We start from the raw sequence: 57,524 nt of genomic DNA on the forward strand, positions 1-57,524 counted from the left end.
CCCCTCTCCCTTTCCCTTACGTTCTCCCCCCCCCCTCCCCCCCCCCCCCCCCCCCAGGCCGGCAATCATCAACATCCCTGTCTTTCGCATGTCCAATCCCTTTGGTCGTGATGGCGATCTGTTGTAGAGCCGAGCCCATGCTCGGCTGCGTTCCAGCATAAGCCGAGCGCAGGCTCGGCTCTACTTACAACCCGTAACGCTCGATCACATCCAGATGCGGCTGGCGGTCCTGGTCGCAGGCTTCGGCCAGCCGTAGCCAGCAGTGTGGGTGCGGCCACTTCGCGGTCTCCTGCTGCAGGAAGCGGTGCAGCGCCAGCGGTGCGTGGTCCTGCGGCTGCGCAACGGTGAACAGCACGCCCGGCAGGGTGCCTCCCTCCATGTCGGGGTCGGTGACGGTGTAGTCCGCGCGGCTGTGCGACCACACCTTCCAACCCTGTGCTTCGGCAGCTTCGACAAGGGCATTCCAGGCTTCTTCGCCCGGGTGCGCGCCATCGACCAGCCAGCTGCGGGCAAAACCACCGCGTTCCAGCACATGGACCTGCGCATAGGTCGGAATGAAGTGCTCGCGGGCCTCTTCTTCCTCCGGTGCCGGGTGCACCAGCGCGGCATCAAACACCACCCAGTCGCCGACCTGCTGGGCACGGTTGGCCGGTGCGTTCTCGACGATGCGTGCGGTCACCGGGCCACTGCGACGGGCGTAGTACTCCATCGGCTCGCCATTCTCTTCACTGCGGATGATCACCCAGCCCCACGGCTCCTCGACCACGCCATCCTGGCTGGACAACTCCATGCCGATCGCCGCCGCCGAGCGGCGCACCGCATCCCAGTCGCGTGCCGCGCTGGCCGCACTCATGTGGTCCCAGTGCGCGGCGTTGGGTTCCTCCAGCAGCTCCACCAGCTGCGCATAGCAGGCCTGTGCTTCGCTGAAACGGCCGGTTTCCATGTACATGCGCGCCAGCGTGCCCCGCGCGCCGTGCGAACCCGGCGAGGCGGCCAGCAGCGCCTGCGCGGCCTGCTCCAGCGCCGGCCAATCGGACACGCGACGTGCACGCTGCACCTCGCACCAGTGCGCGAACACCGGCACGCTGCCACGGTAGATCCCGGCCAGCTGACGCAGGCCCTCGTCGTCGCCCTGCTCGGTCAGCCAGCGCATCAGCGTGTAGGCGGCCGGGCCATCATCCTGATCGTGTGCGCGCACGAATCGCCACAGCAATGCGCGCGCCTCCGCCTGCGCACCACAGGCGCTCAATGCCGAGGCAGCCATCTCAGCCAGCGCCTCGTCATCGGGCAGCTGCGCCTGTGCCTGCAGCAGCCACTGGGCCTCGCGCTCCGGATCGCGCGACTGGTTCTGCTCCCCCTGCTCGTTCAGCCAGGCCAGCAGTTCGCTGGCCGGCACCGGCAGCGGCGCAACGTCAGGCAATGCATCGATACGCGCGGCCAGGTCGGCCACCAATGCTGCCGCACCACGGTCCTGGCGCAGCTGCGCCAGATGGGTACGCGCCAGTTCCAGCTGGCGCAGCGCCACCCAGCGTGCACCTCGCTGCAGCGCCAGTTCAAGGCTCAGCGCAGCGACTTCGATCAGCAGGCGGTGCGAGCCAACCTCGGCAAAGTGTTCGATGATGGTGTTGAAGCGCGTGCCCAGATCCCAGGTATTGCGTGCAGGATCGCGCCGGCACAGCGCTGCGGCCGTGTTCGCCCACAGTCGCCAGTAGGTAGGCGTCAGTTCGCTCCACGGCACCAGCTGCTGCACGGCCTCTTCGTCGCGGCCCAGCTGGGCCAGCGCCCATGCCTTGGACAGGCGGCGCGGCACCGTGCAGTTGGCCGGCTCGTACTCGCCCGACGCGGCCACTTCGGCCTCTCGCTTCTCGATCAGCAACAGCGCTTCTTCGGCGCGGCCCATGCCCAGCAGGATCTTGATCTGCATTTCCGGGAAGCTGTCGAACACTTCCTTGCCGCAGGCCTCGATCGCATCCGACTGCACCTGCAGGTAATCCAGCGCATCCTGGCCGCGGCCATCATCCAGCAGCGCATCGGCCTTTTCGCAGCTCAGGCACTGGAAGCAGGCCCAGCTTGGATCGATGCGTGCAAGCGTTTCATCGCACACCTCTACACGTTCGGGAACCCAGCCCGGGCCATCGATATTGCCGTAGCAGGCAGCCAGATCCTGGGTCACGCAGATCGACTGCGGGCACTCCATCGTGTCCTCACGATGCGCACGCTCGAACAGCGCCACGGCTTCGCCCAGCGCGCTTTCGCCTTCGACGCGGTTGCCGACGCGATTGCGCAGCGCCCAGTGGCCGACGTAGACGTCGACCCACGGGTTGTCCAGCGCCTTGCCCAGCGCACGCGCTTCAGGCAGCAGCGCGTCGACGCGGTCGACACGCAGTTCGCTCACCTCGTCGGCGAGACGGTTCAGCAGGTGCGCGTTCTGCGCCTGGCCCGCCTGGCGCAGGTCACCCTGCAGTTTTTCGACCCAGTTCCAGATGTCCATGGGGTAAGTGCTCCTGTCTAGCGAAGGCTGGATGAGAAGGTACGGTGCTCAGCGCAGCATCTGCTGCAGGGCACCGGCGATATCGGTAAAGGCGCCGTTGAGATCCGGGCCGGGCGTAGGGTTCGCGCGTACCAGCGGGCGGCCCTGCGCGGCGACGATGATCTTCAGTGAGCGCAGCAGGCGGGCTGCGGCTTCGGCCTGTGGATGCCCCTCGCGCTGGGCGCGCAACAGCGCCTGCACGGCCGGGTTGTCGAGGTTGAGGTACAGCCGCGACGGTGCGCGCGATTCGATGCGCGCGGTGAACTGCCGGGCCAGGCGCAGCGCGGCCATCGAAACGCGCTTGTCGTTCTCGTCGTCTTCCAGGCGCTGCTTCAGCTCGGCTTCGCGGTCGGGCACCACCACCACCGGCAGCGACTCGGGGCTGAAGCGTGCCGGCAGCAGCTGTTCGCCGTCACCGAGCTGCTCGCGCAGCCATGCCAGCTGCGCCTGGTCGAGGCTGTCATCGCTGCGGAACAGTGCACGGTTGCCCTGTTCGGTCCCCAATTCAACCAAGCGCAGGCCCTTGGCCTGGGCCCAACGGCGCAGGAACGGCACCACCGCATAGCGATGGCCGTGCGCGACCGGCACGCCCATCGCGCGGAACAGCATTTCCTCGAAGCCGCCGCCGTTGTCGAGGATTACGTGCACGGCGCCACGTGCGGGCAGCGCACTGGCCGGCAGGTCGCCCTGCGAGGTCGGCACGCGCACGTGTTCCAGCAACAGGTCGAACAGGCGATCATCGCACAGCGCTGCGCCCAGCAAGGCCTCATTGTGGCGCGTGAGAACGCGTCGCCAGGCCTCCGGCTGCTGCCGCGCGACGTCGGCCAGGCCATCAATCAGCGCTTCCAGCAGCGCATGCTGCACGGCGCGGTACTGGTCGTCGCGCTGCAGATCTTCGCGGCTGGCGGTAGGCGTCAGCCGCGAGGATTCGATCACCCCGCCAATGAACCCAGCCCAGGGCGGCAGCAGGTCGCGCGCATCGTCATCCAACAGCATGCCGCGCACGAACACCGACAGGTTGCGGTTGTCGCTGGTGCCGTAGGTAGCGCCGTCCTGCACCCACAGCAGGCCGGTGGCATCGCTGTTGCCATCGGCACGCAACGGCACGGTGACGATCGGCTCGAAATCATGCTCGAAGCGCGCTGCGAACTGCAGCGCCTGGCGGCGCGCCTGCACCGGATGCGGAGCAACATCCCCCTGCCCACGCCACGGCGGCGGCTCGGGATTGAGCGCCTCGCCGGCAGCGCCGATGAAGATCGGCTCGGACAGCAGCGCACAGTAACGGCCCAGCACCTCGTGCAGGCGCGCTTCGTTGGCCAGTGGCAGGAAATCCGGATGCAGCTCCAGTTCCACCTCGGTACCGATCGCACGTGCCGGCACCTCACTGACGGTGTACTGCTCGGCATTGCTGGACACGTACAGGTGACCCAGTTCCGGCGTCTGGTACGAGGTGGTACGCACGCTGACCCGGCGCGCCAGCACGAAGGCCGACAGGAAACCGAGGCCGAACATGCCGATCAGGCCTTCATCGTCCTCGCCGCCCTGGCGCAGGCCACGGGTGTAGCCGACGCCGACGGTGGCCAGGTAATCGTGGATTTCCTGGCGGGTCAGGCCGGCACCGGTGTCAGTGATGCGCAGTACGCCAGCGGCGGCATCGACCTGCACCGAAATGCGCGAAGGCACTTCGATGCCGGGCTGTTCGATGCGGCGACGGATGATCGAATCGTGCGCGTTCTGCACCAGCTCACGCAGCGCCACCACCGGGGTGGAATACAGGTGCTTGCCCAGCACCGCCATCAGTCCATTGAGATCGACCCCGGCGCGACGGATTTCGGCGTTGGGGGCGGTGAGCGCGGTGTCCTGCATGTAATCGTTTACTCCTGGGCACGGAAAGACGCCAGAGGGCGTCTTCGTCGAGCGGGAAAAACTAGCACAGGGAAGCTGACCGTTGCTGCATTGGACATGTGTAGAGCCGAGCCGATGCTCGGCTGCTGTTCGCTCTTTGTAGCGTCGAGCCATGCTCGGCTGCTGTTCGACCACCCGTCGACCATGGCTCGACGCTACAGAAAGCAGCCGGGCGTGGGCTCGGCTCTACAGTGCTGGCATCACGCCGCGTCGATGGCCTCGGACAGGCGCTCCACCGCGATCACTTCCATGCCTTTCACCGAACCGCCCTTCGGCGCATTGGCCTTGGGCACGATGGCGCGCTTGAAGCCATGGGTGGCCGCCTCACGCAGGCGGTCTTCGCCATTGGGCACCGGCCGGATCTCGCCGGACAGGCCGACTTCGCCGAAGGCAATGGTCTTCTCCGCCAGCGGCCGATCCTGCAGCGAGGACAGCACCGCCAGCAGCACCGGCAGGTCGGCCGCGGTCTCCTGCACGCGAATGCCACCGACCACATTGACGAACACATCCTGATCGCCGACCAGCACACCGCCGTGGCGATGCAGCACCGCCAGCAGCATGGCCAGCCGGTTCTGCTCCAGGCCAACCGCGACACGGCGCGGGTTCGACAGCGGCGACGCATCAACCAGCGCCTGCACCTCGACCAGCAGCGGCCGGGTGCCCTCGCGGGTGACCATCACGCAACTGCCCGGTTGATGGGTGCTGCCACCGGACAGGAAGATCGCCGATGGGTTGGAGACCTCCTTCAGGCCCTTGTCGCCCATCGCGAACACGCCCAGCTCGTTGACTGCACCGAAGCGGTTCTTGAAGGCGCGCAGCAGGCGGAAGCGGCTGCCGCTCTCGCCTTCGAAATACAGCACCGCATCGACCATGTGTTCGAGCACGCGCGGGCCGGCGATGCCGCCCTCCTTGGTCACGTGACCGACCAGGAACACGGCGGTGCCGGTCTCCTTGGCAAAGCGCACCAGCCGCGCAGCACTCTCGCGTACCTGGCTGACCGAGCCCGGCGCGGCGGTCAGGCTCTCGGTCCACAGGGTCTGCACGGAGTCGGCCACAATCAGCCGCGGGCCGGCCCTGGACGCATGCTGCAGGATCGACTCGACGCCGGTCTCGGCCAGCGCATTGACGCCATCCAGCGGCAGCTCCAGGCGATGCGCGCGGCCAGCCACCTGCGCCAGCGACTCCTCGCCGGTGACGTACAGCACCGGCAGCTCGGCAGCCATCTTCGCCACCGCCTGCAGCAGCAGGGTCGACTTGCCGATGCCGGGGTCGCCACCGACCAGCACCACCGCGCCTTCGACCAGACCGCCGCCGAGCACGCGGTCGAACTCGCCGATGCCGGTGCTGACCCGGCGGTGCTCGGTCTGCTCCACGTCCTTCAGCGCGGTGATCTTCGGCGGGTCGATCTTGCCCGCCCAGCCGGCCCGGCGCGACGTTGGCGCCTTGGCCGCCGCCGCGCTCTCCAGCACGATTTCCGACAGCGAGTTCCAGGCGTTGCACTCGGTGCACTGGCCCTGCCACTTGCTGAATTCGGCGCCGCATTCATTGCAGACGTAGGCGATGCGGGCTTTTGCCATTGGATGATTTCCAGCAACGGGAGCAGGCGTGGCAGGATAGCCGAGCCGGGTCGCAGGTGCTGCGACCGCTCAAGTCCTGCCCACCCGCGCCGATAGGGGTCGCGGGCGTGCGCCTTGCGGGCGCCCCTCCCTCCCCCTCTGGATTCAACATGACTGGCAGTTACAGTCAGAGCCTGGTCGCCATCTCCCTGCTGGTGGCCATTCTTGCTTCGTACACAGCGCTGGACATGGCCGGCCGCCTGGCCACGGCCGAGGGCCGCGTGGCCCGCTGGTGGCTGGCCGGCGGTGCAGCGGCGATGGGCCTGGGTATCTGGTCGATGCATTTCATCGGCATGCTGGCCTTCGACCTGCCGATCCCGGTCGGCTACGACCTCGGCATCACCCTGTATTCGCTGGCGGTCTCGATCGGCGCTTCGGCCTACGCACTGTGGCTGGTGTCACGGCCCAGCCTGCCCTGGCGCCGGCTGCTGGCCGGCGCCGTACTGATGGGGCTGGGCATCGCCACCATGCACTACCTCGGCATGGCCGCGATGCGTATGCAGCCGGGCATCGACTATCACCCGGGCTGGTTCGCCGCCTCCATTGCGGTGGCCATCGGCGCCGCCGGTGCTGCGCTGTGGATCGCATTCCGCCTGCGTGCCGAGCAGCGCAACACCATGCGCCTGCGCGCACTGGCCTCGCTGGTGATGGGCCTGGCCATCGTCGGCATGCACTACACCGGCATGGCCGCGGCGCGCTTCCCGGAGGGCAGCATCTGCGGCGCGGTCGGCAGCGGTGGCATCGACACGCGTTGGCTGGCGGTACTGGTGATCGTCACCACCGTGGCCACCCTGGGTATCGCCTTGGTCGCCTCGCTGTTCGACCGGCAGATGCGCGTGCGCACCGGGTTGCTGGCCGATTCGCTGGCGCATGCCAACAACAAGCTGATCCAGGCCGCCCTGCACGACCCGTTGACCCAGCTGCCCAACCGCATGCTGCTGCAGGACCGCATCGAGCAGGCCATCGAGAAGGCGCGGCGCCGCAACCATGCGGTGGCGGTGATGTTCTGCGACCTGGACGGCTTCAAGGCGGTCAACGATGCCTACGGGCACCAGCTGGGCGACCGCCTGCTGGTGGCGGTGGCGCAGCGTATCGGCGGCCTGCTGCGTCCGCAGGACACCTTCGCCCGCCTCGGCGGCGACGAGTTCGTGATCGTGCTGGCCATCGACATTCCCGACGATGCGGTGGTGGTGGCCGAGCGGATCATCGCGGCGGCTGGCGAACCGTTCCTGCTGGATGCAGCCGAGCTGCAGGTCAGCGCCAGCCTGGGCATCGCCCTGTACCCGGATGACGCCGGCAACGAGCGCGAGCTGATGGCACACGCCGACGCTGCGATGTACCACACCAAGGAAACCGGGCGGAACGGCTATACGTTCTTCACCCCATCGATGCAGCTCAGCGCCAACCGTCAGCTGCGCCTGCTGCAGGACCTGCGCAAGGCCGTGATGCGCAATGAACTGATCCTGCATTACCAGCCCAAGTTCCCGGCCGCGGGCGCGCCAGCCACCGGCGCCGAGGCGCTGCTGCGCTGGCAGCATCCGGAGCTGGGCCTGCTGGCGCCGGACGTGTTCATCCCCATTGCCGAACGCAGCGGCCTGATCCTGCCGATCGGCGACTGGGTGCTGGACCGCGCCTGTGCGCAGTTGCGTGCGTGGCACGATGCCGGACATGCCGAATGGTCGATGGCAGTGAACCTGTCGCCCTTGCAGTTCTCCTCCCCGGCCCTTCTGGACAGCGTGCGCGAGGTGCTCGAACGGCACCGCATCGAGCCGGCGCGGCTGACCCTGGAGATCACCGAGACCACGGCGATGAAGGACGTCGACGCCAGCCTGGCGATCCTCAACGACCTGACCGCGATGGGCGTGCACATTGCCATCGACGACTTCGGCACGGGCTATTCCAGCCTGCTGTACCTGAAACGCATGCCGGCCACCGAACTGAAGATCGACCGCGCGTTCGTGCATGACCTGGAATGCAATGAAGAGGATGCCGCCATCGTCTCCTCGATCATCGCGCTGGGACGCACCCTGCAGCTGCAGGTGGTGGCCGAAGGCGTGGAGACGCAGGCGCAGCGCGAGTACCTGAGCGAACTGGGCTGCGACCAGTTGCAGGGCTACCACCTGGGCCGACCGATGGACGCCGAGGAATTTCTGCGCCGGGTGGGCTGAGCCGATGTGCGGAGCAAGCTCCGCACCCACCTCATCAGTAGATCCACGCCGTGCGTGGATGTTCCTCGCCGCCCCTCCCACGGCAAACAGAAAGGCCGCCCGAGGGCGGCCTTTCTGCGTGACAACGTCGCGAAGACGTCAGTGCATCATGTGCACGTTCATGTTGTGCATGACCCACAGGGTGCCGACCACGATGATGCCGATCACCACCACGGTGAAGGCCGCAGCGTTGACGTTCCAGCGGCTTTCCGAAGAGCGGTCCAGGTGCAGGAAGAACACCAGGTGGACCAGCATCTGCAGCACCGCGGTGATCGCGATCACCACACCGTTGACGGTGCGCGAGAAATCACCCGACATCACCATCCAGAACGGGATGACGGTCAGCACCACCGCCAGCACGAAGCCGATCAGGTACGACTTCACGGTGCCATGGCTTTCGCCGCCGGTGCCGTGGTCGTGTGCATGGTTGTCATGTGCCATTACAGGGCTCCATTGAGGTAGACGACGGAGAACACGCCGATCCAGATCAGGTCCAGGAAGTGCCAGAACAGGCTCAGGCACGCCATGCGGGTCTTGTTGGTCGGGGTCAGGCCGTACTTCTTCAGCTGCACGAACATTACCAGCAGCCACAGCAGGCCGGCGCTGACGTGCAGGCCGTGGGTACCGACCAGGGCAAAGAACGCCGACAGGAAGGCACTGCGGTCCGGACCGTAGCCCTGGTGGATCAGGTGCTGGAACTCCCACACTTCCATGCACATGAAGCCGAAGCCCAGCAGCCAGGTGATGCCCAGCCACAGGTACATCTGACCCATCTGCTTGCGGTGCATGGCGATCATGCCCAGGCCGAAGGTCAGCGAGGAGGTCAGCAGCAGCGCGGTTTCCCATGCAACGAACGGCAGTTCGAACAGGTCCTTCGCGGTCGGGCCACCATCGGTACCGCCTGCCAGCACCACATAGGTGGCGAACAGCGAGGCGAAGATGAGGCAGTCGCTCATCAGGTACACCCAGAAACCGAAGACGGTGTTGCCGCCGGTGTCGTGGTGCTCGTGGTCGTCATGGCCATGGGCCGCCGCGTGCGCGGCGTGCCCGTGGCTCAGGGTCGAGGTATTGGTGCTCATGCCTTCAGCTCCGACTTCACCAGGCCCTGGGCTTCCAGGTGCTTGCGGTGTTCGTTCTCGATGCGTTCCACCTCGGCGGCCGGGACCCAGTAGTCCACGTCCTGGTCGAAGGTGCGGTAGATGAACGTGGCGATCATGCCGACGAAGCCGACGATGGCCAGCCACCAGATGTGCCAGATCATCGCGAAGCCGAACACCAGGCTGAAGGCACCGATGACAACGCCCGTGCCGGTGTTGCGCGGCATGTGGATGTCGGTGTACTTGGCCGGCTTCGGCCAGGCTTCACCACGCTGCTTGCGCTCCCAGAAATCGTCCAGCTCGGTGACTTCCGGCAGCGTGCCGAAGTTGTAGAAGGCCGGCGGCGAAGAGGTTTCCCACTCCAGCGTACGGGCATCCCACGGGTCGCCGGTCAGGTCGACGGTCTTCTTGCGGTCGCGGATCGACACGGCCACCTGGATGATCTGGCACAGGATGCCGGCGCCAACGATGAAGGCACCTGCGGCGGCGATCAGCAGCAGCGGCTCGTAGGCCGGGTTGACCGTGCTCTGCAGGCGACGGGTCATGCCCATGAAGCCCAGCACGTACATCGGCATGAAGGTCACGTAGAAGCCGATGAACCAGCACCAGAACGCGCACTTGCCCCAGAACTCGTTCAGGCGGAAGCCGAACATCTTCGGCCACCAGTAGGTGATGCCGGCGAACATGCCGAACACCACGCCGCCGATGATGACGTTGTGGAAGTGGGCAATCAGGAACAGGCTGTTGTGCAGCACGAAGTCGATGGCCGGGATCGCCAGCATCACGCCGGTCATGCCGCCGATGACGAAGGTGACCATGAAGCCGATGGTCCACAGCACCGGAGTGGTGAAGTGCACACGGCCGCGGAACATGGTGAACAGCCAGTTGAAGATCTTCACGCCGGTCGGGATCGAGATGATCATCGTCGTGATGCCGAAGAAGGCATTGACGTTGGCACCCGAGCCCATGGTGAAGAAGTGGTGCAGCCACACGATGAACGACAGCACGCCGATGCAGGCGGTGGCGTAGACCATGCCCTTGTAGCCGAACAGCGCCTTGCGCGAGAAGGTCGCGATGACTTCGGAGAACACACCGAACGCCGGCAGGACCAGGATGTACACCTCCGGGTGACCCCAGATCCAGATCAGGTTGATGTACAGCATGGCGTTGCCGCCACCATCATTGGTGAAGAAGTGCGTACCCAGGTAGCGGTCCAGGGTCAGCAGCACCAGGGTGATGGTCAGCACCGGGAAGGCAGCCACGATCAGCACGTTGGTCACCAAGGCGGTCCAGGTGAACACCGGCATCTGCATCAGCTTCATGCTGGGGGTACGCATCTTCAGGATGGTGATGAAGAAGTTGATACCGCTCAGCGTGGTACCCAGGCCTGCGACCTGTAGACCCCAGATGTAGTAGTCCATGCCGACGCTTGGACTGTATTCGATGCCCGACAACGGCGGGAACGCCAGCCAGCCGGTGGCAGCGAACTCACCGATCCACAGCGACAGCATGATCAGCACAGCGCCCGACACGAACAGCCAGAAGCTGAGCGAATTGACGAACGGGAACGCGACGTCGCGCGCACCGATCTGCAGCGGCACGGCCAGGTTCATCAGGCCGGTGATCAGCGGCATCGCCACGAAGAAGATCATGATCACGCCGTGGGCGGTGAAGATCTGGTCGTAGTGGTGCGGCGGCAGGTAACCCTCGGACCCGCCGACGGCGAGCGCCTGCTGGGTACGCATCATGATGGCGTCGGAGAAACCGCGCAGCAGCATGACGAAGGCGACGATGAGGTACATCACGCCGATCTTCTTGTGATCCACCGAGGTGAACCACTCCTTCCACAGATAGCCCCACAGCTTGAACTTGGTGATCAGGGCCATGACGCCCAGGCCACCCAGCACCGCGCCGACCAGGGTGGTCAGCACGATTGGATCGTGGGGGATCGACTCAAGAGAGAGTTTTCCCAACATGTTCATTCTCCCGAACCCGCGTGGCCGGCATGGCCCGCGTGTTCGTGTTCGTTGGCATCCAGGTTTTCACCCGATTCCTTGGAATCATGTGCGTCACTGGGGGCATGGCCCTCGTGCGCTTCATGGCTGGCGGCATCGGCAGCGGCGGCACCAGCGTGCGAGTGCTTCATGCCGTAGTGCTTGTTGTCGCCCATGTGCTTGGCGATGACCCAGTCGAACAGGCCTTCTTCGGTCTTGCCGAAGTAGGTGACCGGGTACCACTCGGCGTTGCGTGCTTCACCCAGCGCCTTGAACGAGGCCTTGTCCAGGGTCTGCTCGCCGGCACGGACCTGGTCCAGCCACTGGCGGTATTCGGCATCGGTGACCGAGTAGGCGGTGAAGTGCATCTTGGCGAAGCCCGCGCCGCTGTAGTGCGAGGACATGCCCGGGAATTCACCGGTCTCGTTGGCGATCAGATGGAGCTTGGTCTCCATCGCAGCCATCGAGTAGATCATGCTGCCCAGGTGCGGGATGAAGAAGGCATTCATCACCGAATCGGACGTGATCTTGAAGTTCAGCGGCGTGTTGACCGGGAACTTGATTTCGTTGACGACCGCCACCTTCTCTTCCGGATAGATGAACAGCCACTTCCAGTCCAGCGAGATCGCCTCGATGGTGACCGGCTTGACGTCCGATTCCAGCGGCTTGTACGGGTCCAGTGCGTGCGACGAGCGCCAGGTCAGGACCGCCAGTACCAGCACGATCATGCAGGGAATGGACCACACCACCACCTCGATCGCCGTCGAGTGGGACCACTTCGGCTCGTAACGGGCCTTGGTGTTGGAGGCGCGATACTTCCACGCGAAGGTCAGGGTCATGATGATGACCGGGATGACGACCAGCAGCATGAGCACGGTAGCCGTGATCAGCAGGGTCTTCTCATCCTGGCCGATCTGGCCCTTCGGACTGAGGATGGCCACGGCATCGCAGCCGGTGAGCATCACCAGCAACGACAGCAGCAGGCCCGGGCGCAACCAGCGCCCAAGGGTTTTCAACGGAATCATCGGTCGATCCAATTGCGAGGGAATGCCGTTCCCCGTCCTGCCTGTTCCGGCCAAAGCCGGTCCCACCGGTCCGGAAGACAGGTAGGGAGGTGGGGTCGAGTCAGCCTTTCAATTTTAGGCCGTCACCCACCATTTAAGAAAGGCATTGACAATGATCGAGCGCAGGAAAGGCCCGTTTCTGGCTGCGACACGTTGTCGCACCGCGCAGGCGCGGCGGGCAGAACACCCGGGGGCGGCATCCTAGCATCGGGCGATGGCGGCTGCTCCGCCCGTGTTCGGCAAAGTCGCCTGAACATGTTCAGGCATGCCTGCGAAGGTAATGCATGGGATGCTCGGCGCTGGAGGAAGCCCATGGACAAGATCGACTTCAAGAAGCGCGACCGGGCGCTGTATCAACCGCCCGCCGGCAAGTTCGTACGGGTCGATGTGCCGCCCCTGCCCTACGTGATGGTCGATGGTCGCGGCGACCCGAACACGGCCCCCGCCTACCTGCAGGCCGTGCAGTGGCTGTATTCGGTGAGCTATGCACTGAAGTTCGCACTGAAGGCCACGGGCCAGGACTACGTGGTGCCACCGCTGGAAGCACTGTGGAGCGCCGAGGACCCGGCCAGCTTCGTCGCGCGGCGGAAGGATGAGTGGGTCTGGACGGTGATGATCCGCACGCCCGAGGGCATCGACCCTGCACAGTGGCAGGCCGCGATCAGCAAGGCGCGCACGAAGCTGGGAGAGGCTCCACCCAGCCTTCGCCATCAGATCCTTGCCGAGGGCCCAAGCCTGCAGACCTTGCACGTGGGCGCCTACGACGACGAAGGCCCCACCCTGGCGCAGATGCATGACGAAGTGATGCCCGCACTGGGATACACCTTTGCCGGCCCCCATCATGAGATCTACCTGAGCGACCCGCGCAGGACCGACGCAGCGCGGTTGAAAACCGTGCTGCGACAGCCGGTGCGGCCGATCGGGCCTGATGAGGATTCCCGCATATGAGACAAGGAATGCCATGCGCCTGATCAACCGATTGCTGCACTGGACCACCCTGCCCGCCGGGCGCCGCCTGATGGCCGTGCTGGGTGCCGCGCTGGTGATCGTGCTGGCCTGCAATCCGGATCTGCTGCCGTTGTTGCCGGTCGTGGATGCGCTGGGGCTGGACGTGCTGATGCTGCTGCTGGCTGCGCAGGTGGTGGCGGTCCTGCCTTGGGTGCGGGAGCGGGCCACGTGCGGAACCAGAGTGCTCGCACGCCTGCTGATCGCCGCATCGGCGGGAGCAGCAGGTGGTTATCTCCGGCAGCTCGCGTGGTGGCTGGCGCGGGACGCGGTGATCGCTGGACGTAAATGAAGGTGTGTTCCCATCGGTGACGTTGCAGACCGCCCCCTTCCCTTGGGCAGAAACAGAAAGCCCGCGCAAGGGCTGGGGCGTTCCGTTGATGGACCTGCTCGCCTTGCGTGGAGCGCGCCTAGAACGCGGTCGGACCGATCTGAATCACGCCATCATGGGCCAACGCGAGACGGATCTTGGTCCTGCCACCCGCCGTGACCATTTGGGAAATCTCGCGCCTATGCGCCGATTCATCCCCCCACGAACAGAGCCCTTTGCCCGCGAAACTTGCGCTGACAATGCGATTCCCGGAGGGAACAGACAGCGAGACAGACTCTCCCCGCTGCAGATGGGCTGCCAGGGTGCCGTCGATATACAGTGCAAGCGGGCACGCCCCACCAACCGCGCCAACGTCGCGCGTAACGATTACCTGTCCGGAAGCACTGTCACCTATCCCATTGAAGGCGAAAACCCGCTCGGCAGGCACCGGTTGCGCCTGTTCGGAGCTGATCTGACGGGTTGCACAGCCGGCAAGAACGACGCACGCCATCAGACTCACCACGATCTTCTTCATGACACCCCCTGTTGATTGAAACTGACTTGCCCGATCCAGCCCAGGGCCGCAAGCAATCCACGACGGCAATGGTAATGACCCCGACTGAGCCAGTACATGCCTGCAGTTCCATCGGACGCTTCCGCCAGGGCCGGGCCGCGCCAGCACAGCCCAAACAAAAAGCCCCGACCTAGGCCGGGGCTTTTCATTACAACTGGTGCCGGAAACAGGAGCCGTTAAGACATGTTCGGCAAAGCGTTGATGCTACTGGCACAAGGCTTTCCGCTGTACCCTTTGTGCCCGCACTCTGTACCCGCACCACACAATGTCCCTCCCCTCCGGCATCAAGCGCCGTGGCAACACCTACTCCGCTCGTTATGTGCTTCCTCGCTCAGTGCAACGTATCGCAGGCAGACACGACCTAGTGCAGGCGTTGGGCACCAGCTCCCTCAGCGATGCCGTAGAACTGGCTGGACCGATCATTGCGGGATGGAAAGCCTGGGCAGTCGCCGTGGGCAAGGGAGACATGCGGCACGAGCCTGAGGTCTACGTCAGACGTGCCGAGGTTGCCCACCGGTTGATCCGGGATGGCATCGATCAATGGTCGCCGGAGCTGATCGTGGAGCGCGCGCGCGCGGTATTCGCCATGCAGCAGGCTGGAGCGATCACAGCCAACGACGTGGAAGCCCAGGTCGGCCGCGACGTGGAGAGGTATGTCGTGCAGCAGCAAGATGCAGGCGCACAGATCGATGTCGAGGGCGTGAGACGCGCCCATAGGGCCGCGCTGGGCCAACTCGGGGTCACCGTGGCCGATAGCCTAGCGAACTACCTGCATGAGCGCACAGGAGACCTCACAGCACAGTCCCTGGCTGAGACCGAGAAGCGTTGCCGCGTGTTCGTAAACTGGGTAGGGAGCAACGTCGAGATGGCGACCGTGACCCGTGTCACTGCCGGACAGTTCGTAGCGAAGGTGATTCAACCCCGTCCAGTGTCTAGGGTGACAAAGACGAAGGAGGTATCCGCCTGCCGGGGCTGGTTCCAGTGGGCAATGCTGCGAGGCGAAGTTGATGCCAACCCCTTCGACCGCATGCAGGCGACGCTGAAGAAGTCAAAGCGCGGGCAAGAGGCTCCTCGCAGGGCATGGACTGAGGGGGAACTGCTGGTGGTGCTGAGGGGGCTGAAGGATGACCGAAGGGAACCCCTGCTGTACCCGCTGACGCTGCTTGCCCTCTACACCGGCATGCGGTTGAACGAGGTGTGCGCTCTGACGGTTGCCGACTACGACGCCGAAGCCGAGGTAATCCACGTCCGCGAAGGTAAATCTGCCGCTGCGGTACGCGTGGTCCCGGTGCATCCTGCGATTCGGGAGCTGCTAGTCGAGCTGACGGCGAACACTGGCGACGGCTTCCTGCTGCCCGGCCTTGTGCCCGGAGGCCCTGACCGCAAACGAGGACACGGGATCGGGAAGACATGGGGCCGACGTATCCGCTCACTCGGGATCACAGACCGTCGCCTCGTGTTCCACGGTCTGCGAGCCACGTTCATTACCGCCGCCCTGAACGCTGGTGCCCCCAAGGAAGTCGTGCAGCAGGTGGCGGGCCATGAACGCGAGGGCGTCACAATGAACAGCTACGCCCGCGTGCTAAGCCTGGACCTGTGCCGTCAGGCGGTCGGAGGGGTGAGCTTCGGCGACCTTTCGAGATGAACACCAGCGATCCGCGTGAATCCAAACCGCGTATACCATCGCCTTAGCGCCGCCTCTCCATCGTCAGGCACTGCCCAGCCGGGCACACCCACGCCGATCAATTCGGGCTGCGTTGTGATGCGGACCTGGAGTTCGTCCGCAAGGGCGCAGAGGGCGGACATGATTTCGCTCCCTGCCCCTGAGCCAGGTTGAAAGGCGCTTATGTGATAGAGCTGCACTAGGTCCGGGTCCATGCCTTCATTCCAGGCGCAGCCGACGAGACCCAGTGGCATACCTTCATGGTTCTGGAAGACGAGCGGATAGACCTTGCGAAAGGGCTTCTGCATGCCCACGAACAACGGCACACGACCTGAGTGGACCGCGTAGAGCTGCGCACAGAAGGTCTCTGCTGGATTCATCGGGTGTGCTTCCGGTAGCGGCGGTCTAATGGCTGGTGTCTGAGGGAGGATTAGCGGCCATCCGCTCAATAATCGTCAGAGCGTGTTTGATGCCATACGCACGGAGGAAGCCCGAGTTCACCTCGACATACATTCCGGTGTCGTTGCCGTCCTTATCCTTCACCGGTTCGTGGTACAGCTTGAAGCCTGAAATGACACCAGCCACCCGAAAGACCTTCGGTTTATCAAGCGGCGAGAACACGACGGGACCCCCGGAGAACCCAAGGTTTGACCACACGTCCACCAACAGTTCCTGCGGATCACGCATACCAAGATTGGAGGCGGTCCCCCGCTTCACCAGTGGACAAGGAAAGCCATTCATGTGCATGCCCACGTCTTCATACATTTGGTCAGGGAAGCCCAGGATGAACACGTCCTGCCCTAACGTCATGTTCGCGACCGTAGGCTCCAAGTCCATTCCCTGAGGCGACAAGCGCTGGCGGACCCTTAGCACCGCGATATCAGCCTCCCCCCGACCGAAATCCAGTTGCAGAATGTCGAGCTTGGTCAGCCTGTTGTTTACGTGGACTGAGACCTCATGCTCCGCTGCCTCTGTATCGAACAGGTGCCGAGCTGTCACGAGGTATTCGATACCGTCCACCTCCAAGGTGAACGCGGTGCCGTAGCTGGCGGCTTTGATGAAGAAGGTGCGACATAGGACGTTGGTGGGTGGCGCGATCATTTGAGTTCCCTTTCAATGACAGGCGTATCGTATTGCCCTGTTCCCCACCCCAGCAACCGCCCCACGAGGACACCTCCGTGGCGAAGAAGACCCCCGAACAGATCGCAGACGAAGAGGAGCGCACCTCCTCCCTTGGCCTCCTGAGGTACGCCCACGACTACCAACGTGCCGCCGATATGGTGAAGCAGCAGGACGACCGGTCCGTGGTCCCGTACATGCTCATTGCTCAATCGCTGGAGCTGGGCCTGAAGGCATTTCTAAGGAGCCGTGGAGCCACCTTGGATGCCCTGCTAAAGCTGAACCACGATCTCCCCCGAATCCATGAAAGGGCGATGGAGATGCGCCTCGACCGTCTCTGGCCGAGTGCTGCGAACCTGCTGCCGACAGTGCAGCTATTGGAGGCGGCGAACCAACGGCAAGCCTTGCGCTACATCGTCAACGGCACTAAGACTTACCCGGACTGGACTGTGGTCAACCGGTATGCACAGGGGATGATCGCCGCACTGATTGAGCATTGCCTGCGCGACAGGTTCGGAGGCAAGGCCGGGGCAGCAGAGGTCAAAAGGAACCGAGGCGCAGGTAACGTGTTCCCCAAGCCGGTCCCGAGAAAGACTTGGGGTGGACTTTAGGCTGACGTCTGGTGCACTTCAGGCGGCGCGCTAATGCGTCGTTGGTGGGCTTGGGGCGGACCCTGGCGTGGAACCGGGCGCGGTTTTCATTGCAATTTTCCGAAGGGGCATAGATAGATCAACTGGCGGCTTTACCCCCGTCGGGGTGCCCGCATGCAGGCGTTTCGTCTTCCCGGCGCAGCGGCTACGGTTGCACCGGGGGAGGACGCTTGATGACGACCTCGTGTCCAGCCTGAGGGCAAGACGGGGTGCCACTGCCGTGATCTTCAGCACCCAAGGGACGAAATAGGACAGTCTGTCCAATCAAAGTGTGGTCTGTGCGCGGGTGCGTGAGCTGGTACATACGGACCACTTGTCCGTGCTCTGAGCTCATCGGCGCTGCGAATCAGGAACTTAGCAGGCGAGGTATTGGCAGTCGCAGCGCGGGCAATGACGCCATACTCCGCCCCAGGCATCGCACTTTGATATCGTGGGCAGGCCTTCCAAACGCGCTTGTTGCGCACCAGCGTCAACCTTACTCAACTGAGTTCAAATGAACGCACATGAAAAGTAAGCACCTTCGACGGAGGCCTTCAAAGGGACCTGCCGAAATTGATAGCTCAGCAGCAGCGCGTCTGCACACTCAGGCGCGCTCACAGCTCATTGACGAAGCTATCCTTGAACAGTTGAACGCTACCAAAAAAATCGCGGAAGGAAGGCGAGGTGCGCTCAATGTCTTCTTTGGCGCTTCGGCCGCCGCCGCCGTTCTGATTTTCATCTCATGGCTTAAGCATTGAGCAAGCGCTACAGCGAAGGATCGCCCTCAACAGATCAAGAGCAGTTCGATAGCAGCTCACTAGTCCTTCACGAGCTTTGCAAAGCGCCGACCATGCCGACGTAGCTGACGCTTGATCGCCTCTGATCCAGTAGCTTTCACTGCACGCTTTACATAGGTCGTGAAGTTGCGCTCTCCAGGCTTTACATTCTCCGTGTACCTATGGATCAACACTTTCCTTCGCTGGTAGAAGATGGGAGTCTGACCGTCGTACTTCTTAGAATTCCGGAAGGACTTCACACCCCGCCTCATGCGCGCATTGAAACGAGCGATCCCAGCCGAGCGAAGCGTGATCTGCGCGCCATCGAAAAGAAGCCCCAAATACTGAAGGGGCTTACTAGAGGTTGGAGCAAAGGTACATTCAAGCGTTTTGGATTCCTGGAGCTTGAGCTTAAGCGCGCTCAGTTCACTGGCGACCAAACCCTTGACCGTAGAAACATGTTCTGTTGGAACCACCACCAAGATGTCGTCACAGTAGCGTCGATAGAAGCCCCCGACAGCCTTGGTCTCAGCGAGCATTCGCTGATCGAAAGGCATCATGTAAATATTTGAAAGCAGCGCACTGATAGGGGAGCCTTGCGGAACACCAGCTTTCGCGGGATTGACCGATATCAATCCACCGGCTCGTATCTTTTCCCTGAATTCTTCGGGACTGCAAATCCTTTCGATGCGATGCTTTTTCATCGCTGTCCGGCTGATACCCAGCTCCAGACGAGCCCTATCAAGGCGTACAGATGCGTGTCGCGTCAACGACTTGTAGACGGCGTAGTGATCCGGGGGGAGCGCACTGGTCGAAAGAAGGCTGGCCCAGGACTGCTTCAGGGTCCCATGATCTAGCGAACCAAAGAAATCCTCTACATCGAAGCCAAGCGCAGTACATGGACGATTCTCTGCGATCCAATGGAACGCCTGCTGCGCCAAATCGATGTTCGATTTGCCTAGCGCCCTGAATGCAATCACTGCTTCCGCGAGCTCCGAGTCGCCTATGCGCTCTTCGTACAGCTGCGAAAGAATGAAGTTGTAATAGGCATAGATCGCCGAGTCAGCATGCGACGCATACTTGATCGGTCTGATCTTATGTTTCTTTACAGGCTTCCCCGTTGTCGCATCACGCTTGATGCGAAGTCGCACGATATCCTGCTGCAAAAAGGGCAAGAAAGCATGCTTACGAACCGCCTCTGGACTTTCGACCAGCGCCTTGCAAGCCTTCGTGGTCAGTCGTCGGTCGAAATGGATGTAACTTCTCGAGAGCAGCGCCGCTTGCAGTGCTGTCGTAGGCTTCAAGATCTTCACATTCACTGGCTTCCTAGCCTCTACAGGAAGGGGGAGGCTGCGGCGACCTTTCCCCCCCCTGTTAAATACAGGCCCTCTCGCGAGGTGCCTTACCCACCTCGGCTGATCCGAAGCTTGGCCGCATACGTGAAGATCAATTCGTCGCATAGTCCTGGAGGAACTCGTGATGACCATCGTTGTCGAAGTAACATCGAGCCTGATAGCCGCCGCGCTCCGGTGGTCACTGACTGCGCTTTGCAGACATTGGCCGGACGTGCTAACTGTGACCCCGCTCTCAATTTCGAGCGGGCACGACTTTTTTATCACATTCCATTAACGGCAATCAATAGTCGATCACACCCCTCCGCGCAGGAAGCATTGGGCTCAAATCGGCTCGAGGAAGTGTATCCTTACCCCTAACGAACGTTAGTGACTTTGATACACCATGCCTGTCACCCCCCGCTTTATCGCCTACTACCGCGTGTCCACTCGCTCTCAGGCCGCATCCGGCCTTGGCCTTGAGGCACAGCGCACAGCGTGTGAGGCACTTTCTGCGCAGCGCGGTGGCGTGATCGTTGAGACGTACACTGAAACAGAGTCCGGCAAGCACAACACCCGCCCTGAGCTACTGAAGGCGCTGCGCCTGTGTTCGCTCACTGGAGCGACATTGCTCATTGCCAAGCTGGACCGTCTTAGTCGTAACGCCGCCTTCCTACTGACGCTGCGTGACTCTGGCGCACGATTCATTGCCGCTGACATGCCCGATGCCTGTGAGCTCACGGTCGGCATCCTTGCACTCGTCGCCGAACAGGAACGGGTAGCCATCTCGAACCGCACCAAAGCCGCCCTACAGGCTGCCAAGGCGCGTGGCCGAGTGCTGGGAAATCCCAATGGTGCCGAAGCGCTGAGGCGCGCGGGGAAGGGCAATGCGGCGGCTATGAAGGCAGTGCAGAGCAAGGCAAACGCCTTCGCACGGAGACTTGAGGACACCGTAAGGGAACTTCAGAACACAGGCGTCACCACCTTGGGCGGCATCGTGTCCTCCCTTAACAGTCGCGGGATTCTGACACCTAGAGGTGCTGAGTGGACCCGTGTGGGTGTTTCGAGATTGCTAAAGAGGCTGGAAGGGCAAGCCCCAGGTTGAACCCCATGCACGCGCGTCCGAGGCGGGCACGAATCTTTGCGGATTCAATTGTCGTTCCGGCGTTCGGCTAGGGGGTTTACGTCGCCGTGAACGTCGCCCGCCAATTGTCCTCGAACTCCCTTCCCCGCCCCTGCCGTGGGACGCCGAGTGCCCTCCCGGCCTCACGCACGCTGACGCTTGCGACTGGCTAAGCGCCGCGCGTTGGGCTCCCTGCCCAGCAGCGAGCGCAACCCATGGACACCTACTGCGGCCATGCGGTTGATCAGGAAGTTACAAGAGCGAGAAAAGGGGTGACATGAGGTCAGCGCTGGCGGATCGATGCGACCCAGTAGATAACCTTCCCCTTCGCGACGCTCGCCGCTGTTTGCCTAGGGATGGTTAGAAGCTGGACCGACTGGTTCGGGCGCGATTACCCCCGACCCTCGGCATTCATTCATCGCCACAAGGTCCAATCCAAGTCGCCTCATGCCGATCAAGTTCTATCCTCGCGGCGTAAGATCCCACCCTAGCATAGCGCCGCCCGTGCTCCATTGTTATGGACTATAGATTACGCGCGGACACATCCGGACGGACCCTCGACAGGCGAGGCACGCTCACTGCCCCTTCCGCCATTTAGTCGACCGAAAAGGGAGCGAGCCCAGTCATTGCCGCGCCTACCCAAAAAGCTGGACTAAGGATATCGGTGAGCGATTAGGGTCGCCCACGAAGAAGAGACCCCCTACCCCATACACCTAGGGATAAGACTCAATCTGAATCTTGCATCTAGAGATAAGGGTCTCTACTGATTTGGATAGGGCACCTATTCCAGAGCGTCAGGTTCCACCTACAGCTACACCCTCCCCTTGTTGACTGATGAGTCATCCATCAATCAACACACCCGAACTCAAGCTCTCAGCGCTCCTTAGGTGCACCGACGTACCTCACGAGGCTCCGCCTTCCGCCAACTTGGAGTCCCTGCACGCTGCCTTCTCCCGTTGCCCCTCCGTGGTGGTATCCGCCGTCGTGCCCGCAGCAAGCGCTCGGCCTCTGTTGAGGCCTAGCTGCAGGAAAGCACTTCGATCCCCATGGGGTTGGCGATCTTCAGCCGCCACTTACCACTTGTATCCACCACCACGACCTGAGTAGCGGTGCCGATCTGTATCTCGTTCTCCGCGCCGGGCTGTCCTGGAAGTTGGAGGCTCCAGTCGAGTAGGAGCAAGGCGGTGTCTTGGCTCACGATGCAGAGCCGTACGTCGTTGCGGATCTTGGCGCCCGTGGCCAGCAGGTCCTCAAGCGCCCGGCGGTGGTCTCTTGTGTGAGCACGTACCCGACTGCCATCAACCAACTGCATAATTGCGTCGGGAGCGAATAGATCGACGAGTGTTTCGAGGTCGCCTTCGTTGAACGCTTGATCGAAGACGCGTGCAACCTCTTCTGGCCTACTGCTTGCCAGTAGCCCCACGTCCTGAAACATAGCCATGGTCCTCAGAGTCCTTCTGCAAATCGCGAAATGTGGTTTGCCAGCTCATCAGGAGATTCCAAAGGGGAAAGATGGCCGGTGTTCTTCAGTACGTGCATTTTTGCATGGGGAATCAGCGGCAGGACCTGTGATTTGAGTACTGCAATGGGGTCGACCTTGTCGCATTCCCCGCCAATGATCAGGACCGGAACCTGGATCTTGGCAGCTTCAGATGAAAGGTCTTCCGTCATCGCTTCCATGGGCCAGGCCAGCTTTGCCTCCGCCGTGCCGCTCAAGCTGTCCTCAATCACCTGTTGCAAGTCAGCCCGGCTGAGCACTTTTTCCGTGAGCACGTTTAGGCAAGTCGCCTCGACTGATTCCCGCGAATCGTAGGCGTGGCTCATCATGGCGCGCTGTTCCAGCGGAAAGAGGGACGGACCAGGCGATGCCGGGGCAACAAGCACCAGCCCCACCAATCCTGCCGGCCTCTTCGAGGCCATGAGCTGGGCTGTTTTCCCCCCCATGGAATGGCCCACTAGGACGAAGCGCTCCAAGCCCAGTCGAACTATCACGCTCAAGGCGTCCTCTGCGAGTGCCTCGATACTGTATCCGTCTCCAGACGATGACCGCCCCCAGCCTCTGTGATCAGTCGCGACGGTCTTGAAGCGAGGTGATAGCAACTCGGTGACGTGACGCCAAGTCCTTGATGAGCCGCCCCAGTAGTGGAGGAAGACCAGTGCGGTATCGCCCTGGCCCTGCACCTCAACGTGGCTAATGATCCTGTTGGTTTCAATCTTCATGTTCTCTCCTCAGCGGCCGACAGCAGCCATGGAGCTATCCTAGGTCGCATACCCTGAGGGCGGAATGGACGAAAGATGTTGACCGTCCATACCGATCGTATATGGTCATTGCATGGACCAGATGACCGCTATTCGCCTCTTCGTACTCGCAATCGAACATGGCAGCCTTGCAGCTGCCGGGCGTAAGCTCGATGTGTCATCCGCGATGGCAGGGCGATATCTCCAGTCGCTCGAGAACCGGCTAGGAGCGAGACTGATACAACGAAGTACGCGCCAGTTGATGCTGACTGAAGTCGGAAGGCTCTACCATGCGCGGTGCAAGCGCATCTTGGCGGAGATAGATGACGCCGAGCGAGAAGTCGCCGACCGGGATCGGGCACTGCTCGGAGTCCTCCGGGTGGCCGCACCCGTCACCTTTGGCTCGAAGTGCCTGGGCAGCAATGTCAGCGAATATCTCAAACTCCATCCGGGAATTCGCATAGACCTAAGTTTGTCCGACTGCCACGTGGATCTGCTTGCGAGCGGGATCGACGTGGCGATCCGCATTGGCGAGATCTGGGATCAGAACCTGACGGTGCGCCGCCTAGCAAACTGTAGAATGATGGCGTGTGCCTCGCCTAGCTACCTCAGTATTCACGGCGAGCCGAAGCTGCCATCGGATCTGGAGCGACATGCTTGCTTGGCATTCAAGGGTGCCACCTCTTCAGGCGACTGGACCTTCCTCGATGCCGAAGGCGCACAGCGGGCGCCGAACATCGAGCCCCGCCTGCTGGCAGACAATATGGATCTGCTGACCTCAGCTGCAGTGTCAGGCGCCGGTATCGCCTATGGGCCGGAGTTTGCCTTTGTAGACGCATTGAGAGCCGGCGCACTTGTCCCAGTGCTCACGGGTCTCCGCGCCGGGATGTTGCCAGTTCATGCTGTCTATCCAACTGCCCGATACATTCCAAAGATGGTGCGCGAATTTGTCGACCAGCTTGCTCGCGATTTCGATTGTGTGCCTCCTTGGCAGGTTCAGCCCATCTGACCAAACCAACTCCAATGGCGCAGCCCCTCCCCCCAAACTCGTCCAGCGTGGCAATGAGGCTGCGTGAAAGCCTGTCCAGCAGCAGGTCGAACAGTTCGCGTAGCGCCTTAGGGAGGCTATAGGCGGGCTTCAGGCGGCAGGGGTCTCCACATTAGACGGGATGGAGTCGGCCCTGAATGGCCGAGGGATACTGACAGCTAGGGGTTCAGTGTAGCCCTGTGCGCGTGTCTCGCGCCTCCTGCCCAGGCTGAGCGTGGCTCCGTGCAAGCGTCTCGCGTCTCCTGCGCAGACTGGAAGCGATGGACCGGTAACCCCCTGCGCCCCCTCAGCAACGAAGCTGAGGAGGTCCCCCTGATGACATGCTAAGCACCGGTTTACCTACTGCGCCTCCCCTGCCCCATAGAGGTTACGCACTGGGGTTCGGGCTGACCCTCGGAAAAGCGGACCGCATCCCCCACAGCGCAACGGTCCAGCGCCCCTCCCCGAACCGACCAGACACCGGGTTATTCAGTGCAACCCGGACACCAACTCGCAATTCCCCCTGACCCTCCCAGAACGGGAATCCGGAGTTCAGACCCAGCTGATGCGATGTTCGCTGGGCGACCGAAAAACAGCGCCCTAGCCCCCCCCGTGCGTCGAGCCTTACGTAGGGATAAGCAACCAAGCCTCACCTGTCCTATAGGGATAAGACACATAGGTTTGGATGGGACCCATGCACCAGATCAGGAGCCACCTGCACCAGAGGTTGCCCGTGAGCCTGTCCTAAGCCCTCGACTGACTAGTCAATTCTTCAATTAATCACCGGCAGTTATATGCCCAGGCCTATCCCAGGTAGCCCTGCGTTCGCTGCTGTTCATCACAATGAGAAAAACCATCATGGTCGCGATCAACCCTGCAACTACAACCGACCCCACAGGGCACATCGCTGCACTGTCGGCTATCAAGGCTCGTAGGAAAGCTCACAAAGCAATGTCGCAGCGCACTGCGAGCCACGTCGCTAAAGCTCCCGGAGCACCTCGAAAGCGAGCACCAAAGGTATCCCGCGTACCTATCGAGGTGCAGCCGGGAGACATCGCCGGTCGCCTACGACAGAAGGGCTACAAGGCTGCAACCGGCGTCTCCTATCTGTGTGATTACGTTGAACTGGGGGGGCCGGGCACGTCCTATGGCGTGTCACTCCCGATGCGCGGCTCGGCGACCCAGACAATTAACCAACTGCGCCGTGCCATCGCTAACAGCGCTATGGAAGGTGAGGAAGTCAGTATCTGGATGGACCCCGATGACTGCCGTTTGCTCCTTTACTGGCCGCACCCTGAGGAAGATGTGCCGTCCTACAGGTCGCTTTTCGGGATGGACAGGCTAAACATGCGCGGCGACACAATGGTAGTTCCTTACTCCGCGTTCCCTGCCAACGTGATGACAGACGCTCACCGCCTTCAGGCAATCCACATGGACCACGTGCTAACCCGGAACCACAGCTCCATCTGGATTGAAGCCACCTGCGACAGTCTGCAAAGCGTGGTCATCGTGAGTCGTATCACGGACACATATGGTACCGAGAACACAATGTCGCTCCCCGCGCAGCGCGCACGCGGCCCCGTCACCCCTATGGAACTGGAAGTGATCGTCAAACCTGGACAACATGGACAAGTGGTAGCTAGCGCCGTCATCCCCCAAAGTTCGAGGCAAACGGTGGGTGCCGGAGAGTTGGTCATGTATGCCCCCGAGGAAGCAGCAGGCCTCGCCATAGCCCGCCTGCGGTTGCTAGGCGAATGTCTCGCGAACTGCTCCATCTCAACAATGGCTCCTCGCAAACCTGTTCAGGTCTACGACTTCGCTCTGCCGTACTAGTTCGACACCGCGATGCAACCGAAACGACACGTCAAAAACAAAGGTGCCCGACCGGGCCCGGCAGACCGCCTTTCCTATGCTCCCAGCGTTTGGCGCAGGTGCGTACGCCTGTCCTTCATCACCCTGAAATTCCAGGAACCCTCCCGCTCACCCAGTCCAGCTCGACAGACATACCTAAGCGCTTTCAACAAATGATGGATACCCGCTCAAGATGGCACTGAGCGACCAAGGGATCGGGCAGCATTGCATTTCCGGTGATCCGGGTGGTTGGACGATGATAGAATTCACGCATCTGAACAGTCCCATAGCTGTTGACCTTTAAACAAGGAAGTCATGAGTACAAAAGCAGTCGCTTTATTGATCCTCGGGGCATGCGCGGGCGCGGCGGCCACTTATCTCATTTCACAGTCGTCGATTGCTGAAGCCGAGGCAGACTTGAAAGAGGCTCGCGGCTACCAGCAAGAGTTTGCGAGAGAGAATGGCAAAATCTCGGCAAGGAACTCGGAGATCGAGAGAAGGCTGGCTACTCTTGAGAAAAGCACTTATGACCGCCAAGGGATTCGGAGTTGCATACTGAATGCTACGATTCTTAGCAGCGCCGTAGACGCTTATCGCCTCGGGAAGCCACTGTCGGACATCGAGAGGGGAATGATCGACAGATACATGCCCAGTGCAATGGTTGCAGTTCAGGGAAAAAGCATGCAGTCGGCGCTCTTCATCCTCTTGGATGAGCAGAGGAAGGTGAGCGAGGAATGCCTGGATGGAGCCAGAATTAGGGCAGATCCAACTGGGAAGTTTTCGGCCCAACCTCCAGTGCAATGAAGATCGTCTAAACGATATTTATTGAGTGCTTTACTTCCAATGCGCATCGCCATAACGGACCAACTAGAGAGTTGCCTAATAGGCGCTGCCACCGCGATGCCATCCGCTCGCACCCCATCGCAGATCTATCCGACGTAGTTCCGATGCCGACTTAGCCCTAAGCAGCGCCCTCGCCCTAGATTCACTTGAAGGCAAGCGAGCACGGCACTTCAACTTGTGTGCGCAGGAACCCACTACTGCGATCCTCATCGCCCGTTGTAGACGGAGAAAAAAAGGAGGGGCGTAACCTAAGACTCAACATTGCGCCCCTATGCCCTGCAGGCCACCTCAACCAGATAGCCTTTAATTCCCCGGCGTCTCGCCGCCCCTATCTGTCTTTTTCTCCTCCTCACACGGCACCAAGTCCCGCAGACTAGCCATGAATGACCGACCTAGTGGGCTTAGTCGAGTCAATCTGATCCTACCGTCGTGCGGTGCCAAGAAGACTTCAACCAACCCCAACTCCCGAAGTATGCGCAGGGATCTACTAATGGTGCTTTGGGCAACAGGGACAGCCCTGCTCATCTGCTCCTCGATACTACCCGCAGACAATCCCACGGCATCTACGCGCCATAGCGCCATAAGGAAGTAAATCTGGCGTAGCGTGGTGTCGGGCCCCATCAGATCAGAGAGACGCCGTATCGGAACTTCTAGCAAATGCGATTGACGTGAGACCGGCCCATAGGGCGCGTCATTGGCTACAACGGCGTCGCGCTGCGCTTTAGAGGGGCGCGGCGACCTCATCTGCACTTGCCCCTGACAGTCGTTCCAGCGCGCGTCCGGAGGTCCACTATAAGCCGGGCCCGGAAGGGAAGACAGATCATGAGGTATCGGCCGTATGCCGTCTTCCCCGCCCCGATAGTGGCAATTTCGCCAGGAAGCAACCGCTCCAGTGCAAATTTTAACATTGCGTCAGTCTGTTTTTGGGCAGACCAGAACTAAAGCACAGACCTGCAGATATCGAAAATCCAATCTATCGGCAATCACCGATGCAGTTCGACTGGCGGATACAAGCGGAATCTACGCGGGTAGACGCGCAACCTTAAGTTTCCACTTCTGCTGCCCTACGGTTGCGCGAGGGCAGAAAACTTTGGTTGCAATGGTCAAGGGGTAGGACTGGCGTCCGGGGATATCTCGTACACGCCTCCCTTTACGCTTGTCCAACTGCGAAGGGTCTCTCGTTAAGAGTCTGCTATCGGCCAGGAGCGGACTTCCCTATGCGGCGCGGCTGACCCGGCTGCGTCCGGTGGACGATGGATCAGTGTTGGAAATTCCAGTCACGTTTTTAGTCCGGCGCGAGACTGCCGCCGCATGGATTGGGGGGTGACTCCGAATCCTCGCAGGTAGGCCTCGCGAAGATGCCTCCGGTCGCGAAACCCATTCTCACGGGCAATCACTTCCAGCGGGTGCCTACCCTGTTCGACCATGATGCGTGCAGCCTCGAGTCGCAACGCCTCAATCGCCTTCGCTGGGGACTGACCGGTCTCCGCCGTGAAGATCCGGCTGAACTGTCGGGGGCTCAGGTTGACCCGTTCCGCCAGCTGCTCCACGCCCAGTGGTTCGCCCAGATGGCGCTTGGCATAGTCGAGCGCTTGTTGAATCCGGTCGCTTCGCGGTGCCAGTTCCAACAGTTCCGAGTGCTGGGTCTGTCCGCCAGCGCGCCGATGGTGCATCACCAGACGGTGTGCCACCGAGCCTGCCACCTTCGGCCCCAGGTCTTTCTCAACCATGCCAAGCGCCATGTCCAGCGCCGCGGTCATGCCGGCTGAGGTCCAGAATTGCCCATCCAGGATGAAGATCCGATCTGCTTCCACTTGGATGTCGGGGTGGCGCTGCTGCATGTGCTCGGCGTACGCCCAGTGGGTGGTGGCCCGCCGCTGGGTCAGCACACCGGCTTCGGCCAAGATGAAACCACCTGTGCAGATGCCCGCCACGCGCCGGGCTCTGGGTGCCACTCGACGTACGAATTCCAGCAACGCTGGCGAAACCGGGCCGGACAGCGGGTCAATCACGCCGGCGAACATCCAGGTGTCGGCGCGGCTGCGCCCGCTCAGCTCGCGCGTCACCACTCGCATGCCCAGCGAGGCATTGACCTCACCGCCCTGGAGCGACCAGTTCTCCACGGCGTAGAAGGTCTCGCCATGAACGAGGTTGGCGAACTCGAACACCGCCTGCGAGCCGAGCGCCATGACCTGAAAGCCATCGCCCAGTACGTATCCAACCCTGTGCATGGTGGCCGAACCTCCATGTCCTAAAACATGACTATATACGTCATTTGAGCCATCGTCCATCAGGCGCATGCTTTCTCCACACCCCCGCGGCCACGGCCGCCTTACTGGAGAAACCACCATGTCCGCACCCCCCTCTTCCCCCGGCGTAGCCCTGGTCACCGGTGCTTCGTCTGGCATTGGCGCGATCTATGCCGAACGCTTGGCCCGTCGTGGCCATGACCTGATTCTGGTCGCACGCGACCGCCAGCGCCTGAATGCCTTGGCTCAGCGCATCAGCAGCCAGACCCAGCGCGCCGTGGAGGTGATCGCCGCCGACCTGGCCCAGCGCGATCAGCTGGTCACTGTAGAGCGCCGTCTGCAGCAGGATGCCGATATCTCGGTGCTGGTCAACAACGCGGGCATCGGTACCCACACGCCCCTGCTGCAGAGTGATGTGGAGCGCATGACCGCCATGGTGGAGCTCAATGTCACCGCGCTCATGCGGCTGACCTATGCCGCCGTGCCGCAGATGGTGGCCCGCGGGCGGGGCACTGTCATTAACATTTCCTCTATCGCCAGCGTGGCGCCGGAAATCCTCAATGGGGTCTACGGCGGAAGCAAGGCGTTCGTCACCGCCTTCAGCCAATCGCTTCACAAGGAACTTGCCGACACCGGCGTACGTGTTCAGGCGGTTCTTCCGGGTGCGACCGCCACTGACTTCTGGGCAGTCGGCGGCCTGCCGGTGGAGAACCTGCCGAGCGAGATCGTGATGCCGGCCGAAGACCTTGTGGATGCTGCGCTGACTGGGCTGGATCGCGGTGAACTGATCACCCTTCCGTCGCTGCATGCCGGCGAGGAATGGGAGGCCTTCGAAGCCGCGCGCCAAAAGATGGCGGCACATCTGTCCAGCAACACCGTGGCTCCGCGCTACCGCGCCGGCCACTGACTTCCATTTTCCAAGAGGAGATGCACCGATGTTGTTCAACTGGTCTGAGTACGTGCCCGCAGTGAAGAAGGCGTTTGGCAGCCTGGGAAAGCGCCATCCGAAGATGCTTGAGGCATACCAATCACTGGGTGCGGCGGCCGTGCATGATCAAGCGCTGGACACCAAGACCCGTGAGCTGATTGCCGTTGCTGTCGCGATATCCCTGCGTTGCGACGGGTGTATTGGCACGCATACCGAAGCCGCGCGTAAAGCCGGAGCGAGTGAGGAAGAGCTTGCGCAGGCGCTCGCTACTGCAATCCAGGTCAACGCGGGGGCCGCGTACGTTTACTCGATGCGGGCACTTGAGGCATACGGCGAGTAGTCCATGTCGCCGCGGCATCCCGTGTTAGTGCCTCGCGTGGTGTCCGTGCAGTGGCCGACGGTTGCCTATGACGGACTCCACGCCATCTAATCCAGTGCCCGGATGAAGATCATTTCATTTGACCCTAAGACTTATTGCTCGACTTGCATCAACGTCCGCTTCCGGCCAATAGGAGACATCGCTTCCCATACGAGCCTGGTCTAGGACTCCCCCGCCATGGTGGGCACGTTTCCTGCTTTATCCTGGAGGGATAGCCGACACCGCCTAGTTTTCGGTCAAGCCTACCTGCCAGGCAAGCAACCTAGTTCGATGACGTGAGAACTTGATTGCGCGGCTACGGGAGGTGTTGCTGGCAAAGCACCCACTCATCGGGACTCGCCCGCAATCAGGTGACCTATCGATCTCTCGCAGGCCAGGTAATCGAGCGAATAGCCAACGAGGTCGTCCCGCCTAGCTCTTGTCGCGAGCGTCGCAGGCATGCCTCGCTAGCCACGATTTGGGCGGCACTAGACCCACTCGGCCGCGCAGCACGTCCAGCAGGCAACTCAGAATCGAGGGATCGAACAGCCCGTAGAGAATCTGCGCAAACAGCAGAGCAGTAACCATAAGTGGGCTTCTCAGGGTCGTACCGCAGTGCTTCCAACTGTACCCCACAGGTGTACCGCAGGGGATCGTAAATCGCTGATTTGTAAGCGATAGGGAAGCATGGTGCCGGAAACAGGAGTCGAACCTGCGACCTACGCATTACGAATGCGCCGCTCTACCAACTGAGCTATTCCGGCGGAGCCCGCGATTTTACGGGCTGGGCGCCCCGGCGGTCAATCCACCCGGCTCAGCTCGCCTCCACCCGGTTCGCACACACCCGCCCCTCGGCGAAATCCCGCAGGTTCCCCAGCGTGATTGCCGAGATCTCCTGCAGCGCATCTACGGTGAAGAACCCCTGGTGGCCGGTCACCAGCACGTTGGGGAAGGTCATCAGGCGCTGGAAGGCCTCATCATCGATGATCTCGCCGGACAGGTCCTGGAAGAACAGCGCGCTTTCCTGCTCGTAGACGTCGATGGCCAGATGACCCAGCCGCCGCGACTTCAGCGCGCGGATCACCGCATGGGTATCCACCAGCCCGCCGCGCGAGGTGTTGACCAGCATCGCGCCGGTCTTCATCCGCGCCAGCGAGGCGTCGTTGATCAGATGCTGGGTATCGGGTGTCAGCGGGCAATGCAGCGACACGATATCGGCGCGCGCCAGCAGCTCCTCCAGTCCAACCCCTTCGCCCACGGCAGCGAAGGCCGCCGATGGATACGGGTCGTACCCCAGCACGGTGCAGCCCATGCCGTGGAAGATGCGCGCGGTAGCCAGGCCGATCTTGCCGGTGCCGACGATGCCGACCGTGCGCCCGTGCAGGGTGCGCCCGAGCAGGCCATCGAGCATGAAGTTGCCTTCGCGCACCCGGTTGTAGGCGCGATGGGTCTGCCGGTTGAGGGTCATCACCAGCGCCAGCGCATGCTCGGCCACCGCCTCCGGCGAATAGGCCGGTACGCGTGCGACGAACAGATCCAGCGCTTTTGCAACCGCCAGATCCACGTTGTTGAAACCTGCGCATCGCAGCAGCACGGCCCGCACCCCCATCGCATGCAGGGTGTGCAGCACCGGCGCATCCAGGCGGTCGTTGACGAACACGCATACGGCTGCGCAATCCTGCGCCAGCGCCGCCGTGTGCACGTCCAGCGCCACATCGAAGTACACGAACGCAAAGCCGTCCCCAGCCGCATCGCGCTGGTTCGCCTCATCAAGGAAGCGGCGGTCGTAGGGACGGGCACTGAAGACGGCGATCTGCATGGATGGGCCTGGGTGGAATGCCATACCGACCATACCGCAGCAGCGCCCGCGTTGGGATGGCACCGGCGATGCCGTCATCGCCGGTGCCGGGTGCCACTTAGAACCTGTAGCCCAGGCCCAGCATCACGCCGTTCTGGATCTGCCCGTCGCGGCGCTCGCCCACGTAATCGGCCATGATCGACAGCCGCTCGCTGGCACGGCTGGTCACACCCAGGTTCCAGGCCAGCACCTGCTCGCCCACCGCCTGGCTGCTGGCGCCGAACACCAGATCCGGAGCTGCGGCGAAGCCGGTGCTGTAGCGGGCCTGCGAATCGCCCAGCTCCTTCTGCCAGACCACCCGGGCGCGCGGGGTGATGCGCTCACCGTTGTTGCCTTCGAAGGTCTTGAACAGCTGCAGGCCCGCACCCACGCGGATGCTCTCCAGGCTGCCACTGCGGCCAGCCAGCGCACCGGCGCCCTGCCCTTCGTTGAAGCGGGTGGCCGAAGTGCGCGCGTAGTCCACCACCGGCAGCAACGGCTGGATCACCAGGCCTTTGCCGGTGGTGAACGAGAACGCATGTTCAACACGTGCGGAGATCGCATCGTTGCTGTACTTCGCGCGCAGGGGCTGCTGCAGGCCATCGATACCGCCGATGCTGCGACGGGTGTCATGCCGCAGATCGGTGTAGCGCACGGCCGCCGACAGATAGCCGCGCGCGTACGTCGCATCGAGGTAACCGCCCACGTCCAGCGCGCGCACATCACCGGTGAAACCAGAGCCATCGCTGGCCTTGGTCGACATGTCCGCCGCGGCCACGCTGACGCCCAGGGTCACGCGGTCATCGGCCACGCGGGTGTCGGCACCGACCACGATGCCGCCGATGTTGTGGCTCAGGCCGGCCACGCCACCGTCGGCATCGATGCGGCCATGGCTGGCGAAACCACGTGCCCAGATGCCATGGCTGCGTCCGGCATCACCGCTACCCGCAACGCTGCCCGGCGCCGGCTCGACCAGGTGCATCGCCAGCTGGTTGAACAGGCTGCCATGGCGCATGCCCGGCTGGGAGGAGACCGACTGCGCCACCTGCGAGGCCAGGCCATCGGCATCGCCGCCGCTGCGCATGGCCGACTGGTGCTGCTGCACGACGTTGCCGATGCTGCCCACCAGTGCGGTGTCTGCCAGGCGCAGGCTGGCGTGCGCATCACCGCGCAGGGCACCGGCCTGTTGTGCGATCACATCGCGGTCGGCGAACTGCAGTGCGCCCAGCAGCGATCTCAGCCCCTTGTCCTGGCGATCGGAGGCCGTCGCCAGCGCACGGCCCAGGCCGTCGCCGGACGTACCGTTGGCGAACAGGCCCAGCTGGTCAAAGCCGGGGTTGGCGGTCAGCCACAGGCCATCGGCCGTCTGCTTCACGTTGAAGCTCAACAGCGAATTGTGGCGGGGACGGAACACATCACCGCTGATGCTGGCACTGTAGCCGGTGTCACCCAGGCGCACGGCCTCTTCGAAGCCACCCTGGTAGATCGGGCCCTCAACCAGATCACGACGGAAATCCTGGCCGTAGTAGCCCTGCGCCACGTTCAGTTCGAGGAAGGCCCCCTTGGAGATCACCAGTGCCCCCTCGGTCTGCTCGTCATCGAAGAAGGTACCCACGCGCAGGCGGCCTGCAGCGGTGCCGCCATTCTCTGTAACGTCGAACAGCACCTTGCCGCCCGGCATGATGTTGACGTAGCCATGGGTGACCAGGTCGCCACCGCGCGGCATCAGCGTGCCGAACACGCGCAGGCGGTTGAAACCGTCTTCGCGGTACGACGGGCCGGTGCCGTCCAGCAATGCAGCGCGGTCCATCGCAGTACCCGCCACGTCGCCATGGCCGACCAGCATGCCTGCGCCGAGCACGCGCACTTCCGATGCGCGCAGGGCACCGCCTTCCAGCGCGATGGTGCCATTGTCGACCAGCATGAAATCCGCACCCGTCGTCGCGGACGTGCGCCAGGTGGCGCCGTTGGTCACCCGGATCACGCCCATGGCGTTGTCCAGCGTGGAGACATCCAGATCAGCCAGCCGCAGCTTGGACAGCAACAGGTCCTGGATGTCCGGGTCACTGAGGTAACCCTGCACCGACAGCGCACCGATGCCCTGCGGACCCTTGCTGGATGCGTTGTAGATGCTCTGCGCGAGATTGATGTAGGTGGATCGCCAGTCGGTATTCCAGCGCGCGAAATCATCATCGACGAACGCCTGCAACTGGCGTCCGGTACGCAGGTAGCCGGGGTTGATGTCGCCGGTCACGTTGGCGGTGACATTCAAGGTGTCGCCCGGATCGCGGTACCCGTTCGCGGTGATGATCCTGTTGCTGTAGATGTCCTGGCCGGGGAACGACTCCAGCTTACTGCCACTGCCATCGGGGTCGAAAGTGACCGAGGAACCGGTGCCGCGTGCCGGATCGCGGAACACCAGCAGGCCGTTCGGCTTCACCACTTCGTACATGGCCTTGTGCAGCAGCCCGGCATCCATGCCACCACCGTAATTGCCGGTGTAGATCTGGGTCATGCGCGGCGACGGCGTGTAGATCACCTTGCCGCCGCTGCTGGCCGCGTGGATCTGCACCGAGTCGATGAGCGGCAGATCGCCGGCCAGATAGCGTTCGACGCCACCAGACTGCATGATCGAGCAGGACGAGATGCAATTGCCGGACACGATGGTGTTCAGTCCGGAGGTGCGGATGATGCCCTGCAGCCACTCGCCGGCGATCAACGCACCACCATTGGACGTGCGCAGCACCACCTCACGGACCGGCCGGCCGTCGGCCTGCGCCTTGGCCAGCAGTGCCGGCAGGGACACCACGTCGGCGTAGGTCACATCGCCACTCAGGAAGATGCGATCGCCCTGCACGTGATAATTCATTGCCATGACGTCATCCACCACGGATATGGCGGCAACGCCCATCAGCCCGGCCAGGGCCAGGCTCAACTTCGAATACTTCATGTGTTCTCTCTCCACCCGCAACACGCGGGTAGAACGATCAACGCCGCAGCGGGGTGATCTCCCCCAGTGGAACGGATCCTGAAAAATGAATACATTCACAATGAGAATTCGATCGATGCACACTCTTCCCCATCCGGTCATCGTCGCGTAAAACTCGATGACGCATTCGCCACCGACAGTCGAGGCCAGCCCTGTCCACCCCGTCTCCCCTGATCCATCGCGCGCCGGAGCTACCCGCACCTGCGGATGCCTTCATCGCGTTCGTACGCGAAGAGCGCGCACCGCTGTGCGCGTTCCTGCGCACGCGGGGGGTCGGGCCTGAGGATGCGGAGGATATCGCGCAGGACTGCATGGAGCGGCTGATCCGCTACCGCGCACAGGGTCCGGACGAACTGCGCCTGCTGCTGTATCGTATCGCCCGCAACCGCCTGGCAGACCGCGGCCGCTCGCCGCAGTCGCGGCCGCATCTGCCGCTGGCCGAACACGATGGCAGCGACGAACCGTCCAGTTCCTCGCCCGATCCATTGCGCCAGGCCGAGTCAGGGCAGATGCTGTCCCTGCTGCGGCAGGCCCTGTTCAAGCTGCCCGAACGCGCACGCGAGGTCTATCTGCTCAACCGCATCACCGGCATGAGCTACACGCAGATCGCGCGGCATTGTGGAATTACTGCCAAGACCGTGGAAAAACATATCGCCCGGGCCCTGCAGGGCCTGCGTCAGGAGTTGGGATCGGATCCGCTGCACAACGACAGGGACGGCCAATGAGTGGCACCCCGCACAGGGATGATGCACAGCTGTTTGAACGCGCCAGCGCCTGGGTAGCCCGCCTGGAAGCCCCGGACTGCACGTCGGTCGAACGCGAGGCGTTCGAGGACTGGCTGGCCGAAGATCCGGCCCACGTCAAAGCCTGGGTGCAGGCCGAAACCCTGTTCCAGCAGGGTGCGGCGCTTGCGGCTGACCCTTGGCTGCGCACCGCCGCGGCACGGGCGGCGCGTCCGCCGCGCCGGCGCTGGCTGCCGGGCGTGGCCGCTGCCGCCGGTGTCTGCATGGCGATCGGCATCGGCTGGATGGTTGCCGTCGACGGCAACCCGACGCCGCAGGTCTACGCCAATGATTCGCACCAGCCACAGCAGCAGACGCTGGCCGATGGCAGCGTCGCCATGCTGGATGCCGGCACCACTCTCCACGCCCGCTTCGGCTGGCGCCATCGTGATCTGGTGCTGGAGCGGGGCCGGCTGCAACTGCAGGTCGCACCGTCGAACAAGGCGCTGAAACTGCACGCCGGCGACAGTACGATCCGCGACATCGGCACGACCTTCCAGGTCGAACGCCTGCGCGACGGCCTGGTCGAGGTCGCGCTGCTGGAAGGTGCCGTGGAAGTCAGCAACGGCGCAGCGCAGCACACACTGGCGCCTGGCCAACAGCTGCAGGTACTGCCCTCCGGCCGCATCCAGCCGGGCCCTGCCCTCTCGTCCAACGCAGCCGCTGAAGGCTGGCTGCGGGGGCAACTGGTGTTCGATGCCACGCCCCTGTCGATCGTGGTCGAGCGCATGAACCGTTATGGCCGCACGCCGCTGGTGATCGTCGATCCGGAGATCACCGACCTGGCTGTAAGCGGCACCTTCCGCGCCGGTGATGCACAGGAGCTGCTGTCGGCGCTGGAACTGGGTTGGTCCGTGGCTGGCCAGACGCGTCCGGATGGCGCGCTGGAACTGCGCCGCACCTACTGAGGAGACCGGCAGTGAAGGCAGGTCCGGGTGCGCTGCAGTGGGGGCTGCTCCGCGCCCTGCTATGCCTTGCACTGGGTGTTGCCGCACTACCGATGGCCGATGCCGGCGAGCCCGCCGGCACGCTGGAGATCGACGTGGGTGCGGGCCCACTGGTGCCGGCACTGCAGCAATGGGCCCGGCAGAGTGGCACCGCCCTGCTGTTCGACGCACGTGAACTGGATGATCTGCGCACCACTGGCACACGTGGCCAACGCGATACGGGGGCCTCCCTGAAGCTGCTGGTCGCCGGCCTGCCGGTGAACATCCTGCGCACGTCCTCGGGTGCCTTTGTCGTGCGACGTATCCATCCCGAGTCACCTGCCACGCCACCGAAAGCGGTCGCAGCCCCGCGCCTGCCGCACCCGGCTCCCAGGTCCGCCGACACGCCACACCAGGTGGAACTGGCACCCATCCACGTCACCGGCAGCCGGCTGCCGCGCTCTTCGGTGCAGACCACACTGCCGGTCACCACCATCGATCGCGACGACATCCTGCGCAGTGGCTACGGCAATCTGTTCGACCTGCTGCGGCACCTGCCCGGCATGAACGGCCATCCCGCCATGAGTACCTCGCGCGGCGGCGATTCGCAGTACCTGCCGGTGGGTGCAGCGGCCACCACCAGCCTGGACGGCATGGGCCCGCGGGCGACGCTGTTCCTGGTCAACGGCCGGCGCCTGCCGCGTTATCCCATGGTGTCGCTGGAACAGGGCGGGCTCACCGACCTCGGCGGCATTCCGCTGAGCTTCGTCGACCGCATCGAACTGGTACGCGGCGGTGCCTCGGCCATCTATGGGGCCGATGCCATGTCCGGCGTGGTCAACATCATCCTGCGCGACCAGGCCGATGGGCCCGAAGCCATGCTGCAGACCGGACTCAGCAGCCGCGGCGATGCGGGCCAGTACCGCCTGCAGGCCGCCACGGGCGGCGCGCGTGGCAATGGGGACCGCTGGTTTGCCGGCCTGGATCTGCACCGTGTCGAGCATGTCGCCGGTGACCAGCGTGACTGGCATGCGGAAACCTCGCTGTATCCGATCGGCGCGATCTTCGGCAACTGGTACGTGCCCGCCCGACGCTGCGAGCCGCCCCTGAAGCGGCGCGAGGATGGCTGCTGGTTTGACAGCGCGCGCCCGCGTTCGCTGCAGCCCGCCTCGGATACCGCGTCGGCCTACCTGCACTACCGGCATGAACGTGGCGAGGGACGCTATGCCTATGTCGAGGCACGGGCCAGTCACAACCGTCAGCGCTTCGACCTGGGCCCGACTGCCGTTGCCGTAGTCTCGCGCGGAATCACCTTCAACAGTGTGCTGCGCGAGGCCGGCAACGTGCGCCCCAGCGTCCGCGCCACCGATGCGGACGTCACCGTCGGCATCGGCCGTGACCAGGGCCGGCGCAGCTGGGAGGCGGGCATCAGCGCGCAGCGCAGCGAAGTCACCTTGTCCACTGCCGGCACCGTGCGCACGACGCGCCTGCTTGAAGCAACGCAGGCGCGCAGGTTCACCCCCGGTTTCGACGCGCCGCCGGCGGCCGAGGCGGACACGCTGTTTCCGTCCATCCGCAACCGCGGCAGCACCGCACAATGGCAGGGCTGGTGGGGTGTGCAGCGTGAACTGATGGCAATGCCCGGGGGCAATGCGCAGCTGGCCACCGGCATCGACCTGCGCCATGAACGCTGGGTCTCGCGTCCGGATGTGCTGCTGAGCCAGGGCGACCTTGCGCTGGGCCTGCCGCAGCAGCAACGCCGCCTGTCGCGACAAAGCAGTGGCGTCTATACCGAGCTGGGCCTGCCGCTGGCACCCACGCTGCGCGCGGACCTGGCTGCACGCTGGGACCGCGACGGCGGCTTCATGGCGTTCTCGCCTCGTGCCGGGCTGCGCTGGAGCCCGACGCCGCACTGGTCGTTCCTGCTGGCCAGCGGGCGCGGTTACCGTGCACCGAGCCTGTTCGAGCAACGGCGGCCTCCCGGCTACTTCGGCTCGATCACGCTTCCGGTGTCCAATGCCCTTCCGGAATGTGCAATCGCCACCCGCGGTGGCGGCTGCAGCGTCACGGCCAACGTCGTAGAGAACGATGCACTGAAGGCCGAGCGATCGCGCAGCCATTCGCTGGCAGCCACGTGGACACCCAACGACACGTTCTCGCTGTCGCTGACCCACAACATCGTGGAACTGCGCAACGAGATCCTCGCCCTGCAGCCCAGCGATGCGGTGTGGAATCGTAGTACCTGGGAACTGGATGAAGACGGCCACCTGAGCAGCCTGCGCCTGTCGTTCGACAACATCGGCCGCACCACCTCCCGCAACTGGGTGCTGCGTGGCGAGTACCGCATCGACAGCGGCAGCAACGGCCAGTGGTTGTTGTCGCTCGATGCGCTGAAACAGCAGGAGCTGCGCCGCCGCCGTGACCACGAGGCCGCCGTGGACCTGCGCGGCCACGTGACACCCGAGCTGGCTGCGGTGTTGAACGTGCAATGGCAGAACAGCAACTGGGACATCGCCCTGCGCGGCAACCAGGTCGGGCGCACCCGTGCCTGGCTGCCCGGGGCCGAGTGCCCGCAGGATCAGGTCGATCGGAACCAGTGCATGAATCCACGCCAGCTGCGCTGGAACCTGCACCTCGCACGTCGGCTGGGGCCGCGCCTCGTTGCAGCGCTGGATGTGCACAACGTACTCGATGCGCAACCGGTGAACTATCTGGTCGGCAATGGCGGACAGATGCCGGGCCTGGACGATCCGCTCGGCCGCTACTACCTGCTTACCCTGCAGTTCCGCTGAAGCGTAGTAATCTACGCGCCCTGTTCCACCGCGGTCCCCTTCCCCCATGAAAGCCTATCTCTGGTTCTGGGGCGCGTTCCTGCTGTTCTTCGCGTTGCCTTTTCCCTGCATTCTCTATTTCGGCACTTCGTGGCCGGTGGCGTTGGTCGACCGCAGCGCGCCGTGGCCGGCACTGTTGCTGCTCGCACTGTCGCTGGCCTTGTGGCTGACGCTGCTGTTCGCCTTCCTGCACTACCTGTTGCTGGGGCCACCGCGCGCACTGCACCGGGTGCAGTCGATCCTGGCCGACGGTGAACCGCGCAGTGCGCTGATCGAACAGGCCGAACAGACTGGCGTGCAGGTGCGCGGCTTCGCGCAGTGGAAACTGCAGTTGTCCTTCAAGAACCTGTCAGGTACGCCGATCCGCGAACAGATGCTGGTGGTCGACAGCAAACCCCAGCTGCATCGCTTCGAGGTGGGCAGGCACATCGATGCGCGCCTGGGCCGGACGCCCGGGGCATTCCCCAACATCGTGCTGGACGGTGCGCAGCCCGAACTGAATGTCGCCAGCCTGTGGCGGCGTGGCATCGGTGCAGCACTCGGCATCGCAGCCGTTGCCGCTGCCTATGTGTTGGCCTACCGGCTGCAGAACGAGGGGCTGGGCTGGACCTTCCTGTCGTTCGGTCACCCGCTGCTGGTATGCCCGCTGGTGCTGTGTGGCTATGCGCTGGGGCTGCGCCTGCTCGGCCGCCTGCTGCACGCCGATGCCCGCGGTGATGCGCTGAAGTATCGCGGCATCGGCGTGGAGGCCCGGGTATTGAAGGTCCGTCAGACCGGCACCTACCTCAACGAACAACCACAGGTGGAGTTCCAGCTGGAATACATCGACCGCGAAGGCAACGTGCAGCAGGCCCGCGTGCGCCGCTTCATCCCGCTGATTGAACTGGCCAACATCCCGCGCGAGCACGTAACGCTGCTGTACGACCCGGATGACCGCAGCAACGTGCGGCTGGAGGGAATATGAAGCAGCCTCCCTCCACCCGCACGGTGTTCCTGGTACTGCTGCTGGTTCTGGCGGGCGCGGCCATTGCCGGCGGCGCAGTGCAGACCATCAGCGAAACGCTGGGGCATTCGGTACAGCCGGACCGGTTGCCACCCTCCGTCCCGTCTCAGTCACCGCGCGAACAACCCGTATCGCTTGTGCCGTCCCCGGCGCCCTTCCCCGCGGCGAGTACCGCTGCGGCGCCCGAGCGCAACAATCGCCTGTTCGATGCGGACTACCTGCTGGCTGCCCGTCAGGCACTGGAGCAGCTGCCGGCACTGGCCGGCCAGCGGCTGACGGTCTTCCACAGCATCCACTTCTCCGACGATGGCCGCATCAACCTGGATCTGGTCGATCCGCAACAGCCGGGCCACGTCGACAGCTATCACTTTGAACGTGGCCAGTGGCGCAAGGGCAATCCGGTGAACCCGCAGCAGTTCGCGCCGACCATCAGCCTGCAGCGCAGCAGCACATCCCTGGCCAGCATCGATTTCGAGGCCGTGCCGCGCGTGGCGCAGGCATTGCAGGAACAACGCAATGCCCTGCAGAACCCCGCATCCGAAGTCGGCCACGTGTATGTAATCGTGCGCAAGGGCGGCAAGCTGGTGTGGCTGCCGGACGAAGTGGCCGGTGACCGCGAATCCGTGCGCCTGCAGTTCGATGCGCAGGGCTCTCTGCGCGGCGTGCACCGCCGATAGGCCACACAAAAGGGGACGGAGGGGATTAAGTCGTATTTGCCTTGGTGCGGTTTGCGACTTAATCCCCTCCGTCCCCTTTTTCTATTTCACCGAGCGGGCGATGGCGTACTGCGCGCCGTAGTAGGTGGACAACACCAGCAGGCTGGCCAACGGCAGGCCACCGGCGAAGCGGTCCCAGGCCAGCAGGGAATCGCTGGCCACGAACAGCAATGCACCTGCCGCGGCCCAGCGGGCGCTTCGGGCGTCCACAGCACCGGGCTGCGGGCTGCGCCACTGCCGTGCCAGGGCCAGCACCGCCATCGACGCCAGCACCACCACGTAGGCCAGCACCGGCACACGCATCGGCACCGGCAGGTGCGGCCACAGGCCCATCACGTTGAGCACGGCAAATGCACCCAGCAGCACAGCGGCGCCGAACAGCCCACGCCCGGCACGCAGGCCATCGCGGAAGGCGACGATGTAGCAGACATGCGCCAGCAGGAACGCGACCAGTCCCGGCACGAACGCATCCATCGGCAGCATCAGCGCGATGTCGCCCACGCACGACAGCAGCATGCCGGCCAGCACCGCGCGGCGGTAGAACGGCTGTGCCGGATCATGCACACGCCAGGCGATGGCCGCGATCAGCAGCGTGGTCGCGGGCTTGGCCAGCCAGTGCAGCCATCGCCCATCGCCGTGCAGGAACGCGCCGACGATGGCGAGGATCGCCATCAACAGGACCACGCCATCGCGGACGCGCGACTTCATCGCGCCTTCCACAGATCTGCAAGGCGGTCGGGCTTACCGGTGATGCGCTCCAGCACCGGGTACTGCAGGCCACCGTGGTAAGCGATGCTCATGGTTTCAATGCGGTCGAACTGCTTCACCAGCAACATGATCGGCGCCTTGTCCTTCGCTGCCGCAGCCACCGCGTCCTTCAAGCGCTGGCTGCTGTACTCGCGCCCGCCCACCGCGATCACCTTCATGCCAGGTGCAAGACCGGCGTTGAAGGCCGGGCTGTCCCAGATCACATCACCGACCGTGCCGTTGTCGAGCACGGCCGCACCCAGCGAGTACGCCAGCAGCGCCGCCTTCGCGCGCTTCTCCTGCGCCTTGTAGGCATCGTTCGGGGTATCGCGGTAGACCAGCTTCCAACCCGCCAGCTCCAGGCCGCCAGTCAACGAACCGTGGCCGTCCAGGCGCCCGCGCAGGAACGTGGCCCAGTCGTACGGCGCGATGCCGTTCAAGGTCGCGACCACGTCATTGAAGGTGTACGGATTGACGTCCCAGTCGCCATTGCCGACGCCGAAAAAGGCGCGCGCGAAGTCGTCCAGGCTGCGGCGGTTGCCGCTCAGTTCGCGCAGCTTGCCCTCCACTTCCAGCCACAGCATCTGGCCGCCGGAGTAGTAGTCCTCGCTCATCTGGTAGTTGCGATACGGCAGCGTGCGACGCTGGGCGATGGTCGGGTCATTGGTGGTGTCCTGCAGCGGACGCCAGGCCAGGCCCGGGCGGCCACGGTCATAGGTCGCGGCCACATTGGCCAGCATGTCGCGCGCCTGCGCAGCCGACCACAACCCCGAGCGTGCTGCCAGCACCTGCCCCCAGAACTGGGTCTGCCCTTCGTACACCCACAGCAGGCTGTCGCCCATGGGCACGTTGAAGTTTGCGGTGGCCAGGTCGGCGCCGCGACGGTACTTGCCGTTCCAGGAATGGGTGTACTCGTGCGGCAGCAGGTCACGCATCCACGCGTTGCTGTCCCACTCGGTGAAGTAGCCCGGATCGGCACTGTTCTCGCTGGAACGGTGATGCTCCAGGCCGATGCCACCGAGGCGGTCGGTCAATGCCAGCAGGAACTCATAGTGGTTGTAGTGGCGCGCACCGTAGAGCTTGTCGGCCTGCTGCACCAGCGCGCGGTGCATCGTGATCTGCGCCTCGCTCGGCTTCAGCGACTTGGCGTCGTCGGCAAACACATTGAGGTGCACCGGCACCTTCGCACCCGGGTCGAGATCGATGCGCTGGTAGTGCTCACCGGCGAACAACGGCGAATCGACCAGGTGGTCGTAGGAGATCGGCTTGAACACCACGGTGTCGCCGTCGCGGCGCGCGGTTTCCAGCGCAGTGGCGAACGACCAGCCCTTGGGCAGGGTCACGCTGGCCTGCGCCTGCAGCTGCCGTGCATCGATGCCGGCCGGATACAGCGAATTGGCATTCCACTGCAGGTTGAGCATCTCCGGGGTCATCACTACCCGCCCCTGGCTGCCACCCTGCGAAGACAGGAAATCGAAGTGGGCGACGATCTCGCTGACGCCCTCCGGTACGTTCACCTTGAAGGCATAGACGTTGTACTGGTCGCGCTGCCAGGCCAGCGGCCTGCCGTTGGCGGTCACGCGCAGGCCGGCCAGCTTGTCGATCGGGCCGGTGGGCGAATGGTTGCCGGGAATCCACTGCGGGTACAGCAGGGTCATCGGGCCGGGCTTGGCCGGTACGGTGGCGGTCACCTTGAAGATGCGACGGGCCAGATCGCGCGCGTCGACCTCGATGCGCAGCAGGCCGGCAGCCGCCGCGTTCGCCGGTGGCGAGGTCTGCGCCAGTGCAGGCGTGGCCGCCAGCGCGAACAGCAACGACATCGCCAAGGCTCGGGTCTTCATCGGGCAACTTCCAACAACGGAGAATCTTCCGATGCTAGGCCTGTAAGGTGCCCCGCCCCATGGCCAAAGGTCATGGGCAGGCCGCCCATCCTTGCATGCGAAAAAGCGTGCGAACCCAGGTTCGCACCCGCCAGAGCAGTTTCAGTAGATCCACGCCATGCGTGGATGAGGCGCTTCCGCGGTCAGTCGACCAACCGCAACCGCAGTTCCTTCGGCAGCGCGAACACCATCGATTCCGGTTCGCCGTCCAGTTCGCCCACGCCGCTGGCGCCCAGCTCGGCCAGGCGCGCGAGCACGCCGTCGACCAGCACCTGCGGCGCCGAGGCACCTGCGGTCACGCCGATGTGCTGCTTGCCTGCCACCCACGCCGGATCGATCTCGTGCGCGCCGTCGATCAGGTACGACTCCACGCCCTCACGGCGGGCCAGCTCGCTCAGACGGTTGGAGTTGGAGCTGTTCGGCGAACCGACCACCAGCACCAGGTCGCAGCGCTTGGCCAGGTCGCGCACGGCGTCCTGGCGGTTCTGCGTGGCGTAGCAGATGTCGTCGTTCTTCGGGCCCTGCATCGCCGGGAAGCGCTCGCGCAATGCATCGATGATGCCGCGCGTGTCGTCCACCGACAGCGTGGTCTGGGTGGTGTAGGCGAAGTTTTCCGGCTGGTTGATGTGCAGCGTGGCAACCTGCTCCACGTCCTCCACCAGGTAGATCTGGCCGGTGCCGGCTTCGCGGTTCCACTGGCCCATGGTGCCTTCCACTTCCGGGTGACCCGCGTGGCCGATCAGCACCACGTCACGGCCGGCACGGCAGTGGCGGGCGACCTCGAAGTGCACCTTGGTCACCAGCGGGCAGGTGGCGTCGAACACCTTCAGGCCACGGCGGTCGGCTTCCTGACGCACGGCCTGGGACACGCCATGGGCGCTGAAAATGACTGTGTTGTTGTCCGGCACTTCATCGAGTTCTTCGACGAAGATCGCGCCGCGCTGCTTCAGGTCGTCGACCACGAAGCGGTTGTGCACCACTTCATGGCGGACGTAGATGGGTGCGCCCAGCGTTTCGATCGCGCGCTTGACGATCTCGATCGCACGATCGACACCGGCACAGAAACCACGCGGGTTGGCGAGCAGCACATCCATCAGTTCAATCTCCCGGCAGCGGCCGGCTTACGGTTTCGGATTGGCATTATCCGCCTTTTTGGCGGACTTGCCGTCGAACAGGCCAAACAGGGCGATGCCGATGGCACCCACCACGATGGCCGAATCGGCGATGTTGAACGAGGGCCAGGTGTAGCTGCCCACGTACCACTGGATGAAATCGACCACGTGGCCGTGCACCTGGCGGTCGATCACGTTGCCGATCGCGCCGCCGATGATCAGCGCATACGGCACGGCCGCCTTCCAGTTGCCACGGGCGGTGCCACGCAACCACCAGGCCATCAGGCCGCTGATGACGATCGCCAGCACGGTGAAGAAGTGCTTCTGCCAGCCACCGGCGTCGCTCAGGAAACTGAACGCCGCACCGGTGTTGTAGGTGCGGTACCAGTTCCAGAAGCCGTCGATGACCACCACCGGCTGGAACTCCGGCAGGCTCGACAGGACCCAGGCCTTGGACCACTGGTCCAAGCCGATGATGGCCGCCGACAGCAGCAGCCAGACCAGGGCGTTCGGATGTGGACGGGGCGCGGCCATCAGAACCAGCTCCGCACTTCACCGGCACCGGTGATGTTGCTCACGCAGCGACCGCACAGCTCCGGATGATCGGCATTGCTGCCGACGTCGGCGCGGTGGTGCCAGCAACGCACGCACTTGGCCTTGGTGGTCGGCTGGGCGCTGACGAACACCTCGTCGGTGGTCGCCGGACGCACCTGCACGTCACCACTGATGAACAGGAAACGCAGTTCATCGGCCAGCGGCTGCCAGCGCGCGGCCTGCTCTTCGCTGGCGGCGATGGTGATTTCCGCTTCCAGCGCGGCACCGATGGCACCGTTGGCGCGCATCGGTTCCAGCACCTTGGCCACTTGCTCGCGCACAGCCAGCAGCTGGTCGAAATCGGCGGCGTTGAGCTGCGCATCGGCCGGCAGCGGCGCCAGGCCGTCGTACCAGGTGGTGAACAGCACGTGGCCGGCGTGCTCGCCCGGCAGGTAGCCCCACAGCTCGTCGGCGGTGAAGGTCAGGATCGGTGCGACCCAGCGGGTGAACGCTTCGGCGATGTGGTACATCGCGCTCTGCGCCGAACGGCGACCGTGCGAATCGGTCGGCATCGTGTACAGGCGGTCCTTGGTCACATCCAGGTACAGCGAGCCCAGGTCCACGCTGCAGAAGTTCAGCAGCAGCTGCACGATCTCGGCCATGTTGTAGCCGTCGTAGGCCGCCTTGATCTTCTCCTGCAGCTCCCACGCGCGATGCACGATCCAACGGTCCAGCGCGACCATCTGATCCAGCGGCTGCAGGTGCTGGGCCGGATCGAAACCGTCCAGGTTGCCGAGCAGGAAGCGTGCGGTGTTGCGCAGGCGACGGTAGGCGTCGGCGTTACGCTTGAGGATCTCCTGCGACAGCGACATCTCGTTGCTGTAGTCGGCCGAGGCGATCCACAGGCGCAGGATGTCCGCGCCCAGCTTGTTCATGATGTCCTGCGGCTCGATGCCGTTGCCCAGCGACTTGGACATCTTGCGGCCGTGCTCGTCCACGGTGAAGCCGTGGGTCAGGCACTGCTTGTACGGGGCGCGCTTGTCGATCGCCACGCCGGTCAGCAGCGAGGACTGGAACCAGCCGCGATGCTGGTCGGAACCTTCCAGGTAGAGGTCGGCCGGCTTGCCGAAGCCACGCGCGGCGAGCACGCCCTCATGAGTCACGCCCGAATCGAACCAGACGTCGAGGATGTCGGTGACCTTCTCGTAGTCGGCCGCTTCGGCACCCAGCAGTTCGGCAGCATCCAGCGAATACCACACGTCGATGCCCTCGGCTTCGACGCGGTCGGCGACCTGCTGCATCAGTTCCACCGAACGCGGGTGGATCTCGCCGGTATGGCGATGGGTGAACAGTGCGATCGGCACACCCCAGGTGCGCTGGCGCGAGATGGTCCAGTCCGGACGACCGTCGACCATGCTCTGGATGCGCGCCTTGCCCCAGGTCGGGAACCAGCCGACGGTGTCGATGGCGGCCAGCGCATCGTTGCGCAGGTTGGCCTTGTCCATCGAGATGAACCACTGCGGAGTGGCGCGGAACACCACCGGCGTCTTGTGGCGCCAGCAGTGCGGGTAGCTGTGGCGGATCGGATGGAACGCCAGCAGCGAACCGTTGTCGCGCAGCACGCCGACGATGGCCTCCTGCGCCTTCCACAGGTGCTGGCCAGCCAGCACCACGTCACCGGCCGGCGGGGTCGATTCCAGGTACACGCCACGGCCGTCGATCGGGGTCACCTGGCCGGCGTTGTACTTGTCCAGCAGGCCGTACTTCTGGCTGACCACGAAGTCTTCCTGGCCATGGCCGGGGGCGGTATGCACCGCACCGGTACCGTCCTCGTCGGACACATGGTCGCCGTTGAGCACCAGGATCCCGCGTTCCGGGTAGAACGGATGCGCCAAGAGCTGGTTTTCCAGCGCCGCGCCGGTGGTTTCACCGTGCAGCACCACTTCGTCCACGCCGTAGCGCTGCAGTGCGCGCTCGGCCAGCGCGGCAGCCAGCACCAGCCAACGGCGCTTGCCGTTGTGCGCCGGGCCTTCGGCCAGGATGTAGTTGATCTCCGCACCAAGTGATACCGCCAGCGAGGCCGGCAGCGTCCACGGGGTGGTGGTCCAGATCGGCACCGCCACTTCGACGTCGGCCGGCACGCTCACGCCGAACGCCTGGCCGATGGCCTGCGCATCACGCGCGGCGTAGGCCACGTCGATCGCCGGCGATTCCTTTTCCTGGTACTCGATCTCGGCCTCGGCCAGCGCCGAGCCACAGTCGAAGCACCAGTACACCGGCTTGGCGCCGCGGACCAGGTGGCCGTTGGCCACGACCTTGGCCAGCGCACGGATCTCGTTGGCTTCGAAGTCGAAGCTCAGGGTCTTGTACGGGTTGTCCCAGTCGCCGGTCACACCCAGGCGCTTGAAGTCCACGCGCTGGATGTTGATCTGCTCTTCGGCGAACTCGCGGCACTTCTGGCGGAATTCAACGGCGTCGAGCTTGGTGCCGACCTTGCCCCACTTCTTTTCGACCGCGATCTCGATCGGCAGGCCATGGCAGTCCCAGCCCGGCACGTAGGGCGCATCGAAGCCGGCCAGGTAGCGCGACTTGACGATGATGTCCTTCAGGATCTTGTTGACCGCGTGGCCGAGGTGGATGCGGCCGTTGGCGTACGGCGGGCCATCGTGCAGCACGAACAGAGGGCGGCCGGCGGCGTTGTCGCGCAGCTGCTGGTAGAGCCCCTGCGCTTCCCACTGCGCCAGAATGCCCGGCTCGCGCTTGGGCAGGTCGCCGCGCATCGGGAATTCGGTGGCTGGCAGGTTCAGGGTGGTCTTGTAGTCCTGGCTCACGCAGTGGCTCGCAATCTATGTTCGGAAAGGATGGCGCGCGCCTGTTCGGCGTCGCGGTGCATCTGGTCGGTCAGGGCCGCCAGATCATTGAATTTCTCTTCGTCGCGCAGCTTGGCGACGAATTCCACTTCGATGTGTCGACCGTACAGGTCGCCCTGGAAATCGAACAGGTGGGCTTCCAGCAGCGGCTCCACGCCCTCCACCGTCGGCCGCGTGCCGAAGCTGGACACCGACGGCCACGGCTGGTCGAACACGCCGTGCACCCAGGTCGCGTAGATGCCCGACAGCGCAGGGGTCTTCGGGAAACGCAGGTTGGCGGTGGGGAAGCCCAGCGTACGGCCGAGCTGGCGCCCGCGCACCACCCGGCCGCTGATCGCGTACGGTCGGCCCAGCAGATCGTTGGCGCGGGCGAAGTCGCCCTCCTGCAGCAGCTGGCGGATGCGGGTGCTGGAGATGCGCTCGCCATGCAGGTCGACCGCTTCGATTTCACCCGCGGTAAAGCCCAGTTCGGCGCCCATCTTCTGCAGCAGGGCCAGGTCGCCGCGACGGCGGTTGCCGAAGCAGAACTCCGGCCCGATCCAGACCTCACGCGCACTCAGGCGATTGACAAGCAGCTGGTGCACGAAGGTCTCGGCCGGCATCGCCGCCATTGCCGCGTCGAAACGCAGCAGGCCGATCGCATCGACACCGAGCTCGCGCAGGATCTCGACCTTGCTGCGGGCCAGGGTCAGCCGCGGCGGCGGCGTGCCCTGGGCGAAGAATTCACGCGGCAGCGGCTCGAACGCCACGGCCACCGCGGCCACGCCCAAGGCGCGCGCGCGGGCAACCGCGTGGCGGACCAGCGCACGATGACCCAGGTGGAGGCCGTCGAATGCACCGATACAGACCACGCTTCCGTTCGGGAACAGCTCCCCGCCCTCGACGCTTCTGAACAGCCTGCTCATCAACTCTCGTTCCGGCCCGACCGGGGCCGCCGTTTCAATGGTGTAACCCTGAAGTATAGCCGCCACGGGCCGCGATCAATGCCCACGCAGGTCGCGCGGGCGGAAGCCCATCGCCAGCATGGCCACCGCGTAGGTCGCACCGCCACCGCCGACCAGCAGCGACAGGCTGCCGATCCGCTCCCAGACACCCATCGCGGAGAACGCTGGCAGCCAGTGCAACAGGGCCAGCAGCACACCAACCATGGCCGCACAGGCCAGCAGCAGGCGCAGCAGATAGCCGCCCCAGCCCGGCCGGCGCTGGTAGACGTCGGTCTTGCCCAGCCAGTACCACAACAGGCCCAGGTTCAGGTAACTGGACAGTGCGCTGGCAATGCCCAGCGCCAGGTGCAGGCCCGGCTGCTTGCCGATGGCCGCCATTACGCCCTGCGCTTTCAGCTCATCGGGCACCATCACCTGGTACAGCACCGCCAGCAGCGCGAAGTTGAACACCATGTTGGCCACCAGCGCGGCCACACCGGCACGGACCGGAGTCTTGGTGTCCTGGCGGGCGTAGAACGCCGGCAGCACCACTTTCAACAGGGCGAACGCCGGCAGGCCGAAGCTCAGGCCGTACACCGACAGCGCGGTCATGCGGGTGTCGAAGGCGCTGAACTGGCCATGCTGGAAGATGGTCGCGATCAGCGGCTCGGCCAGCAGCAGCAGGCCCAGCATGGCCGGCACCGAGATCAGCAGGGTCATGCGCAGGCCCCAGTCCAGCGAGCGCGAGAAGCCCTCGCGGTCAGTACTCACGTGGTGGCGGGCCAGCGCCGGCAGGATCACCGTGCCCAGCGCCACGCCGAACACGCCCAGCGGCAGCTCCAGGAAGCGGTCGGCCAGCGACAGCCAGGACTGCGAGCCATCGGTCAGCTTGGCCGCGATGACGGTGTCCAGCAGCAGGTTGATCTGCGCCACCGACGAGCCGAACAGGGTCGGCACCATCAGCGTCATCACTTTGCGCACGCCCGGGTGGCTCCAGCCCCAGCGCGGCAGGGTCAGCAGGTTGATGCCCTTCAGTGAGGGCAGCTGGAACAGCAGTTGCAGGATACCGGCGGCCAGTACCGCCCAGCCCAGTGCCAGGATCTGCTTCTCTGGAGTGCCGCCCAGCCGCGGGGCCAGCCACAGCGCACCGGCGATCATGCACAGGTTGAGGATGACCGGGGTCAGCGCCGGCATGGCGAAGCGCTGGAAGCTGTTCAGCGCACCGCCGGCCAGCGCGGTGAGCGAGACGAACAACAGGAATGGGAAGGTCAGGCGGAACAGGTCGATCAGCAGGCCCTGCTTCACCGGGTCGGTATCAACGCCGCTTGAGAAGACCGAGGCCAGCTGCGGTGCGAAGATCAGCGCCACGGCGGTGACCAGCATCAGCACCCCACCCAGGGTACCGGCGGTGCGGGCCATCAACTCACGCAGTTCGGCGTGGCTGCGGGTTTCCTTCACTTCCGTGAACACCGGCACGAAAGCGGTGGCGAAAGAGCCTTCGGCGAACAACCGGCGCAGGAAATTGGGTACCCTGAAGGCAACCCAGAACGCATCGGTGACCGCATTGGTGCCGAACGTGGTGGTGATCACCTGGTCCCGGACAAGTCCGAGCACCCGCGAGACCATGGTCATGCTGCTGAACGACAGCAGGCCTCGCAACATCTTCGGTGAACTCACTCAGCGTCCCTCTTGACAATCGACTTGACGTGCATTTCTCGGGCCATCATACTAGCTAGCTTGCTGTTCCCATAACACCGATTTTTTCAGGAAACCACCACCGTGGCCAATATCAAGTCCGCCAAGAAGCGCGCCAAGCAGACCGTCGTGCGCAACGCGCGCAACGTGGCTCAGCGCTCGATGCTGCGCACCGCTGTCAAGAAAGTGATCAAGGCGCTGGACGCCAACGATGCCGCCGGCGCCGAAGCCGCCTTCGCCGTTGCCCAGCCGATCCTGGATCGCTTCAGCGCGCGTGGCCTGATCCACAAGAACAAGGCTGCTCGCCATAAGAGCCGCCTGAACGACCGCATCAAGGCCCTCAAGGCCGCCTGATCCGGCGTTGCCGCCCTGCCCTTCGGGGTTGGGCTGCAGACAAAAGCCCGGCCTCGGCCGGGTTTTTTGTTGCCTGCGATCCAGCTTATGTAGAGCCGAGCCCACGCTCGGCTGCCGTCTGCGCGGAAAGCCGAGCATGGCTCGGCTCTACAGCAAAAGCAGTCCCAACAAAAAACCCGGCCGAAGCCGGGTTTTTGCACGGAACCACAACGGCATCACTGCGCGTTGCGGGCTTCCAGCTCGTCTTCCTTCTGGCGATCGAAGAACGCCATGATCCGGCTCATGATCGGGAAGGTGCCTTCGCGGCCCAGCGCCGAGACCAGGAACCACGGCTCCTTCCAGCCCAGCTCGGCGACGATCTGCTCGGCCGCGGCCTTCGCTTCGTCTTCGAACATCAGGTCAGCCTTGTTCAGCACCAGCCAGCGCGGCTTCTGCAGCAGCTCCGGATCGTGCTTTTCCAGTTCGCGCTCGATCGCACGCACCTGCTCGACCGGGGAAATGCCTTCCACCCCACCTTCCATCGGCGAGATGTCCACCAGGTGCAGCAGCAGACGGGTGCGCTGCAGGTGGCGCAGAAACTGCGCACCGAGGCCGGCGCCATCCGCGGCCCCTTCGATCAGGCCCGGAATGTCGGCAATCACGAAGCTGCGGTAGTTCTCCACCTTCACCACACCCAGGTTCGGGTACAGCGTGGTGAACGGGTAATCGGCCACCTTCGGCGTTGCCGCCGAAACGGCGCGGATCAGGGTGCTCTTGCCGGCGTTGGGGAAGCCCAGCAGGCCGACGTCGGCCAGCAGCTTCAACTCCAGCTTCAGCGTGCGCTCTTCGCCCGGCTCGCCCGGCAGCGCCTGGCGCGGCGAGCGGTTGGTCGAACTCTTGAAATGCATGTTGCCCAGGCCACCACGGCCACCCTTGGCCACCAGCAGGCGATCGCCGTGCTGGGTCAGGTCGCCGATGACTTCATCGGTGGCGACGTTGATCACCACGGTGCCGACCGGCACGGTGATGGTCAGGTCTTCGCCGCCCTTGCCATAGGCCTGGCGCCCCATGCCGTTCTCGCCACGCTGCGCCTTGAAAATGCGGTCATGGCGGAAGTCGACCAGGGTGTTCAGGTTTTCGTCGGCGCGGATGTACACGCTGCCGCCCGCACCGCCGTCGCCGCCGTCCGGGCCGCCGAGCGGAATGAACTTCTCGCGACGGAAGCCAATGCAGCCGTTGCCGCCGTTGCCGGCGAACACTTCGATTTCTGCTTCGTCTACCAGTTTCATTGTTTCGATGCCTGCGATGGGCGCGGCCTGCCAGCCGCCGCCTTGAATGTCATGCCAGCCACTGGCCGGCAACCCGGCCTGGCCGGTCTTGCGTCCACTCTAACGAAAAGCCCCGCCGAAGCGGGGCTCTTCATGCAGCGTGCTCTTCATCCAGCACGGCCATGCCGAGGCACGGGTGCCGGCGATGCCTGGATCAGGCGTCGGCCGAGACGATGCTGACGGTGCGACGCTTCTTGGCGCCCTTGACCGAGAACTCCACCTTGCCGTCCACGAGGGCGAACAGGGTGTGGTCACGGCCCAGGCCAACGCCCGAACCCGGATGGAACTGGGTGCCGCGCTGACGCACGATGATGTTGCCGGCTTCGATGGCCTGGCCGCCGAAGATCTTGACGCCCAGGTACTTCGGGTTGGAGTCGCGACCGTTGCGCGAGGAGCCTACGCCCTTTTTATGTGCCATGACTGCTTCTCCTGATGCTTAGCCGGCGATGCCGGTGATCTCGATTTCGGTGTAGTACTGACGGTGACCCTGACGCTTCATGTGGTGCTTGCGGCGACGGAACTTGATGATCCGGACCTTGTCAGCACGACCCTGGGACAGGACCTTGGCGGTGACGGCAGCGCCCTTCAGCGCATCGCCCAGCTTCACGCCGTCGCTGTCACCCAGCATCAGGATGTTGTCAAACTTGATCTCGCTGCCGACTTCGACTTCGAGCTTTTCAATGCGGAGCTTTTCGCCCTGCGCCACGCGGTATTGCTTACCGCCGGTGACCAGTACTGCGTACATGACCAGGCCTTCCTCTGTAGTTATTGTGGTCTGAGCTGCCGCCATCGAGGGCGGACAGGAGCGGAATTGTACGCAGATCAGCGGGCGCGGGTCAAGTCAACCCCTGCACAGCCCGGGGCCGGCCCTGTAGGGCCGAGCCATGCCCGGCTGAACGGTCCGGGGCCCAGGCAGCCGGGCATGGCCCGGCTCTACACAAAGCTGTCGGCCTGTCTCATCAGGTGAGACATCGGGCTGGCATTGTCGCCCATTGCCCCCATCTGGTCACCTCGGTAGGCTGACCGATTGCCGTTCCCTGCTGGCCCGGCACCCAGCCAACGCCCCCACAACCGGATCCCCCATGGCGATGGATTTCATCCGCATCCGCGGCGCGCGGACGCACAATCTGAAGAACCTCGACCTCGACCTGCCCCGCGACAAGCTGATCGTGATCACCGGCCTGTCCGGTTCGGGCAAGTCCTCGCTGGCGTTCGACACCATCTATGCAGAAGGCCAGCGCCGCTACGTCGAATCGCTGTCGGCCTATGCGCGCCAGTTCCTGAGCGTGATGGAAAAGCCGGACCTGGACCACATCGAAGGCCTGTCTCCGGCCATCTCGATCGAGCAGAAGTCGACCTCGCACAACCCGCGTTCGACGGTCGGCACCATCACCGAGATCTACGACTACCTGCGCCTGCTGTACGCCCGCGTCGGCACTCCGCGCTGCCCGGACCACGGCTATCCGCTGGAAGCGCAGACGGTCAGCCAGATGGTCGATCAGGTACTGACCCTGGACCCGGAACAGCGCTACATGCTGCTGGCCCCGGTCATCCGCGACCGCAAGGGCGAACACGCCCAGGTGTTCGACCAGCTGCGCGCGCAGGGCTTCGTGCGTGTGCGCGTGGACGGCGAGCTGCATGAAATCGATGCGGTGCCGCCGCTGGCGCTGCGCCAGAAGCACACCATCGAGGCGGTGATCGACCGCTTCCGCCCGCGCGAGGACATCAAGCAGCGCCTGGCCGAGAGCTTCGAGACCGCGCTGAAGCTCGGCGATGGCATGGCCTCGGTGCAGAGCCTGGACACCGCCGACGCCACGCCGGCACTGTTCTCCTCCAAGTACTCCTGCCCGGTCTGCGACTATTCGCTGCCGGAGCTGGAACCGCGTCTGTTCTCGTTCAACGCACCGATGGGTGCCTGTCCCGGCTGCGATGGCCTGGGCATCGCCGAGTTCTTCGACCCTTCGCGCGTGGTCGTGCACCCGGAGCTGTCGCTGGCCGCTGGTGCGGTGCGTGGCTGGGACCGTCGCAACGCCTACTACTTCCAGCTGATCGCCTCGCTGGCCAAGCACTACAAGTTCGACGTGGACGCCGCGTGGAACTCGCTGTCGGCCAAGATCCAGCAGGCCGTGCTGTACGGCAGCGGCGACGAAACGATCACCTTCACCTACTTCACCGAAGCCGGTGGCCGCACCCAGCGCAAGCATCGCTTCGAGGGCATCATTCCCAACCTCGAACGCCGCTACAAGGAAACCGAATCGCCGGCGGTGCGCGAGGAGCTGTCCAAGTACATCAGCGAACAGCCGTGCCCGGAATGCAACGGCGCGCGCCTGAACAAGGCGGCACGCAACGTGTTCGTGGCCGATCGTCCGCTACCGGAGCTGGTGGTGCTGCCGATCGACGAGGCACTGAAGTTCTTCAGCGAACTGAGCCTGCCGGGCTGGCGCGGCGAGATCGCCGCGAAGATCGTCAAGGAGATCGGCGAACGCCTCGGCTTCCTGGTCGATGTCGGCCTGGATTACCTGACCCTGGAGCGCAAGGCCGACACCTTGTCCGGAGGCGAGGCGCAGCGCATCCGCTTGGCCAGCCAGATCGGCGCCGGCCTGGTCGGCGTGATGTACGTGCTCGACGAGCCGTCGATCGGCCTGCACCAGCGCGACAACGAACGCCTGCTCGGCACCCTCACCCGCCTGCGTGACCTGGGCAACACGGTGATCGTGGTCGAGCATGACGAGGATGCGATCCGGCTGGCCGACTATGTGCTGGACATCGGCCCGGGCGCGGGCGTGCACGGCGGCGAGATCGTCGGCCAGGGCACCCTGCAGGACATCCTGGAGGCACCACGCTCGCTGACCGGCCAGTACCTTTCGGGCAAGCGCGCGATCGAGATCCCGGCGCGCCGGCACACCCCGAACCCGAAAATGACCCTGCATCTGCGCGGGGCGACCGGCAACAACCTGAAGGGCGTGGACCTGGCGATTCCGTCGGGGCTGCTGACCTGCGTGACCGGCGTGTCCGGCTCGGGCAAGTCGACCCTGATCAACGACACCCTGTTCTCGCTGGCCGCCAACGAGATCAACGGCGCCTCGCATCCGATCGCTCCCTACAAGGAGATCGATGGCCTGGACCTGTTCGACAAGGTGGTGGACATCGACCAGTCGCCGATCGGCCGCACCCCGCGTTCGAACCCGGCCACCTACACCGGCCTGTTCACTCCCCTGCGCGAACTGTTCGCACAGGTGCCCGAAGCGCGTGCGCGTGGCTATTCGCCGGGCCGCTTCAGCTTCAACGTGCGCGGCGGCCGCTGCGAAGCCTGCCAGGGTGATGGCCTGATCAAGGTCGAAATGCACTTCCTGCCGGACGTGTACGTGCCGTGCGATGTCTGCCATGGCAAGCGCTACAACCGCGAGACGCTGGAGATCCTGTACAAGGGCTTCAACATCAACGACGTGCTGGAAATGACCGTCGAGGATGCGCTGAAGCTGTTCGAGCCGGTGCCGTCGATCGCGCGCAAGCTGGAAACACTGGTCGACGTCGGCCTGAGCTACATCAAGCTGGGCCAGAGCGCGACCACATTGTCCGGTGGTGAAGCGCAGCGCGTGAAGCTGTCCAAGGAACTGTCACGCCGCGATACCGGCCGCACCCTGTACATCCTCGACGAGCCGACCACCGGCCTGCACTTCCACGACATCGAAGCGCTGCTGGGCGTGCTGCACAAGCTGCGCGACGAAGGCAACACGGTGGTGGTGATCGAGCACAACCTGGACGTGATCAAGACCGCCGACTGGATTGTGGATCTGGGACCGGAAGGCGGCCATCGCGGTGGCACCATCCTGGTCACCGGCACGCCGGAGGACGTGGCGGCCTGCCCGCAGTCGTACACCGGCCAGTTCCTGGCCCGCATGCTGCCCTCCACCAGCGCGCGCCCGGAGCAACCGGCTGCGGTGGCCAACAAGCCCGACGCCCGTCCGCCACGCAAGGTGAAGCCTGAGAAGCCGGCGAAGAAGGCGGTGGCTGCCAAGAGCACCGGCAAGACCAGCAAGACCGCGACGACCCGCAAGAAGAAGGACGCCTGATGAGCAGCGAACACAAGATCCTGGCCCGCATCCCGATCAGCGTGCGGTGGCGCGACATGGACAGCATGGGCCACGTCAACAACGCCAAGTACATTTCCTATCTGGAAGAAGCCCGCGTGCGCTGGATGCTGGGCGTTGAAGGCGTGTCGATGACCGACCGCATCGCACCGGTGGTGGCCGCGACCAACGTCAACTACCGGCTGCCGATCGTGTGGCCCAACGACATCCTGGTCGAGCTGTTCGTCGAGCGCCTGGGCAACAGCAGCGTGACCATCGGCCACCGCATCGTCGACCAGCAGGACGATTCGAAGCTGTATTCCGACGGTAACGTGGTGGTGGTCTGGATGGATACGCAGACCGGCAGGAGCGCACCGCTGCCGGAGGCGATCCGCAGCGCGTCGAGCTGATCCGCTTCTGGTAGATGCCGACCTTGGTCGGCGTCTGGTCCGCCGGGCATGGCCCGGCGCTACCGTTGCAATTCAAAGGATTGACATGATCCACCAGACTG

The 57,524-nt window shown here is 64.0% G+C and carries 48 protein-coding genes and 1 tRNA gene (1 of these 49 only partly in view); 21 read left to right on the forward strand and 28 right to left on the reverse strand.

The features are described from left to right. Window positions 1-184 precede the first annotated feature (184 nt). From ACTJJM_RS02665 to radA, 3 genes are all read right to left on the reverse strand, one after another. A complete protein-coding gene (locus ACTJJM_RS02665; protein WP_440865120.1) occupies window positions 185-2,491 on the reverse strand; it encodes a tetratricopeptide repeat protein in 2,307 nt (768 codons plus the stop codon). A 48-nt stretch (window positions 2,492-2,539) separates the two neighbouring features. Further along, window positions 2,540-4,396: an ATP-binding protein gene (locus ACTJJM_RS02670; protein ID WP_440865121.1), complete on the reverse strand. Its 1,857-nt coding sequence runs from the start codon at window positions 4,394-4,396 to the stop codon at window positions 2,540-2,542. Between the two features lie 239 nt (window positions 4,397-4,635). After that, window positions 4,636-6,012 (reverse strand): DNA repair protein RadA, encoded by a 1,377-nt coding sequence (gene radA / locus ACTJJM_RS02675; protein ID WP_049482731.1) that lies wholly within the window; start codon window positions 6,010-6,012, stop codon window positions 4,636-4,638. Between the two features lie 149 nt (window positions 6,013-6,161). Here radA and ACTJJM_RS02680 point away from each other — a divergent pair, with 149 nt between their 5' ends. Continuing rightward, complete coding sequence (locus ACTJJM_RS02680; protein WP_099560448.1) at window positions 6,162-8,219, forward strand: putative bifunctional diguanylate cyclase/phosphodiesterase; 2,058 nt, start codon at window positions 6,162-6,164, stop codon at window positions 8,217-8,219. Window positions 8,220-8,357: 138 nt separating this feature from the next. Here the strand turns inward: ACTJJM_RS02680 and cyoD are convergent, their stop codons facing one another. The 4 genes from cyoD to cyoA are packed head-to-tail and all read right to left on the reverse strand — an operon-like array spanning window position 8,358 to window position 12,374. After that, window positions 8,358-8,699, reverse strand: coding sequence for a cytochrome o ubiquinol oxidase subunit IV (gene cyoD / locus ACTJJM_RS02685; protein ID WP_005408584.1), 342 nt, complete (start codon window positions 8,697-8,699; stop codon window positions 8,358-8,360). Continuing rightward, entirely contained in the window at window positions 8,699-9,337 is a 639-nt protein-coding gene (cyoC, locus tag ACTJJM_RS02690; RefSeq protein ID WP_005408583.1) for a cytochrome o ubiquinol oxidase subunit III, read from the reverse strand. The genes cyoD and cyoC overlap by 1 nt, the downstream gene beginning before the upstream one ends. Next, window positions 9,334-11,331: a cytochrome o ubiquinol oxidase subunit I gene (cyoB, locus tag ACTJJM_RS02695; RefSeq protein WP_005408582.1), complete on the reverse strand. Its 1,998-nt coding sequence runs from the start codon at window positions 11,329-11,331 to the stop codon at window positions 9,334-9,336. The genes cyoC and cyoB overlap by 4 nt, the downstream gene beginning before the upstream one ends. Before the next feature lie 2 nt (window positions 11,332-11,333). Then, window positions 11,334-12,374: a ubiquinol oxidase subunit II gene (gene cyoA / locus ACTJJM_RS02700; RefSeq protein WP_049455618.1), complete on the reverse strand. Its 1,041-nt coding sequence runs from the start codon at window positions 12,372-12,374 to the stop codon at window positions 11,334-11,336. A gap of 351 nt (window positions 12,375-12,725) precedes the next feature. Between cyoA and ACTJJM_RS02705 the strand changes: the two genes are divergently transcribed. Further along, entirely contained in the window at window positions 12,726-13,361 is a 636-nt protein-coding gene (locus ACTJJM_RS02705) for a GyrI-like domain-containing protein (protein WP_043396696.1), read from the forward strand. A 13-nt stretch (window positions 13,362-13,374) separates the two neighbouring features. Then, window positions 13,375-13,710: a hypothetical protein gene (locus ACTJJM_RS02710; RefSeq protein WP_043396699.1), complete on the forward strand. Its 336-nt coding sequence runs from the start codon at window positions 13,375-13,377 to the stop codon at window positions 13,708-13,710. Window positions 13,711-13,828: 118 nt separating this feature from the next. Here the strand turns inward: ACTJJM_RS02710 and ACTJJM_RS02715 are convergent, their stop codons facing one another. Next, complete coding sequence (locus tag ACTJJM_RS02715) at window positions 13,829-14,263, reverse strand: hypothetical protein (RefSeq protein ID WP_100448047.1); 435 nt, start codon at window positions 14,261-14,263, stop codon at window positions 13,829-13,831. 304 nt (window positions 14,264-14,567) lie between these two features. Between ACTJJM_RS02715 and ACTJJM_RS02720 the strand changes: the two genes are divergently transcribed. After that, entirely contained in the window at window positions 14,568-15,947 is a 1,380-nt protein-coding gene (locus tag ACTJJM_RS02720; RefSeq protein WP_440865122.1) for a tyrosine-type recombinase/integrase, read from the forward strand. Here the strand turns inward: ACTJJM_RS02720 and ACTJJM_RS02725 are convergent. Together ACTJJM_RS02725 and ACTJJM_RS02730 are read right to left on the reverse strand one after the other, a co-directional pair. Continuing rightward, complete coding sequence (locus ACTJJM_RS02725; RefSeq protein WP_440865123.1) at window positions 15,905-16,345, reverse strand: hypothetical protein; 441 nt, start codon at window positions 16,343-16,345, stop codon at window positions 15,905-15,907. The genes ACTJJM_RS02720 and ACTJJM_RS02725 overlap by 43 nt on opposite strands. A gap of 25 nt (window positions 16,346-16,370) precedes the next feature. Continuing rightward, a complete protein-coding gene (locus tag ACTJJM_RS02730; RefSeq protein WP_440865124.1) occupies window positions 16,371-17,066 on the reverse strand; it encodes a S1 family peptidase in 696 nt (231 codons plus the stop codon). A gap of 77 nt (window positions 17,067-17,143) precedes the next feature. Here ACTJJM_RS02730 and ACTJJM_RS02735 point away from each other — a divergent pair, with 77 nt between their 5' ends. Next, a complete protein-coding gene (locus ACTJJM_RS02735; protein ID WP_440865125.1) occupies window positions 17,144-17,695 on the forward strand; it encodes a hypothetical protein in 552 nt (183 codons plus the stop codon). A 542-nt stretch (window positions 17,696-18,237) separates the two neighbouring features. Beyond that, the gene (locus tag ACTJJM_RS02740; RefSeq protein ID WP_423179305.1) at window positions 18,238-18,471 is read left to right on the forward strand and encodes a hypothetical protein; all 234 of its coding nucleotides are present in this window, start codon (window positions 18,238-18,240) and stop codon (window positions 18,469-18,471) included. Between the two features lie 59 nt (window positions 18,472-18,530). Here the strand turns inward: ACTJJM_RS02740 and drt2 are convergent, their stop codons facing one another. Continuing rightward, on the reverse strand, window positions 18,531-19,802 hold the full coding sequence (drt2, locus tag ACTJJM_RS02745; protein ID WP_440865126.1) for an antiviral reverse transcriptase Drt2: 1,272 nt from the start codon (window positions 19,800-19,802) through the stop codon (window positions 18,531-18,533). 424 nt (window positions 19,803-20,226) lie between these two features. On the opposite strand from drt2, the gene ACTJJM_RS02750 reads away from it, so the two are divergent. Further along, on the forward strand, window positions 20,227-20,925 hold the full coding sequence (locus ACTJJM_RS02750) for a recombinase family protein (RefSeq protein WP_312661777.1): 699 nt from the start codon (window positions 20,227-20,229) through the stop codon (window positions 20,923-20,925). Between the two features lie 1,036 nt (window positions 20,926-21,961). On the opposite strand, the gene ACTJJM_RS02755 is transcribed toward ACTJJM_RS02750, so the two are convergent. Beyond that, complete coding sequence (locus tag ACTJJM_RS02755) at window positions 21,962-22,384, reverse strand: YybH family protein (protein WP_329757095.1); 423 nt, start codon at window positions 22,382-22,384, stop codon at window positions 21,962-21,964. A gap of 5 nt (window positions 22,385-22,389) precedes the next feature. Further along, window positions 22,390-23,163 (reverse strand): alpha/beta fold hydrolase, encoded by a 774-nt coding sequence (locus ACTJJM_RS02760; protein WP_440865127.1) that lies wholly within the window; start codon window positions 23,161-23,163, stop codon window positions 22,390-22,392. Between the two features lie 112 nt (window positions 23,164-23,275). Between ACTJJM_RS02760 and ACTJJM_RS02765 the strand changes: the two genes are divergently transcribed. From ACTJJM_RS02765 to ACTJJM_RS02775, 3 genes are all read left to right on the forward strand, one after another. Continuing rightward, window positions 23,276-24,190 (forward strand): LysR family transcriptional regulator, encoded by a 915-nt coding sequence (locus tag ACTJJM_RS02765; protein WP_312661774.1) that lies wholly within the window; start codon window positions 23,276-23,278, stop codon window positions 24,188-24,190. 876 nt (window positions 24,191-25,066) lie between these two features. Next, window positions 25,067-26,041, forward strand: a complete 975-nt coding sequence (locus tag ACTJJM_RS02770) for a hypothetical protein (protein ID WP_440865128.1) — start codon at window positions 25,067-25,069, stop codon at window positions 26,039-26,041. 333 nt (window positions 26,042-26,374) lie between these two features. Then, entirely contained in the window at window positions 26,375-26,863 is a 489-nt protein-coding gene (locus ACTJJM_RS02775) for a hypothetical protein (RefSeq protein WP_329757099.1), read from the forward strand. A 342-nt stretch (window positions 26,864-27,205) separates the two neighbouring features. Here ACTJJM_RS02775 and ACTJJM_RS02780 read toward each other — a convergent pair whose 3' ends face one another. Both ACTJJM_RS02780 and ACTJJM_RS02785 read right to left on the reverse strand, forming a co-directional pair. Beyond that, window positions 27,206-27,646, reverse strand: coding sequence for an ArsR family transcriptional regulator (locus ACTJJM_RS02780; RefSeq protein ID WP_425531790.1), 441 nt, complete (start codon window positions 27,644-27,646; stop codon window positions 27,206-27,208). Between the two features lie 533 nt (window positions 27,647-28,179). Beyond that, entirely contained in the window at window positions 28,180-29,202 is a 1,023-nt protein-coding gene (locus ACTJJM_RS02785) for a GlxA family transcriptional regulator (RefSeq protein WP_440865129.1), read from the reverse strand. Between the two features lie 49 nt (window positions 29,203-29,251). Between ACTJJM_RS02785 and ACTJJM_RS02790 the strand changes: the two genes are divergently transcribed. Next, complete coding sequence (locus ACTJJM_RS02790) at window positions 29,252-30,058, forward strand: SDR family NAD(P)-dependent oxidoreductase (RefSeq protein ID WP_440865130.1); 807 nt, start codon at window positions 29,252-29,254, stop codon at window positions 30,056-30,058. A 28-nt stretch (window positions 30,059-30,086) separates the two neighbouring features. Continuing rightward, entirely contained in the window at window positions 30,087-30,419 is a 333-nt protein-coding gene (locus tag ACTJJM_RS02795) for a carboxymuconolactone decarboxylase family protein (RefSeq protein WP_329757101.1), read from the forward strand. A gap of 706 nt (window positions 30,420-31,125) precedes the next feature. On the opposite strand, the gene ACTJJM_RS02800 is transcribed toward ACTJJM_RS02795, so the two are convergent. The 3 genes from ACTJJM_RS02800 to ACTJJM_RS02810 form a co-directional block, all read right to left on the reverse strand. Next, window positions 31,126-31,201 (reverse strand) — tRNA-Thr (locus ACTJJM_RS02800). 50 nt (window positions 31,202-31,251) lie between these two features. Beyond that, a complete protein-coding gene (locus ACTJJM_RS02805; protein ID WP_197601224.1) occupies window positions 31,252-32,256 on the reverse strand; it encodes an NAD(P)-dependent oxidoreductase in 1,005 nt (334 codons plus the stop codon). A gap of 97 nt (window positions 32,257-32,353) precedes the next feature. Further along, on the reverse strand, window positions 32,354-35,224 hold the full coding sequence (locus ACTJJM_RS02810; RefSeq protein WP_262102443.1) for an autotransporter outer membrane beta-barrel domain-containing protein: 2,871 nt from the start codon (window positions 35,222-35,224) through the stop codon (window positions 32,354-32,356). A gap of 254 nt (window positions 35,225-35,478) precedes the next feature. On the opposite strand from ACTJJM_RS02810, the gene ACTJJM_RS02815 reads away from it, so the two are divergent. Genes ACTJJM_RS02815 through ACTJJM_RS02835 form a run of 5 tightly spaced genes read left to right on the forward strand, consistent with a single transcriptional unit; the run spans window position 35,479 to window position 41,482 of the window. Beyond that, window positions 35,479-35,988 carry an RNA polymerase sigma factor gene (locus ACTJJM_RS02815; protein WP_029379863.1) on the forward strand — a complete coding sequence of 170 codons (510 nt, stop codon included), beginning with the start codon at window positions 35,479-35,481 and terminating at the stop codon, window positions 35,986-35,988. Next, entirely contained in the window at window positions 35,985-36,953 is a 969-nt protein-coding gene (locus ACTJJM_RS02820; protein ID WP_043396710.1) for a FecR family protein, read from the forward strand. The genes ACTJJM_RS02815 and ACTJJM_RS02820 overlap by 4 nt, the downstream gene beginning before the upstream one ends. An 11-nt stretch (window positions 36,954-36,964) precedes the next feature. Then, window positions 36,965-39,763 carry a TonB-dependent receptor plug domain-containing protein gene (locus ACTJJM_RS02825; RefSeq protein ID WP_440865131.1) on the forward strand — a complete coding sequence of 933 codons (2,799 nt, stop codon included), beginning with the start codon at window positions 36,965-36,967 and terminating at the stop codon, window positions 39,761-39,763. Between the two features lie 46 nt (window positions 39,764-39,809). Continuing rightward, the gene (locus tag ACTJJM_RS02830; RefSeq protein ID WP_049455614.1) at window positions 39,810-40,766 is read left to right on the forward strand and encodes a hypothetical protein; all 957 of its coding nucleotides are present in this window, start codon (window positions 39,810-39,812) and stop codon (window positions 40,764-40,766) included. Then, window positions 40,763-41,482, forward strand: a complete 720-nt coding sequence (locus tag ACTJJM_RS02835; RefSeq protein WP_440865132.1) for a hypothetical protein — start codon at window positions 40,763-40,765, stop codon at window positions 41,480-41,482. The genes ACTJJM_RS02830 and ACTJJM_RS02835 overlap by 4 nt, the downstream gene beginning before the upstream one ends. Window positions 41,483-41,563: 81 nt before the next feature. Here ACTJJM_RS02835 and ACTJJM_RS02840 read toward each other — a convergent pair whose 3' ends face one another. From ACTJJM_RS02840 to murJ, 7 genes are all read right to left on the reverse strand, one after another. Then, a complete protein-coding gene (locus tag ACTJJM_RS02840) occupies window positions 41,564-42,229 on the reverse strand; it encodes a lysoplasmalogenase (protein ID WP_329758590.1) in 666 nt (221 codons plus the stop codon). Continuing rightward, window positions 42,226-44,109, reverse strand: a complete 1,884-nt coding sequence (locus tag ACTJJM_RS02845; protein WP_329758592.1) for a M61 family metallopeptidase — start codon at window positions 44,107-44,109, stop codon at window positions 42,226-42,228. Before ACTJJM_RS02845 ends, ACTJJM_RS02840 begins: the two co-directional genes overlap by 4 nt. A 182-nt stretch (window positions 44,110-44,291) precedes the next feature. Then, on the reverse strand, window positions 44,292-45,242 hold the full coding sequence (gene ispH, locus ACTJJM_RS02850) for a 4-hydroxy-3-methylbut-2-enyl diphosphate reductase (RefSeq protein WP_010483308.1): 951 nt from the start codon (window positions 45,240-45,242) through the stop codon (window positions 44,292-44,294). 27 nt (window positions 45,243-45,269) lie between these two features. Further along, window positions 45,270-45,794: a signal peptidase II gene (lspA, locus tag ACTJJM_RS02855; RefSeq protein WP_010483311.1), complete on the reverse strand. Its 525-nt coding sequence runs from the start codon at window positions 45,792-45,794 to the stop codon at window positions 45,270-45,272. Continuing rightward, window positions 45,794-48,625 (reverse strand): isoleucine--tRNA ligase, encoded by a 2,832-nt coding sequence (gene ileS / locus ACTJJM_RS02860; protein ID WP_125437061.1) that lies wholly within the window; start codon window positions 48,623-48,625, stop codon window positions 45,794-45,796. Before ileS ends, lspA begins: the two co-directional genes overlap by 1 nt. After that, the gene (locus ACTJJM_RS02865; RefSeq protein WP_010483316.1) at window positions 48,622-49,569 is read right to left on the reverse strand and encodes a bifunctional riboflavin kinase/FAD synthetase; all 948 of its coding nucleotides are present in this window, start codon (window positions 49,567-49,569) and stop codon (window positions 48,622-48,624) included. Before ACTJJM_RS02865 ends, ileS begins: the two co-directional genes overlap by 4 nt. A 75-nt stretch (window positions 49,570-49,644) precedes the next feature. Further along, on the reverse strand, window positions 49,645-51,249 hold the full coding sequence (murJ, locus tag ACTJJM_RS02870; RefSeq protein ID WP_029379866.1) for a murein biosynthesis integral membrane protein MurJ: 1,605 nt from the start codon (window positions 51,247-51,249) through the stop codon (window positions 49,645-49,647). Between the two features lie 117 nt (window positions 51,250-51,366). Here murJ and rpsT point away from each other — a divergent pair, with 117 nt between their 5' ends. Then, window positions 51,367-51,636, forward strand: coding sequence for a 30S ribosomal protein S20 (rpsT, locus tag ACTJJM_RS02875; protein ID WP_005408560.1), 270 nt, complete (start codon window positions 51,367-51,369; stop codon window positions 51,634-51,636). 215 nt (window positions 51,637-51,851) lie between these two features. On the opposite strand, the gene cgtA is transcribed toward rpsT, so the two are convergent. The 3 genes from cgtA to rplU form a co-directional block, all read right to left on the reverse strand. Continuing rightward, window positions 51,852-52,904, reverse strand: coding sequence for an Obg family GTPase CgtA (gene cgtA / locus ACTJJM_RS02880; protein WP_010483324.1), 1,053 nt, complete (start codon window positions 52,902-52,904; stop codon window positions 51,852-51,854). Window positions 52,905-53,097: 193 nt separating this feature from the next. Then, entirely contained in the window at window positions 53,098-53,361 is a 264-nt protein-coding gene (rpmA, locus tag ACTJJM_RS02885; RefSeq protein WP_005415704.1) for a 50S ribosomal protein L27, read from the reverse strand. An 18-nt stretch (window positions 53,362-53,379) separates the two neighbouring features. Further along, window positions 53,380-53,688, reverse strand: a complete 309-nt coding sequence (rplU, locus tag ACTJJM_RS02890; protein ID WP_005408557.1) for a 50S ribosomal protein L21 — start codon at window positions 53,686-53,688, stop codon at window positions 53,380-53,382. 337 nt (window positions 53,689-54,025) lie between these two features. On the opposite strand from rplU, the gene uvrA reads away from it, so the two are divergent. The 3 genes from uvrA to ACTJJM_RS02905 form a co-directional block, all read left to right on the forward strand. Next, the gene (uvrA, locus tag ACTJJM_RS02895) at window positions 54,026-57,016 is read left to right on the forward strand and encodes an excinuclease ABC subunit UvrA (protein ID WP_043396729.1); all 2,991 of its coding nucleotides are present in this window, start codon (window positions 54,026-54,028) and stop codon (window positions 57,014-57,016) included. Continuing rightward, the gene (locus ACTJJM_RS02900) at window positions 57,016-57,423 is read left to right on the forward strand and encodes an acyl-CoA thioesterase (protein ID WP_010483330.1); all 408 of its coding nucleotides are present in this window, start codon (window positions 57,016-57,018) and stop codon (window positions 57,421-57,423) included. Before uvrA ends, ACTJJM_RS02900 begins: the two co-directional genes overlap by 1 nt. Before the next feature lie 85 nt (window positions 57,424-57,508). Further along, window positions 57,509-57,524, forward strand: the start of a protein-coding gene (locus ACTJJM_RS02905; RefSeq protein ID WP_099560428.1) for an enolase. 710 nt of this gene lie beyond the right edge of the window; the window shows 16 of its 726 coding nt (coding positions 1-16); the start codon lies at window positions 57,509-57,511; its stop codon lies off the right edge, out of view.

Origin of the sequence: Stenotrophomonas sp. 22692 (genome assembly GCF_052045015.1) — a bacterium.
In the GTDB taxonomy this organism is placed as follows: Bacteria; Pseudomonadota; Gammaproteobacteria; order Xanthomonadales; family Xanthomonadaceae; genus Stenotrophomonas; species Stenotrophomonas geniculata.

Coding starts and splice junctions, on each gene's coding strand:
- ACTJJM_RS02665 (WP_440865120.1), bottom strand. CDS start 2,491: ATGGACATCTGGAACTGGGTCGAAAAACTGCAGGGTGACCTGCGCCAG.
- ACTJJM_RS02670 (WP_440865121.1), bottom strand. CDS start 4,396: ATGCAGGACACCGCGCTCACCGCCCCCAACGCCGAAATCCGTCGCGCC.
- radA (WP_049482731.1), bottom strand. CDS start 6,012: ATGGCAAAAGCCCGCATCGCCTACGTCTGCAATGAATGCGGCGCCGAA.
- ACTJJM_RS02680 (WP_099560448.1), top strand. CDS start 6,162: ATGACTGGCAGTTACAGTCAGAGCCTGGTCGCCATCTCCCTGCTGGTG.
- cyoD (WP_005408584.1), bottom strand. CDS start 8,699: ATGGCACATGACAACCATGCACACGACCACGGCACCGGCGGCGAAAGC.
- cyoC (WP_005408583.1), bottom strand. CDS start 9,337: ATGAGCACCAATACCTCGACCCTGAGCCACGGGCACGCCGCGCACGCG.
- cyoB (WP_005408582.1), bottom strand. CDS start 11,331: ATGTTGGGAAAACTCTCTCTTGAGTCGATCCCCCACGATCCAATCGTG.
- cyoA (WP_049455618.1), bottom strand. CDS start 12,374: ATGATTCCGTTGAAAACCCTTGGGCGCTGGTTGCGCCCGGGCCTGCTG.
- ACTJJM_RS02705 (WP_043396696.1), top strand. CDS start 12,726: ATGGACAAGATCGACTTCAAGAAGCGCGACCGGGCGCTGTATCAACCG.
- ACTJJM_RS02710 (WP_043396699.1), top strand. CDS start 13,375: ATGCGCCTGATCAACCGATTGCTGCACTGGACCACCCTGCCCGCCGGG.
- ACTJJM_RS02715 (WP_100448047.1), bottom strand. CDS start 14,263: ATGAAGAAGATCGTGGTGAGTCTGATGGCGTGCGTCGTTCTTGCCGGC.
- ACTJJM_RS02720 (WP_440865122.1), top strand. CDS start 14,568: ATGTCCCTCCCCTCCGGCATCAAGCGCCGTGGCAACACCTACTCCGCT.
- ACTJJM_RS02725 (WP_440865123.1), bottom strand. CDS start 16,345: ATGAATCCAGCAGAGACCTTCTGTGCGCAGCTCTACGCGGTCCACTCA.
- ACTJJM_RS02730 (WP_440865124.1), bottom strand. CDS start 17,066: ATGATCGCGCCACCCACCAACGTCCTATGTCGCACCTTCTTCATCAAA.
- ACTJJM_RS02740 (WP_423179305.1), top strand. CDS start 18,238: ATGAAAAGTAAGCACCTTCGACGGAGGCCTTCAAAGGGACCTGCCGAA.
- ACTJJM_RS02750 (WP_312661777.1), top strand. CDS start 20,227: ATGCCTGTCACCCCCCGCTTTATCGCCTACTACCGCGTGTCCACTCGC.
- ACTJJM_RS02755 (WP_329757095.1), bottom strand. CDS start 22,384: ATGGCTATGTTTCAGGACGTGGGGCTACTGGCAAGCAGTAGGCCAGAA.
- ACTJJM_RS02760 (WP_440865127.1), bottom strand. CDS start 23,163: ATGAAGATTGAAACCAACAGGATCATTAGCCACGTTGAGGTGCAGGGC.
- ACTJJM_RS02765 (WP_312661774.1), top strand. CDS start 23,276: ATGGACCAGATGACCGCTATTCGCCTCTTCGTACTCGCAATCGAACAT.
- ACTJJM_RS02770 (WP_440865128.1), top strand. CDS start 25,067: ATGGTCGCGATCAACCCTGCAACTACAACCGACCCCACAGGGCACATC.
- ACTJJM_RS02775 (WP_329757099.1), top strand. CDS start 26,375: ATGAGTACAAAAGCAGTCGCTTTATTGATCCTCGGGGCATGCGCGGGC.
- ACTJJM_RS02780 (WP_425531790.1), bottom strand. CDS start 27,646: ATGAGGTCGCCGCGCCCCTCTAAAGCGCAGCGCGACGCCGTTGTAGCC.
- ACTJJM_RS02785 (WP_440865129.1), bottom strand. CDS start 29,202: ATGCGCCTGATGGACGATGGCTCAAATGACGTATATAGTCATGTTTTA.
- ACTJJM_RS02790 (WP_440865130.1), top strand. CDS start 29,252: ATGTCCGCACCCCCCTCTTCCCCCGGCGTAGCCCTGGTCACCGGTGCT.
- ACTJJM_RS02795 (WP_329757101.1), top strand. CDS start 30,087: ATGTTGTTCAACTGGTCTGAGTACGTGCCCGCAGTGAAGAAGGCGTTT.
- ACTJJM_RS02805 (WP_197601224.1), bottom strand. CDS start 32,256: ATGCAGATCGCCGTCTTCAGTGCCCGTCCCTACGACCGCCGCTTCCTT.
- ACTJJM_RS02810 (WP_262102443.1), bottom strand. CDS start 35,224: ATGAAGTATTCGAAGTTGAGCCTGGCCCTGGCCGGGCTGATGGGCGTT.
- ACTJJM_RS02820 (WP_043396710.1), top strand. CDS start 35,985: ATGAGTGGCACCCCGCACAGGGATGATGCACAGCTGTTTGAACGCGCC.
- ACTJJM_RS02830 (WP_049455614.1), top strand. CDS start 39,810: ATGAAAGCCTATCTCTGGTTCTGGGGCGCGTTCCTGCTGTTCTTCGCG.
- ACTJJM_RS02835 (WP_440865132.1), top strand. CDS start 40,763: ATGAAGCAGCCTCCCTCCACCCGCACGGTGTTCCTGGTACTGCTGCTG.
- ACTJJM_RS02840 (WP_329758590.1), bottom strand. CDS start 42,229: ATGAAGTCGCGCGTCCGCGATGGCGTGGTCCTGTTGATGGCGATCCTC.
- ACTJJM_RS02845 (WP_329758592.1), bottom strand. CDS start 44,109: ATGAAGACCCGAGCCTTGGCGATGTCGTTGCTGTTCGCGCTGGCGGCC.
- ispH (WP_010483308.1), bottom strand. CDS start 45,242: ATGGATGTGCTGCTCGCCAACCCGCGTGGTTTCTGTGCCGGTGTCGAT.
- lspA (WP_010483311.1), bottom strand. CDS start 45,794: ATGGCCGCGCCCCGTCCACATCCGAACGCCCTGGTCTGGCTGCTGCTG.
- ACTJJM_RS02865 (WP_010483316.1), bottom strand. CDS start 49,569: ATGAGCAGGCTGTTCAGAAGCGTCGAGGGCGGGGAGCTGTTCCCGAAC.
- murJ (WP_029379866.1), bottom strand. CDS start 51,249: ATGTTGCGAGGCCTGCTGTCGTTCAGCAGCATGACCATGGTCTCGCGG.
- cgtA (WP_010483324.1), bottom strand. CDS start 52,904: ATGAAACTGGTAGACGAAGCAGAAATCGAAGTGTTCGCCGGCAACGGC.
- rpmA (WP_005415704.1), bottom strand. CDS start 53,361: ATGGCACATAAAAAGGGCGTAGGCTCCTCGCGCAACGGTCGCGACTCC.
- rplU (WP_005408557.1), bottom strand. CDS start 53,688: ATGTACGCAGTACTGGTCACCGGCGGTAAGCAATACCGCGTGGCGCAG.
- uvrA (WP_043396729.1), top strand. CDS start 54,026: ATGGCGATGGATTTCATCCGCATCCGCGGCGCGCGGACGCACAATCTG.
- ACTJJM_RS02900 (WP_010483330.1), top strand. CDS start 57,016: ATGAGCAGCGAACACAAGATCCTGGCCCGCATCCCGATCAGCGTGCGG.